Origin of the sequence: Enterobacter cloacae complex sp.6700776, from assembly GCF_048284255.1 — a bacterium.
In the GTDB taxonomy this organism is placed as follows: Bacteria; Pseudomonadota; Gammaproteobacteria; order Enterobacterales; family Enterobacteriaceae; genus Enterobacter; species Enterobacter intestinihominis.
This window is the reverse complement of record NZ_JBLVYK010000019.1, coordinates 1-57,671: the sequence shown is the minus strand read 5'-3', so window position 1 is coordinate 57,671 and position 57,671 is coordinate 1. Positions and strand designations below refer to the sequence as shown.

Sequence of the window (57,671 nt, the reverse complement as noted above, 5' to 3'; positions counted from 1 at the left end):
ATTCCCACCAGCGGCGCGGTGGTGCTGGCCAATTACACAACCCACATTGGTTATCGCGTTCTGTTTTCCCTGCGCTACCACGGCGAACCGTTGCCGTTTGGCGCGCAGGCTGAAGTGGTGGAGCAGAACCGCCATTCTGCAAACCGAAGCATGGTCGCTGACGGCGGTCAGGCCTACCTGAGCGGAGTACCCGAGCGCGGCACCCTGCGCGTCACCTGGTATGAAAACGGGGAGCAGCAGCAATGCCAGACACCTTTCAGACTGGGGAAAGCTCATATGGCCCCCGGCATCGCTACGCTGTCTCTTGAGTGCCACTAGAGGAATATCATGCGTCACTTTATTCACTGGTTTTTCTATCTGAGCCTTCTTTCGCTTTTTGGCATGCTGAGTTTTCATGCGCACGCTCAGGCCTCGCCCTGCCGCACCACGCGCGATCAGTGGGTTGTCCAGGTACCCTACGCCATTGGATATGCTCCCGGCACCGCGGATTGGACGCCGGTTTCCGCGCCGATACAGTCTACCGGGCAAGACTTCTACAACTGTGATGGCGGTAGTGACCCCTGGCGTAGTATCGGATTTGTCGAGCTGGATAACCCCGTCGGCACCGTGGTGGGGGAAGACGGTGCGTCGCGGCACGTCTACAAAACCCAGATTGACGGCATCGGCTACGCGCTCGGGTTCCGCGAGCAGCAGTACTGTGGTGCGGATGCCGTACAGTATATTGACGGCACCAGCCCGGTAGACGGCAACGAGTCCCGGCGTATCTGCGATGCCTCACAGAATCCTGCCTTTGCCAGCGCCCCAACGTATAAATTGCAGTTCTGGGTGGTGTTTTACAAAATCCCGACGACCAGCCCCATGCCTGACGATAACGCCAACTCCCAGGAGCAAAATGTCGGATCGCTGATATTGCAGGCGGGAGAAAATCAAGCCAGCGCCACCAACGTGGCGACACCAGTACAGATTCATCTCGCCAGCTTCACCGTCAGGCGTACCAGCTGCTCAGTGGGCTCTCGCAGCATTCTTGTTCCCATGGGGAGCGTGAGCCAGCGTGAATTTCACGGCATCGGCTCCCGTGCCGGAGGCGGACGCTTCAGCATTCCGGTGACCTGTGAAAATAACACGGCGGTTAAGATGGGTTTCTTTGGCGATACCACGCCGGGCAACGATCGGGCGCTGGCGTTGACGAAGCAGGAGGATAGCGCCAGCGGTGTCGGGATCGAACTGCTTTACGGTGACAATACCGGTTCGGTTCAGGGGCAGGTGGTATCGTGGAACACCCCGCAGGTGTCAGCGCTTGGCCAGGTAGGGGATAACCAGACGCAGACCTTCTGGTTTGATGCGCATTACATTCAGACGGAAGAGAACGTAACGGCGGGAAAAGCGGATGCGATGGCCACGTTTAACCTGATTTACAACTGAGTTTCCCCTGCCGCAGCGGCAGGGGAGGACGATCAGAACGCGGTCTTACAAAAACCCGTCATCTCTTTCAGGCCCATTTCGCGGCGATCGCCTAGTAATGGTGAGCCTCTAGGAAAGGGTTAAATACATAAGGATGAATTAAACAACATTTCTGATGCTATCAACGTGAGGGTCATCAATCAAAATAAGACCATCATGTTGCTTGAGGTACTTATCTTTAATTTGTTGCTCAATAGTATCGGAGATGACTCGCTTCAGAACACTGCTGGTTGATTTAAAACCAAGCATTCTCGACACAGCTGTAATGATTTCATCCTCTGTTGCGCCCAAGCTAGCCCTGACAATTTGCATTGCTCCAGAAGCGATTTCTTTAGGTGCAATCAATTCAGGTTTACGTAAACCAGTAGATATCACGTTCTGCCTGTTTCGAAGTAGAATCATTACTTCCTTATGATAGAAAAATCCATTTTCTTCGTAGATTTTACCTTTCATACAAGCAATTTGAGCGGCCTGGCTGACAACGCTTTCTATCCTTGCTCCTGCCCGTTGTAATCCCCATGCAGTACGAAGGCGGGTAATGACTTCGTTCATGTGAATAGGTGATTCTGTGAAGACAATTTTTTCAATCATGTCAGCGAGAATACCAGTTGGTGTTTCATGTAAAGCATACGAAAGTTGAGCATCAATCTTTGCCTCTTCGTAATTGACAGACTGATCGTTTGCGGAGCCGGCTCGATCTAAACCTACCTCAATAATATCTTCTCGTTCAACGGTAACGATATCTACAGGAACGGCTCGAGAACGACCTGCGTTATGTTCTGCTCTGCTATTCAGCTCTGATTTTGCATTCTCAATAGCATTAATAACTCTTTGCAGTTGCTCTTCAGGTCTTTGGAACCAGTCAGTACTCCAGATACGGTGTATGATCCAGCCATGATCTTCAAGAACTGCCTGGCGCAAACGATCGCGTTCTCGCGCAGAGCGAGAGGAATGATAAGCACTGCCATCGCATTCAATACCCAGCAGATATCGCCCGGGCAGTTCAGGATCGGCGATCGCCAGATCGATAAAGAAACCAGCGATTCCAACTTGTGGATGCACCTGATAGCCTCGGTTCTGAAGTGCTGAGGCGACTTGTTCTTCAAATACGCTATCCATAGGGCGCCCGGAAGATGTGGACATTGATAAACGTCCTGTGCGGGCATATTGCAGGAAGAGCTTGAACGCCAAGACACCAACACCTTTCGCGCGCTCAAGGTCAATATCTTCATCAGTGATTGATGCAAAAACTTCACATCGGCGTTTTGCTCGGCTAATCAGCACATTAAGCCGTCGCTCACCACCTTGCGAACCCAGAGGGCCGAATCGCATTGCCAGATAGCCTTGTTTATTACGCGCATATCCTACTGAGATCATGATGACATCACGTTCGTCACCTTGAATGTTTTCCAGGTTTTTAATGAAGAATGGCTCGCCAGGATGAGAATTAAAGAAATCTTCATATTGTGGATTTAAACGACGAAGAACCTCTAATTCATCCTGAATAGCCTTACGTTGTGAAACGGAAAATGTTGCGACTCCCAATGACAATTCAGGATTCTGCTGTACATGCTCAAGAATGGCGGTAGCAATCCTTTTCGCCTCAATAGGATTGGCATTACCTGCACCTGATTCGAAAACACCGTTTTCTACATAATGGAATCGCAAGCCCATACCAGCCTCTTCGGTATATGGGCTTGGGACGATAAACAGTTTATTTTCATAGAACTGACTATTAGAAACCGCAATAAGCGACTGATGTCGACTGCGGTAATGCCAGCGAAGCATTCTTTGTGGCAAGCCTCTGGCCACAAACAGTCCAAGTATGCTTTCGATATCTGCTACTTGCGTCGAATCTTCATCTCCATCATCGTTACTTGCTTCAGTCATGCGAGAGAAGAAACTGGTTGGCGGTAATTGTCTTTCGTCGCCAACAACAACAACTTGCTGACATCGAGCAATTGCACCTATGGCATCGACAGGCTGAATCTGGCTGGCTTCATCCATTACAAGCAAATCAAATTTTTGCTTACCAGGTATCAAGAATTGTGCGACAGAAAGCGGGCTCATCATCATGACCGGTTTGATTGCCTGAATTGCTGGGCCCGCTTTAAGCATCAATTGGCGAATAGGCATATGGCCTCTTTTCCTAGCCATTTCAGCGCGCAGGACTCCAACGGGACCGGCCGCTCCGATTTTTGAAGGAATACGGCGATGGTGTGCTCGGGCAACCTCAATACTTGAGCTTTTTATACGTCGTAAATCCATTTCGGCAAAGAACTGAACTTTTCGGTTATGAAGATCGCCATCGAAGCGGGAAAGGGAAGGTGACTCTTTAGCCATTAAACTGAACAGCGATTCATAATAAGAATATTCGACCGAGCTATAACAATTGGATAATGGTAAGCGCCCATCCTCAAGCCGTTCTACAACTTCTGACAGCCCCTGGTTATTCGCCTGGTTACGTCGGTGTTGCCAGGCAACCCATTTAGACAATTGTTCGGCATTTTCAGTCCAGGAGGTTAGTTTGCTCAGGACGCTATCGATAGGTAAAAGTTGATTATCTAAATGGAAGAGATCATCGGTAGACGATTCGAGTTCGTTGGCCAGGTTTTCAAGTTCGTCAATGATAGAGACACGTGTCGCTGAAAGTTGTTTAGCAGAATTCAGTAACTCATCGCGATTGTTTATGGTTGCGCAGATGAAGCGTAAATCACTGTGTTTTTCCATCCATGTATAATCTCTAAAGAGATTATGCCAGTTTGACTGTGTGTCCAGCCATGCACTACCGAATGCTGCACTTCCCAATTCGGATTGAGATTCAATGACCTTCTTTTGATATTGCAGTGCGATAATCTTCTTAACCAGCGTCAGGCGTTCTCCGGGGCGATCTGCCGGTTCTTTAAAGACCTGATGTGATGTTGAATCTATACGACAGAGTTTTTGCGCCAGAGCTTCAACATAGCTTAATGGAACACGCTTAACAGAATAATGATTATCAAACCAGGATTCTGCACCTGCGCCAAACGCTTTCCAAAGTTGCTTCAGTTCGATGCCGGTTTGATTAAGAAGCTGCTCCAGTTTCTGGCTAAGGTGCCTCAAAGTTTCACGATCAGACAGTTGGCTCGCAAGTATACGCGCTTCTGAACCAACATCTTTAAGCGTTGCCATCCATTCTACTAATGCTTTCAAAGCACTGCTGTCACTGTTTTCACCACGCCAGTGTGAGCCAAACGCACTATTACCAAACTCGCTAGCGTTGGCGATATTTTTTCTTAGCATTTGCGCCTGAATAACATTATCCAAAAGCTCAATTTGCTGCTGAATAGGTTGATTTGTATCTCGAATGAGAGAGCGGGCAAGTGCACGTGAACGGCGCCATTCGCTGTTCAAAATTTTGAATATCCCAGTATGTATCGCGAGGTTATGACGAAGTTGTGTAAGGTCGGTATCCCAAATGGTCTCTGATACAAGTGGATCAATTTTCTGACGTAAAGAATATAAATCAGCGATCGAATTGACCAACTCCCTTGCTTGTTCGACACCATGTTCCCACACAGAAGCAATAAAAGCTTGTGGGCTCGCATCGGGGGCATCCGCCACACGTATGCTGAGTTCTATCAGATTTTTAATTTCATGAGATGAACGATAAGGAGATTCAGTACCTAGCTCTTTCGTCAGATGGGCCACTGTTAACTGAATTTGGGGTAATAGCGGTAGCAATGCTTTTGCGGCTGAGAAGGCATCTGGCAAAAGATCCTCTGGGATTGTTTGTAACTCATCCCGAAATTCAAGGAGAGGGGTATCAAACTGACCGTCATGAAGCAGTTCTTTGATTTCCTGGAGATTATCCTGATACGTTTCACCTTGTTCAATTAGACTTTTTATTTCGTTTAGAGAGTTAGACCAGACAGGATTTACTAATGCTGCTTCCTCAAACTCAGGCGCCTGATTTATGAGGTTAGCAATCTGAACAATTTTGTCTGCCTCTTTGAAATGTACGGGTACAGGTGTTATCCCAACTCGGGCAGCCAGAGCCACTATACTATTTTGAAAGTCATGTGCTTCGTGCAACAACATAGTGATTTTTGGCATTAGGCGATCGAGTTCACCAGGCAAAATGGATTCTCGTTTTACGCCATTCCACGGGTGATTATGGGGTAGCCCAATATCTTCAATTCGCTCAGTAAGCTCTTTAACGAGATCCAGTCGTTTTATCAGATCGTTATTGCTCCATTCATCGAAGCCATAAAGAAAGAAGTCTGTAGGTGTTTGCCCATTTTGACGTAATCTTACCAATTGCCCAATGACCTGGTAGGGGGTCAAACCTGAAGGTGTGTAGACTTTATGGAGGCGCGCTGGGTGGGCATTGAGAGAATCCCGGGCTTCAGTTAAATTCTCAATCAATTCATCAGGAAATTCGCCGCGGGGTGAACCTAAATCCCATACTCGTTTCAACTCTTCGAGCAAAATTCGTTTATTGGCCTTATTGCTGTGCAGTTCTAAACAGGCATCACCCACTCCTGTTTGGTCGAGACGCCGCTTGACCACTTCAAGAGCTGCCATTTTTTCTGCAACGAAAAGCACCGTTTTTCCATCTGCGATGGCAGATGCAATGATATTGGCTATCGTTTGCGACTTACCCGTCCCCGGTGGCCCTTGTATAACAAGGTTTCTACCTCTTCTTACCTCATGAATTGCGAGCGTTTGAGAACTGTCGCTATCCATTATATGAAGCATATCTTTTGGCGTGATGATGGGGTCTATAGAGCTATCTTCTGAGAGAAGTCCATCACTTTCATCGAACCCTTCTTCCATCAGCGCACGAATAAGATATTTTGATGTAATAGCTTCTTCATTGGGCCAGTTTGCAGGATCGAGATCTCGATACATCAAAAATTTAGAAAATGAGAACAAACCAAGGATAATGTCGTTGGGTATAACTTCCCAATCTGATTTCAATGCTATTGCTTGCTGTACAGAGTCAAAGTAACCACTTATGTTAATTTCATCATCGTCAGATTGCATTACAGGTAATGTGATCTGGTGCACGCGTTCAAGGAAGGCTTCTAGAGAAAGGTTAGGGATTATGTCTTCTGAACGCGCTTTTAGTTTAAATCTTTCTCCAGCACTACCGCGTTCCAGACTGACTGGCACCAGTATCAAAGGGGCATAACGGATATTCTCTTTATTCGCGAGATCCACCCACTTCAACGTGCCCAATGCTAGGAAAAGAATGTTTGCTCCTTGCTCTTCTTCAAGCGTTTTGGCGTCGTGATACAAATCGAGTAATCGAGTCTGCAAACCTTTAGGTGTCAAACGAGTCTGTAGTTTAGTATCAAGATGCTGTGATTTTATTTCGGCGTCTGTCTCATCGAATTGATAAATAAAAGATTTTTCCTCTGAAAGACTATCTTCTCTCTCCAGGTCGTCTTCTTTTCCTGATTTACCATGTAAAAATGTGAACGTCTTTTTTTCATTAAACAGAAGTTTGTAAACCAGTTCGGAACGCTCATCAATCACTTCCAGGAAACGCGTATTCTTCGATCGTGGAATGTTGAGTAAGCGGTTCCTTGCCCCTAAGTCCAGAAGTTCAGCCCTGGCTTTTTCAAGTTTTTGTTCTAAAGAAAGGGCGCTGTTTTGAAAGGTTGAGCTCTCAGTAGAATTCATAAAATTTATAACCTAATGCAATGACATACCATCAAGCCAAAGAAAATATATTATATTTCAATGGCGTGCCGTGTGTATTAGTTAGATCGAAAGAAATGAATGTCCACTTTACTCTTAACAATGACAATTGTGAACCCGCAGAGTTTACTATTGCTTCTTTACATTTTCGGGCAGCAGTCCGGTACTTTTAGGTAATAAAAAACCCAATACATTCTTTTGGTGAATCTATTGGGCTGGTTTGTATTTAATTTAACTTAAATTAAGTATCAGAACGCGGTCTTACTAAAACCCGTCATCTCTTTCAGGCCCATTTCGCGGCCAAGCTCAGTCATCGGGTGCACCACCACCAGGCCACGGACGCTTTTCTTCAGCTTGCCCATGTCGGCCTGCTCTTTTTTGGTGATCGCGCGGCGATGCGGCATGTTCATCAGCTTCTGCGCCTCTTTACTCAGCTTCTGGCCTTTCACATCGCGCAGGCGCTCAATTTCCGCCTCCAGCTTCACGGACTCTTTTTCCAGCTCGGCATATTTCTCGGCGGAATCAACAAGGGAGAGGCCAGTCATCTGATGGCGGATCAGATCCAGACGGTCGCTCAGGCGTTTAATTTCGTTCTTTTCGACTTCTTTCATGACAAATAACTCTGAAAACGGGGAATTTACAAGGAAGGATACACCAATGTGTGCGGGCTTACTTCTGAAACGCTTTTTTTAAGCTGATTTTAGAAATCAGCTCAGTCAGGGAAAGCACCATGGTGGAGCGGACAACTTGTTGATAACGCAGCTTTTGCATCATGTACAGCTCAGGGTCGCTGTCATCAAACTGAGGTGCGGGAGGGAGCGCGGCTACGCAGTGCAGTTCGCCGAAGGGCCCCAGGATCTCATCATCGGTGAAGGTGTACTCATTGCCGTCATGATTGAGCTCTTCGCGCAGCGCCATTAACAGCTCGGCGTCTTCATACTCCTGACGGTTGAGCACGCCAAGACCGTAGATCAGCTTCAGCCGTACCGATAAATCGCCCAGCGGTCCGTCTCCGTCCAGTAACGGTTCTACAGCATACTTTACCGCGTAGTCGTCTTTGCGAAACACCTGAAGCACCAGAATGTTCACCGCCTCGGTTAACAGCTCGACGGCGGCGATCAGGAAACTTCGTACGGTTTTGCCAGCATTCAGACGCTCAAGCACACGATTTTCAAAGGCCTGGGTTTGTTCCATTATTGCCTGCATATCTGACAATCTGTTATTCGGGCGCAGGCTAACCTGCGCCGGACTCTGCATCATTTGGTTGCGTTGTATGCGCTGACCGCCTCCGCAACCACGTCACTGTTGGCATCCAGACCGGAAATCTGCGCCAGCGCAGCCTGTGCGCCTTTGTCATCAATCAGCTGAGCCAGCTCAATCGCCTGCGGGTCCTGCTCGCTGCGGTAGTGCATTGCGGCAGCGATTCCCTTCACCAGGTTAGCGTGCGGCAGACCGTATTCCAGCGTGCCCAGCAGCGGTTTAATCAGGCGGTCGCCCGCGCTTAGTTTACGCAGCGGTTGACGACCCACGCGCTCAACGTCATCTTTCAGATACGGGTTTTCAAAACGACCGAGGATTTTCTGGATGTATGCTGCGTGTTTATCAGCATCAAAACCGTAGCGTTTGATCAGCACCGCGCCGCTCTCTTCCATTGCCCCTTTGACCACCGCACGGATGTTCTCATCGAGGATCGCGTCACGAATCGTCTGATGACCGGCCAATTTCCCGAGGTACGCGGTTATAGCATGCCCGGTGTTCAGCGTGAAGAGTTTACGTTCGACAAATGCCATCAGATTATCGGTTAATTCCATTCCCGGAATGGACGGCAGCGCGCCTTTAAACTGAGTTTTATCAACGATCCACTCGCTGAAGGTTTCCACCGTCACTTCCAGCGGGTCGTTGGTGGCGGATTCTGATGGCGGAACGATGCGGTCAACGGCGGAATCCACAAAACCAACGTGCGCTTCAACCCAGGCTTTATCTTCCTCAGCCACAGCGGCCAGAACGTGGCCTTTCAGCTGCGTGGTGCCGCGCACCATGTTTTCACAGGCGATGATGTTCAGCGGCGTTTCAACGCCTTGTGCTTTACGCTTCGCCAGGCCTTTCGCGACCGCCGGGGCGATACGCTCAAGCACCACCGGACCCACGGCTGTGGTGACCAGATCAACGCTCGCGATGAGGTCAATCACGTCGTCGCCAATGCTGCTTACCGCGTTGACGCCAGAGACCGTTTCAACCTGTTCGTTTTCACCCACCACGTGAACCTGATAGCTATGACGGGCATTCAGGGCATCAAGAACCACCTGATTCACATCGGCGAATGTCAGGGTAATGCCCGCGTCTGCCAGCAGTTTACCGATAAAGCCACGACCGATATTACCTGCGCCAAAATGTAATGCTTTCATAGTGTTAACCTTCATCAATGTTTTTACCCGAGAGGGCTGGGGTGAGGAACGTTTTCCCCTCACCCTAGCCCTCTCCCCGGGGGGAGAGGGAAGAGGCGCTGTTACTTGTTAAGCAGAGCCAGAACTTCTTCAACGCTGGTGGTATTGGCCAGACGCTCAATAACCGTTTCGTCATCCAGCGCGTTGGTCAGGCTGGTAATCACCTGGATATGCTCGTTATTGCGAGCGGCGATACCAATCACCAGACGGGCGATGTCTTCCTCTTCTTCACCGAAGCGCACGCCGTCAGGATACTGACAGAACACCACGCCGGTTTTCAGCACGCGGTCTTTGGCTTCCACCGTACCGTGTGGAACCGCGATGGATTCACCCAGGTAGGTTGGGGTCAGCTTTTCACGCTCCAGCATCGCCTCAACGTATTCCGGCTGAACGTAGCCGCCTTTCACCAGCTGCTCACCGGCGAAGCGAATGGCCTCTTCTTTATTGGTCGCCGTGCGGCCAAGGAAGATATTTTCTGCGCCCAGTTTGAACAGATGCGCGTTGCTCTCGTCGAAGCTGTCTTGCAGGCTGGTGCGCACTTTCACTTCGTTATCTTCATGGCGCTGGGCCGCAACCAGACGTTCGGTCAGGCTGGTGTACAGGCCGCTGTCGAGGAAGTTGGTCAGGGAAATGTGCTGCGCCTGCGGCACCTGACGCATGGCGCGCTCGGTCAGATCGCGGTGCGTGATCACCAGGTCAACGTCCGGCGGCAGGTTGTTAATCGCGCTGTTGGTCACGGAGATGTTGGTCAGACCCACATCCTGCACTTTCTTACGCAGCACGCCCGCACCCATTGCGCTGGAACCCATACCGGCATCACAGGCCACGATAATTTTACGTACGTGGCTCAGGTCGTTAGAGACATCACCCGCCGCCAGCGGCGTTGCGCCTTTGGATTCGGCTTTCATGTCATGCATACGACGGGTTGCCGCTTCGATATCGTCGTCTTCTTTCACCTTGCTGGTTTTCAGCAGGATAGCGGAGACCACGAAGGAGACGGCCATGGCCGCACAGATCGCCGCGATGTTCGCGAAGTAGGCGCCTTTCGGGGTCATCGCCAGCACCGCCAGAATAGAGCCTGGAGAAGCAGGAGACACCAGACCACCGCCCAGTACGCTCAGGGTGAATACGCCGGTCATACCGCCAAGGATAACGGCCAGGATCAGACGTGGGTTCATCAGCACATACGGGAAGTAAATTTCGTGAATACCGCCCAGGAAGTGAATGATCGCCGCGCCGCCAGCAGACTGTTTCGCGCTGCCGCGACCAAAGAACATGTACGCCAGCAGAACGCCCATACCCGGACCCGGGTTCGCTTCAATCAGGAAGAAGATGGACTTGCCGAGATCGTGTGACTGCTGGATACCCAGCGGTGAGAAGATACCGTGGTTGATGGCGTTGTTCAGGAACAGGATTTTCGCCGGTTCAACGAAGATAGACGCTAGCGGCAGCATGTCGTGCGCCACCATGAAGTTAACGCCTGCCGCCAGCAGTTTGGAGAGCACTTCAACCGCAGGACCAATGCCGAGGAACGCCAGAATCGCGAGGATCATCCCGATGATGCCCGCGGAGAAGTTGTTCACCAGCATTTCGAAGCCGGATTTGATCTTGCCATCAACCCAGACGTCAAATTTCTTAATAGCCCAGCCGCCCAGAGGACCGGCAATCATCGCACCGAGGAACATCGGCATATCCGCACCGACAATTACCCCCATGGTTGTGATGGCACCCACGACACCACCACGGTCACCGCCCACCAGACGACCACCGGTATAACCGATGAGCAGCGGCAGCAGGTACGTAATCATTGGGCCAACAAGTTTCGCCAGCGTTTCGTTAGGCAACCACCCTGTCGGAATAAATAATGCGGTGATAATACCCCACGCGATAAACGCGCCGATATTTGGCATCACCATGTTGCTGAGGAAACGACCAAAGCTTTGCACTTTGATCTTGAAATCGGATGACATAAAACACCCCTTCTTATGTTTACGCTTAGGCTTGTGGCCCGAGGTTTATCGTTAATGTGCGGCGGCAGAGGTAGCCGGGCCCTGTTCTGATGCTGTGAAATCTGGCACTGAATCGTTCAACTGTCCAGATAGCGGAATTTTGTGTGATCTGAATCACATGAATGTAGGGGGTGAGGATATTAATGAAGTGATCGCGATCACATAATGGGTGTGTAAAAAAAATACATTGCTCAGAATTACGCCAAAATGAGGGCTATTTTGTGATTAATATCACAATGTTAAGTTGGCTGTTTGTTTCCAGATTGTGATTTGATTCACAAAATATTTTTATGCAGATTTCTCCCGTATCCCCTCACGGCAGGAATGCGATACGTACACCTGCCTTTTTTCACGGCTTGATCAATACTGACCTCTTTATGGGCATTAAGGATAAGCAATGAAACTCATCGGCAGTTATACCAGTCCTTTCGTGCGTAAGATTTCGATTCTCCTGCTGGAGAAAGGGATTGAATTTGAATTCGTAAATGAACAACCGTACCACGCAGAGAACGGCGTTGCGCAGTACAACCCGCTGGGGAAAGTCCCGGCGCTGGTAACGGACGAGGGCGACTACTGGTTTGATTCCCCGATCATTGCGGAGTACATCGAGCTGCTTGGCGTTGCGCCAGCCATGCTGCCGGCGGATCCAAAAGCAGCGCTGGCGATGAAGCAAATTGAAGCCCTGGCGGATGGCATTATGGATGCGGCATTAACGTCCGTACGCGAGCAGGCAAGGCCCGCCGCCCAGCAGTCAGAAAATGAGCTGCTACGCCAGCGCGAAAAAATCAGCCGCAGCCTGGATATGTGCGAACAGCTGATCCGCGAGGGGAAAATTCAGAGCGATAGCCTGAATCTGGCGACGATCGCCATCGCCTGCGCCATTGGCTACCTTAATTTCCGCCGCGTCTCGCCGGGCTGGTGCGTGGATCGTCCGCTGCTGGTCAAACTGGCGGAGACGCTCTTCCAGCGCGAAAGTTTCGCCCGGACTGAACCACCAAAGGCTTGATGCGGGTTATAACACTTCCTGGCGGGAGGCGGTACAATCCCCCCACATGTTAACTCCCTCTCCCGTCGGGAGGGGGGAAGATATTTACTCGCCAGGCGCATTCATGACTACTCATCATTCCCTCTACAGCCAGATCCCCGCTACCGATCGTCTGCTTCGTGATCCGCGCATCACTGCGGTGCTGGAGCAGTTTGGCCATACTGCAACGGTCGACATGCTACGCCAGCTTCAGGACGATGCGCGTCGCCATATTCAGGCTGAAAACGCGCTACCCGGCTGGTGCGAGGCATGGGCGCAGGAAGTTGAATGGAGGCTGAGCAAGCACGCGCAAAGCGCGTTGCGCCCGGTTATTAACCTGACGGGCACGGTTCTGCACACCAATCTGGGCCGGGCACAGCAGGCAGAAGAAGCGATAGAGGCCGTCACCCGGGCCATGCGCTCGCCGGTGACGCTGGAGTACGATCTGGACGGCGCCGGGCGCGGGCATCGCGATCGCGCACTGGCGGATCTTCTCTGCCAGATCACCGGCGCGGAAGATGCCTGCATTGTGAATAACAACGCGGCGGCGGTGCTGTTAATGCTGGCGGCCACCGCGAGCGGAAAAGAGGTTGTCGTCTCTCGCGGCGAGCTGGTGGAGATCGGCGGGGCGTTTCGTATTCCTGATGTCATGCGCCAGGCGGGCTGCACGCTGCATGAAGTGGGCACAACCAACCGTACCCATGCAAAAGATTATCGCGCGGCGGTGAATGAAAACACTGCCCTGCTGATGAAAGTGCATACCAGCAATTACCACATTGAGGGGTTCACCAAAACGGTGGAAGAGGCCGAACTGGCCGACATCGGGCGCGAGCTAAACGTGCCGGTGATTGCCGATCTCGGCAGCGGGTCGCTGGTGGATATGCGCCAGTACGGTCTGCCGAAAGAGCCAATGGTGCAGGAAATGGTTGCTGCGGGCGTAAGCCTGGTCAGTTTCTCCGGCGACAAACTGCTGGGCGGGCCGCAGGCGGGGATTATCGTCGGCAAGCGCGAACTGATTGCGCAGCTACAGCAGCACCCACTGAAGCGCGCCCTGCGTGCCGATAAAATGACGCTGGCCGCGCTGGAAGCCACGCTGCGGCTCTATCTCCACCCGGAGAAACTGGCTGACCGCCTGCCCACGTTGCGTTTGCTGAGCCGTGATGAAGCCTCTGTTCGCGCGCGGGCGGAAGCGCTACTGCCGCAGGTTGCTCCTCATTACCCTGAGTTTGAAGTTCGTATCGAGCCTTGCCTGTCGCAAATTGGCAGCGGCTCGCTGCCCGTGGACAGGTTACCGAGCGAAGCGCTGACGTTCACCCCGCGCGACGGACGCGGAAGCCAGCTTGAGGCGCTGTCGGCGCGCTGGCGTGCATTACCGACGCCAGTGATTGGCCGGATCGGTGATGGTCGTATGTGGCTGGATTTACGCTGCCTGGAAGATGAAGGGCGGTTTCTGGAGATGATGTTGAAATGATTATTGCCACCGCCGGTCACGTTGACCACGGCAAAACCACGTTATTGCAGGCCATTACGGGCGTGAATGCCGATCGCCTGCCGGAAGAGAAAAAGCGCGGCATGACCATTGACCTGGGTTACGCCTACTGGCCACAGCCCGACGGTCGCGTGCTGGGCTTTATCGACGTGCCCGGCCACGAGAAGTTTCTTTCCAATATGCTCGCGGGCGTGGGCGGGATCGATCATGCTCTGCTGGTTGTCGCGTGCGATGACGGGGTGATGGCGCAAACGCGCGAGCATCTGGCGATCCTGCAACTGACGGGAAACCCGCAGTTGACCGTCGCCCTTACCAAAGCGGACCGTGTGGATGAGGCGCGTATCAACGAGGTGCGTGAAGAGGTACTGGCGGCGCTGAGTGAATATGGTTTTAAGGATGCCGCTCTGTTTGTCACCGTGGCGACAGAAGGCCGCGGTATCGACGCTCTTCGCGACCATTTGCAGCAGATCCCGTCTCGTGAGCATGCCAGCCATCACCGCTTCCGTCTGGCGATCGACAGGGCGTTTACCGTGAAAGGGGCTGGGCTGGTGGTGACCGGTACCGCGCTGAGCGGCGAAGTTAACGTGGGCGATACCCTGTGGCTGACGGGCGTGAACAAACCCATGCGCGTGCGCGGGCTTCACGCGCAAAACCAGCCGGTGGAACAGGCCCATGCCGGGCAGCGTATCGCGCTGAATATTGCTGGTGATGCCGAAAAAGACCAGCTTAACCGCGGCGACTGGCTGCTGGCCGACGCGCCGCCGGAGCCTTCTGAACGGATTATCGTTTCTCTACAGACCCACACGCCGCTGACCCAGTGGCAGCCGCTGCATATCCATCACGCGGCCAGCCACATCACTGGACGCGTGTCGCTGCTGGAAAACGATCTCGCCGAACTGGTGTTCGACTCCCCGCTCTGGCTGGCGGATAACGACCGCCTGGTTCTGCGCGACATCTCCGCGCGCGAAACCCTGGCGGGCGCCCGCGTGGTGATGCTGAATCCGCCCCGTCGCGGCAAGCGTAAGCCCGAGTATTTAGCGTGGCTGGCCTCGCTGGCCCAGGCCCGTGACGACAAGTCTGCGTTAGATATCCACCTTGAGCGTGGTGCGGTGGATCTGGCTGCGTTCGCCTGGGCGCGCCAGCTCAGCGGTGAAGGATTGCGTCTTCTGACGCAGGAGCCGGGTTTTATTCAGGCTGGCAACAGCCTGCTGAACGCGCCGGTGGCGGCGCGCTGGCAGCGTAAAGTGTTGAGCACGCTGGCGACCTATCATGAACAGCATCAGGATGAGCCCGGTCCGGGCCGTGAACGTCTGCGGCGTATGGCGTTGCCCATGGAAGACGACGCGCTGGTGCTGTTGCTGATTGAAAACATGCGTGAAAGCGGCGTGATTGCAAGTCATCACGGCTGGCTACACCTGCCGGAACATAAGGCCGGTTTTACCGCTGAGCAGGACGCGGTCTGGCAAAAAGTGGCGGCGCTGTTTGGCGATGAACCCTGGTGGGTGCGCGATCTGGCGCGTGAAACCAATACCGATGAGCAGCTGATGCGTCAGGTACTGCGGCATGCGGCGCAGCAGGGCATGATTGTGGCGATCGTGAAAGATCGTTATTACCGCAACGATCGGATCGTTGCGTTTGCGAACCTGATCCGGGAGCTGGATCAGGCGCGCGGATCAACCTGCGCCGCAGACTTCCGCGATCGGCTGAACGTAGGACGCAAACTGGCGATTCAGATCCTGGAGTATTTCAACCGCATCGGGTTTACGCGTCGTCGTGGCAATGACCATGTGCTACGCGACGCGCAGTTATTTCCGTAAGCGTTAAGCGCTGCGCGCCTGCTTCTGCTTAGCCAGCCAGACCGCGCCCAGCCTTCCCGCCTGGTTACCCAGCTCGCAGGGAAGGATGGGCACCCGGAGCGCTTCCCACTCCTCGAATCGCTGTAAATATTTATCCAGCAGGAGATAGATTTTCTCCTGCTCACTAATGCCGCCGCCAATCAGCACCGCCTGCGGATCAAACATAGAGATCACGCTGTAAATACCGCGCGACAGACAATGCGCCCACGCTTCAATGGCTTCGCGCAGATGCACGTCGCTGTCCATGCGTTTAAACAGCTCCTCACCATCAGGCATCTCATCTTCCGACACGGCCAGCGCGCGGCGGCAGGCTTTCATCAGGCCACTGGCGGACGCCACTTCATGCATCGGCTCGCCCTCATTGCCTACGGGCAGCACGCCAAACTCACCCGCCCGGTAGTGCGACCCGCGGTAGAGATCGCCCTCCATGACGATACCGCCGCCGATGCCGGTGCCGATGGTGATGCAGACGAAATGCTCATAGTCCTTGCCCGCGCCCTGCCAGCGCTCGCCCAGCGCCGCGCAATTGGCATCGTTTTCGATTGTCACGGGGAGATCGGTCAGCTGTGCGAACAGTTCGCACAGGTTTTCGCCGTCAAGATAGTCCAGCGCCCCGGCTTTGGCCGCTTCGCCAGTATGGTGATTGATATGTCCTGGAAAACTCACGCCAATACTGGCGATCTCGTGCTCCTGGCAGTATTTATCCACTACCGCTTTCCACTTCTCTTTGAAGGTGCTTTCATCGTCCGGCGTATCATATTCATCGGATGTCAGTTCTTCGCCGTTTTCATTAATTACGCCGTGTTTGATGTGGGTTCCACCCACGTCAAAGCCGATAAATAGCTGCATTGCATCATTCCTCATGAGCCCTTGAGCTATTAAGTATGGCTGCGGCGACAGAAACGAAACGTAAAGTACGGTAATCCGTGATGCGGCTCGTAAACCCGCTACCCGCTGGCGAGAAAATCACCAGCCGGAACTACCCTTGTTGTACAACAACAGCAAGGAGACGGTCATGACAAACAATCCTCCCTCATCGCGTATCCAGCCTGGCGAGTATGGTTTTCCCCTTAGGCTGAAGCCCCGCTATGACAACTTTATCGGCGGCGACTGGGTGGCGCCCGTCGACGGTGAATACTATTCCAACCTGACGCCCGTTACCGGCCAGCCGCTGTGTGAAATTGCCAGTTCGGGCAAGCGGGATATCGATTTAGCGCTGGATGCGGCGCATAAGGCGAAAGATAAGTGGGGGCAAATGTCCGTTCAGGACAGAGCGGCCATGTTGTTCAAAATCGCCGATCGGATGGAGCAGAATCTGGAGCTGCTGGCGACCGCAGAAACGTGGGACAACGGCAAGCCGATCCGCGAAACCATGGCGGCGGACGTGCCGCTGGCGATCGACCATTTCCGCTATTTTGCGTCCTGCATCCGTGCCCAGGAGGGGGGAATAAGTGAAGTTGACAAAGATACCGTGGCGTATCACTTCCACGAGCCGCTCGGCGTGGTGGGGCAAATTATTCCGTGGAACTTCCCGCTGCTGATGGCGAGCTGGAAAATGGCGCCCGCGCTGGCGGCGGGTAACTGCGTTGTGCTGAAACCTGCACGCTTAACGCCGCTTTCGGTACTGCTGCTGATGGAGGTAATTGGCGACCTGTTGCCGCCGGGGGTCATTAACGTGGTCAACGGGGCCGGGGGAGAGATCGGCGAATATCTGGCTACTTCAAAGCGTATCGCCAAAGTGGCGTTTACCGGCTCAACGGAAGTGGGTCAGCAGATTATGCAGTACGCGACCCAGAACATCATTCCGGTCACCCTGGAGCTGGGCGGGAAATCGCCGAACATCTTCTTTGCCGACGTGATGGATGAAGAGGACGCCTTCTTCGACAAAGCGCTGGAAGGGTTTGCGCTGTTTGCGTTTAACCAGGGCGAAGTCTGCACCTGTCCGAGCCGCGCGCTGGTGCAGGAATCCATTTATGAGCGCTTTATGGAGCGGGCGATCCGGCGCGTGGAGTCGATTCGCAGCGGTAATCCGCTGGATAACGTTACCCAGATGGGGGCGCAGGTATCGCATGGCCAGCTGGAAACCATCCTCAACTATATTGATATCGGTAAAAAAGAGGGGGCCGATGTGTTGACCGGCGGTCGTCGTAAGGTGCTGGGCGGCGATTTGCAGGAGGGCTACTACCTTGAGCCGACTATCCTGTTCGGTAAGAACAACATGCGCGTTTTTCAGGAGGAAATTTTTGGACCGGTGCTGGCCGTCACCACGTTTAAAACCATGGACGAGGCGCTGGAGCTCGCTAACGACACGCAGTATGGCCTGGGGGCGGGCGTCTGGAGCCGTAACGGTAACCTTGCCTATAAAATGGGCCGCGGCATTCAGGCCGGACGCGTATGGACAAACTGCTATCACGCCTATCCGGCTCATGCGGCGTTTGGCGGCTACAAACAGTCGGGCATCGGGCGCGAAACCCATAAGATGATGCTGGAGCACTACCAGCAAACGAAATGTCTGTTAGTCAGCTACTCCGATAAACCGCTGGGGCTGTTTTAATCTCCCGGCTCAGGCCGTCCCGGGCGGCCTGAGCCGGGTTAAAGCCGGGTGGCGGCTTCGCCTTACCCGGCCTACTTTTTACTCCCTCTCCCGTGGGAGAGGGCTGGGGTGAGGGCAACAGGCCGCAGTTATTCAGCCTTCATCCACCCATATCCGCATTTCCCCTTCTCCCCGGTTTGCCCAGCTGAACCACGGAATAAAGGTCAGCGTCTGGGGCTGACGTTCTACCGGCGAGTGGTCGTACTGCCACAAGGCATCAGTGTCCTTCGCCTGACACCCGATCCCTTCCGCCTGTATCAGCATCTTGTGCGCGAAAATGCCTTTGCCTTCAAATACCCGAAACGCGCTGTCTTGCGGCAAATAAAGGTTATGCAGATTTGCGCCGTTATCGGCTTCTTCCAGGCAGTAAACCAGCGGCCCACGCTGCAATGCGACTTTCCCCGCCTGCTGGCGCACCTGCGGGTTGCCGTACACGCGGCGGACCGGCATCGGTAACGTCAGCGTCAGCGTGTCGCCTTCCTGCCAGCGGCGGTTTAGGTATAAGTATCCACGGGAGACCTCGCCTGTAATGGCTTGACCATTGAGCGAAACAGCCGGTTCCGCACACCAGTCCGGCAGCCTCAGGGCCAGCGTGTGAGTTACCGGAACTGGTGAGGTTATCTCGATTTTCACCTGCTCATGCCACGGATAGTTTCCGCTAATACGCAGCTGGAGGGTGTTTTCCCCCACCGGAATGGCGACATCGTTTCCCACGTACAGGTTGATCAACAGCGCGTCCGGGCGAACGGTATAAATATAGTGCCCCAGCGAGGTCAGCACGCGCGCAATATTCGGCGGGCAACAGGCGCAGCCGAACCAGCGCTGGCGCACCGGTTTCACGTGGTCATAGATATGGTTAAAGGCCAGTGTTTTCGGGTGCACTTCCAGCGGATTCACATAAAAGAAATGCTTACCGTCCAGCGCCATGCCACCCAGCACCGTGTTGTATAGTGCGCGCTCCATCACGTCGGCGTAGTGGCCGTCCGCCTCCATCTCCAGCATCCGGCGGGCAAACATCATCAGGCCGATGGAGGCGCAGCTTTCGGCATAGACCGTATCGTTGGGCAGATCGTAATCGCTGCTGAATGCCTCGCCGCTGCTTTGGGAGCCAATCCCGCCGGTGATGTACAGCTGGCGCTGTGCCATGTTGTTCCACAGCCGCAGGCAATCCTGACGTTTCCCTTCGTCGTTGCTCAGGCGCGCCAGATGCGCCATGCCCGCCATCAGGTAGACGAAACGCACGGCATGGCCGATGGCCGTTTGTTGTTCGGCAAGGGGCTGATGCGCCTGACTGTAGGCTTTGTCCTTGACCATCCACGCCGGGCCATAGGTGTTCCAGTATGACGTTCTGCCGCGCTTCTCATATTCGATATCGTAGAAGTGAGGCTGTGTGCCGCGTTCCTCAATAAAGTATTTCACCAGATTGAGATAGCGTGGCTCCTGCGTGACGTCGTACAGCCGCATCAGCGCCAGCTCGATTTCCGGGTGGCCCGGATAGCCGTGCAGCTGGTTTTCGCCCGGGCCAAACACGCTGTCGATATGATCCGCCAGCCTGCACACCACGTCCAGCAGGCGGCGCTTTCCGGTTCCCTGGAAATACGCCACACCCGCTTCAATCATATGCCCGGCGCAGTACAGTTCGTGGCACTCGGCCAGATTGGTCCAGCGCTCGGCCGGTGCTTTCACCGTGAAATAGGTATTGAGATAGCCATCTTCACACTGCGCCGCTGCGACCAGCTCGATCACCTCGTCGGCGGTTTTTTCCAGTTCGGCATCCGGCTTCTGGCACAGCGACCACGCCACGGCTTCGAGCCATTTCGCCACGTCGCTGTCCTGAAAGACCATCCCGTAAAACGCCCCCTGTTCCAGACCGGCCGCGATACGGAAGTTGGCGATGGCGTGGCTGGGTTCAGCCTCCGCCACGCGATCGTTAAGCGCATCCCACTGGTAGGGGATTACCACATCGCGGACCAGCCGTTGGTACTGACCAAGAAACGGGTCGTTGATTTTCAGCTGATGCAGGTCGGCTTCCATTATGGTCATATCGTTCTCCTCAGGACTGTACATGACGCTGGCGCAAATCGGTTGCAATGCGCGACATCACGGGATTGTTAAGCCTGCACCAGCGGATAGCGACCGCCAGCAGCAGGTGGAAAAGGGCAGGGAGCAGCGTCTCCATGGCGGTGATGCCCTGCAATGAGGCGGGTGTCTGGTTGCCCGCGCCTGGCTGATAGGCCACGGCAATAAACACCAGGCTGATGATCCCGGCGCTGGATGCCCACGCGAGCTTGATGAAAAATAGATTGAAGGCGAAATTCATCCCCGAGGAGCGCACGCCGGTTTTCCATTCGCCGTAGTCATCGGCAAAGGCCATTAGCGAGAAGTGAAGCGGCAGGGTGAAGCCCAGGATCACGCCGTTACTTAAAATCACGATAAGCCAGAGCGTCTGGTGCGCCGGGCCACCTGGCAGGAACCACATTCCCATAGCAAGCGCAGCGAGTACCAGGTTGGTGTAGTAGTAGAGTTTGACGGTATCAATCCGCCGCGACAGCGGGTTGACGATCACCGCGCCCAGAATGGCGGCAAAGGTCACCATGGTGAAAAACAGCGAGGTGTACGCCGTGCTGCCCTGAAGCACGTAGGTGATGAAGTACATGTACCCGCCGCCGCGAATGTTGAAGACGTTGATCAGCAGAAACGACATCACCAGCATCAGCAGCAGCTGATCGTTTTTACGCAGGCCCGCCAGGTGCTCGCGCAGGGTAAATTTCCCCATCAGCGCAAGCGGGACGCGCTCGCGCACCCAGAAGAAGCAGCACAAGAACATCACCACAGCGATGGCGCACAGTACGCCGACGCCCAGCTGATAACCCCGGGCGGTATTGCCCTGTCCCAGCTCTGACACCAGCCACGGCAGGCCAACGGAGACCAGAAAGCCCGCCACGCCGCACAGTACGAAGCGCCAGGACTGGCAGGATATTACCTCGTTGTGGCGGGTGGTCATGGTGTTGATCAGCGCGCAATACGGCACGTTGATGGCGGTATAGCCTACGGACAACAGCAAATAGGTGCCGAACGCCCAGGCGATTTTCACGCCCATGCTGGCGTCCGGGACGGTGAAGGTCAGCACGCCGACGATCCCGATAGGAAGCGCGACCCACAGCTGCCACGGACGAAAACGCCCCCAGCGGCTCTGCGTGCGGTCGGCAATCACGCCCATCACCGGATCGGAAATCGCGTCAAATACCCGAAGGGCAATAAACAGCGTGCCCACCAGCGCGGGCGTCAGGCCAAATACATCGGTATAAAAAAAGGTCAGGAAGTTCATGATCAGGCAGGTAATTACCGTGCCGCCCGCGTCGCCCAGGCCGTAGCCAATTTTCTCGCGGACTGACAGTCGGTCATCGGCTGCCTGTTTTGCAACTTCTGCGTCTGTAATCGGTGTGGAAGTCATGGGGTAACTCCTCGATAAACGATTTTTTATCGTATTTGTGCAAGGTACCCCATTTATTCTGCATTCAACGGGCAGACCAACAAGGGAAGGGAAAAGTATAAAAAGGTGACGATTCCGACCTGATGGTAAAACTGTGAGTTTGATCGAGCTGTTCTGCTGTTATTTATTAATAATCAAACAATAAACGCAATATTAGCCACCATAAAAGCGGGAAATTGAATATCCATGCTTGAATTATCCATAGCACTTCCGATTAAGGTTCAAAATGGCGGGTTATTTATCTCCCGGGGCGTGGGTCGTCATCCCGCACGAAAATTATCTTCGTGGGAGATAATCTTTGTCGAAAAAGGGACATTAACGATCCAGGAGGAAAATACGCTGTTTGAGGTAAACGCCGGCGAGAGTTTATTACTTTGGCCGAAGCGGCGGCATGTCGGCGTGGAAGATTTTCCGGGCGATCTCAAATTTTACTGGCTGCATTTTGAGGTGGATGAAGGCTTGCCTGCGTTGCCAGGTGCGACGCCACTGTCGATTGAGCAACACTGTAGCGTGCGGGATCCGCAATATGTTATTGCGTTATTCCGTCAGTTTTTAAGCGAGCAGGAAAAATTACAGCGTAGCCAGGCGCTGGAGATAATTTTGCTGTTAATTTTGCAGCAGATATCGCTCTCGCCGGGATATGAAGATAAAGCGGATGATGCGGGCGCAGCAATGGCGTGGAAGGCCAAACAACTTATCCGCACTCACTTTCATTTGCCCATATCCACTTCACAGCTGGCGAAAGAGCTGCACTGCAACGCAGATTACCTGGGGCGAGTATTTCGCCGGACGTTTCATTTAACCCTGACGGAGGCAATACACCGCCAGCGCGTCAGGGCCGCTGAAAAATTGTTGCTGAACGATGCGGCCTCATTAACTGAAGTGGCCACCCGGTGCGGTTTTAATGACGTGGGTTATTTCCGGCAGATATTCTCGAAACATACCGGGTTAACGCCCGCCGTCTGGAAACGGCGGTACTGTAAAGAGCATATTAATTCCGGATGATTACTGGCCGTAATAGGCATTTGCGCCATGCTTGCGCAGGTAATGCTTATCCAGCAATTCCTGCTGCATAACCGGAAGCTGTGGTGCAAGCTGGCGCGAGAAAAGCCCCATATAGGCGCACTCTTCCAGCACCACGGCATTGTGTACCGCATCGGCAGCGTCTTTGCCCCAGGCAAACGGGCCGTGAGAGTGTACCAGCACCGCCGGGACCTGCATCGGGCTTATGTCGCGCTCCTCGAAGGTTTTGATAATGACTTCCCCCGTCTGGTATTCATATTCACCCGCGATTTCAGCCGTGGTCATCAGCCGCGTGCAGGGGATCGCACCGTAGAAATAGTCCGCGTGCGTCGTGCCCCATGCGGGTAAATCCTGCCCCGCCTGCGACCAGATGGTGGCGTGGCGGGAATGGGTATGCACGATGCCACCAATTTCCGGGTAACGACGATACAGCGCGAGATGGGTCGGGGTGTCGGAGGAGGGTTTTTTACTCCCCTCGACCACTTTACCCGTGGCGATATTTACCACCACCATATCTTCTGCGGTCATCACGTCGTACTCCACGCCGGATGGTTTGATCACCATCATGCCGCTGTCACGGTCAACCGCGCTGACGTTGCCCCAGGTGAACGTCACCAGCTGGTGGGCGGGCAGGGCGAGATTTGCCGCCAGCACCTCGGCTTTGAGTTGTTCTAACATGTCATGCCTCCTTCCTGCATTCGGGCTTCAATCCAGCGGCGCGCCTGGATGATCTCCAGTACCGGCTCTTTGGCTTTCTCGGTCCACATTTCAATCAGAAATGCGCCGCGATAGTTAAGTTGATTCAGCGTGTTAAACACGCCAACGAAATCGACGCAGCCCTCGCCAAACGGCACATCGCGGAACTGGCCGGGGCTTTTTTCGGTTACGGGCCGGGTATCTTTCAGATGGATAGCGGCGATGCGGTCAATGCCCAACGTCAGCTCGGCGGTGACGTCGTTGCCCCACGCGCTCAGGTTGCCGACGTCCGGGTAAACGCTGAACCACGGCGAGGCGAGCATGTCGTCCCACTTTTTCCACTTGCTGATGGAGTTCATAAACGCGGTGTCCATGATCTCTACCGCCAGCATTACCTGCGCGGAAGCGGCCTGCTCTACGGCCCACGCCAGCCCTTCGGCAAAGCGCTGTTGCGTGCCCTCGTCATGCTCCTCGTAGTACACGTCATAACCCGCAAGCTGGATGGTGCGAATACCCAAATCACGGGCCAGCCGGATGGCTTTGGTCATGATCTCGCGGGCGCGTTCGCGCACGGTGTCATCGCGGCTGCCAAACGGGAAGCGACGATGGGCAGACAAGCACATCGACGGGATGGCCACGCCGGTCTCCAGCATCGCTTCCACCAGAGAGGCGCGCTGCGTGGTACTCCATTCAAGGCGCGATAAACGCTCGTCGGTCTCATCCACCGACATCTCCACAAAATCGAAGCCGCAGCTTTTTGCCAGAACCAGGCGCTCCGGCCAGGAGAGATCTTTTGGCAGCGCTTTTTCGTAAATGCCTAACGGATGCTGACGCATGGTTACTCTCCCCAGATGTCGCGAATTTGCGAATGGAATGCTTGTGCCACCTGCGGCGGATTGGCGGCGCCTGCCAGCGCGCGCCCGGCAATGAAGGCTTTGACGTTGATCTGCTTAAACAGCGGCAGGTCAGCGGGGGTGATACCGCCAGTGATGGAAAGCTGTAGCCCGATATCGGACAACGCCTTCATTTTGCTGAGATCCGCCTCGCCCCACTGCTGGCCGCTGGCCTGTGCGTCGCGCCCGCGGTGGTATATCGCCTGCTTCACCCCGATGCGGTGCCACGCGCGCGCGTCGTCCAGCGTCCAGTTGCCAAACAGCTCCATCTGGATCTCGCCGCCGCCGCGCAGTGCGACCTCGTGGCCACGTTCAACGGTGGCCAGCGGGGCGGCACAGATGATGGTCATCCAGTTTGCGCCTGCGCCAAACGCCTGCTCAGCCAGCGTTTCTCCGGCATCGGCGACTTTCCAGTCCGCCACGATAATTTTATCCGGACACTGAGCGCGCAGGGCGCGAACGGCGTTTAGCCCTTCGGTCAGGCACAGAATGGTGCCGGCTTCGACGATGTCGACGTGATCGGAAAGCGTCGCGACATCCCGCTGCGCGGCCTGAAGTGAGGTGTGGTCGAGCGCCAGCTGCAATAATGGTCGGCTCATAGGTCGTACTCCTTAACACGGGCGTGATAGCCCTGTAATGCTGAAATCAGTAGCTGGTAACGGTGATATTTGCGCTGGTAGGCGACATGGGCACGCATGTCAGGTTCAATCATCCGGATGTCATGCCTGAGGGCGCGCTGAGCGGCGTAAAAATCGGGATAGAGACCTGTACCGACGAGCGCGGCCAGCGCCGCACCGGAACAGCCGGTCTCTTCCACCTGCGGGAGTTCAATCGCCAGGCCGCTGACGTCCGCGAGCATCTGCATCCACACGTCCGAATGGGTGGGGCCGCCCGTCACGCGCAGGGTCTGCACGTGGGGAAAGCGTTCGAGCATACGGTTGAGGTGGGTCATGTGGCTGAATACCACCCCTTCATAAACCGCCTGGAGAAGGTGCGCGCGGGTATGCAGCGCCTGCAAACCATAGAAGCCGCTGGTCATCTCCAGTCCGGCGTTGCTGCCGTAGATGAAAGGCAGGAAGAACACATCGCTTTCAGCTTTTGGCAGGCTGGCCACGGCGTGGTTAATCTCATCGAATGACATTTCGCCCCATTGGGCCGTCAGCCATTCCAGGTTGCCGGACGAGGTGGGGCTGGCTTCGTGAACGATGAACTGCTGCGGATGGACATAGCGGCCATAGACGTAGGGGAACGGCTCGTTGTCGCGGATGCCGTGGGCAATCCCACTGGTCACGGCCCAGGTCCCCATTACGGCATTCAGCGTATTTTCGTCATGCAGCCCGGCGCAGATCGCGGTGGAAACCACATCAAACAGTCCACCAACGACGGGAGTACCCGCCGTGAGACCGGTCAGTGCGGCTGCCTGAGCGGTGATTTCCCCGCAAATTTCTGCTGAACCGATAATAGGCGGCAGGGCACCGTCAATGTCGCTGATGCCGAGCCAGCGCGTGAGCTGCGGATCGTACTGCCCGGTATTCATGTTGTAGAGATTGGATTCCGAGATGTTGCTCTCTTCGCAGCCTTTGACTCCGGTCAGACACCAGCGCAGGTAATCGTGCGCCATCATCACGCTGCCGATTTGCTGATACCGCTGCGGCTCGTTCTCTTTAACCCAGCGCAGGAGTGAGGCCGGATGCCCCGTCCACAGCGTCTGGCGAGTATGCGGATAGAGCTTTTCGGGTATACCGTCCTGCTGCCAGCGTTGCACGATCTCCAGCGCACGGCGATCGGAGGAGAGTATGGCGTTACCCAGGGGGCGATCCTGTTTATCGAGCAAAAACAGCCCCTTGCCCTGGGCTGAAATGCCAACGCCTTTAATCTGACCGCCGTCAGCGCCTGAATTTTTAAGCAGCAGGGCGACGGTTTTGTGGCAGTGCTGCCAGAGCTGGTGCATATCCCGCTCGGCGTAGCCAGCGCGTGGGCTGAGCGTGGCCACTGAGCGGCGTTCAATACAGACTTCTTTGCCCTGGCTGTTGTATAAACCGGCTTTCAGATAAGTACCGCCACAATCGATACCCAGCCAGAAGGGCTCTTTTTCACTCATCTTCTTCTCGCTTAATTGCCGGGTGGCGCTTCGCTTACCCGGCCTACGGTTTGGTTTAGTGAATCAGGTGAGGGCCTCAGGCCGCACGCTTATGCGAGTTCACCGTGGGGTTGGGCTCTGCTCCGGCATCGCATTTCCCCGGTAACAGCAGGGCCAGCAGCGATGCCAGCGCCAGCGAAACCGCCAGGCAGTAAACGCCTGCGTCTTTGCTGTACAGGGTGATCAGTACGCCTACCGCATAAGGACCGCAGAACCCGCCGAGGTTGCCCAGGGCATTAATCACGCCGCGAGCGCCACCCGCCATCTCAGCGCTGAACAGACGCGCCGGGATGGTCCAGAACACGCCCGCTGCGGATTGCAGGAAGAAGCCACAGCCCACCAGAGCGGCATAGGCCAGCCAGGTGTGCTCTTTCAGCGCCACGGAGAGGAACATGCAGAGCGCAAAGCCAATCAATGGCAGGGAAACAAACAGCTTGCGCTTGCCGGTGCGGTCAGAGAGCGTAGAGAACAGGAACATGCCGGCAATGGCGCCGATGTAAGGCAGAATGGCGAGCATTCCCACCTGGCCGATGCTGGTGTGCGTCAGTTCTTTCAGAATGGTGGGCAGCCAGAGGGTGTAACCGTAAATGCCGGTCTGGTAGAAGAAGTTGAGGGCGATCAGCTGCCACATGGTTTTGTCAGACAGCACTGCGCTGAGCGAGGCGTTTTTCACCTCTTTACCCGCAATGGCCTGCTGCTCTGCCGCCAGTGTTTGTACCAGGTAGTTTTTCTCGGCCTCAGAGATCCAGCGCGCTTCCTGCGGCCGGTCGTAGACGGTGAACGCCCACAGCACCAGCACAACAACGGACATCAGACCTTCAATAATGAACAGCCAGCGCCAGTCGAGAGCGGTGATAATCCAGCCCGACAGTGGGGCGGTGATGATCCCGGCGATGGGCACGAACATGATCACAATCGCGTTGGCGCGGCCGCGCTCGGCATCCGGGAACCAGTTACTGATCATCGTGAGCACAACGGGCAGCATCCCGCCTTCCGCCACGCCGAGTAAGAAGCGCAGCACCAGCAGCTGATACTGGTTGGTTACAAGCCCGGTCAGAACCGAGATCACCGCCCAGGCAACCAGCGACCAGCCGATAAACTTCTTACCGCTGCCGTGCACGGCAATTTTGCCGCCGGGAACTTGCAGGAACAAATAGCCAATAAAAAAGATCCCCCCCGCCAGGCCCGCCATCGTGGCGGAAATGCCCAGCTCTTCGTCCATACCGCCGGGCATCGCAAAAGCTATATTTACGCGGTCCATATAGGAAATAATGCAGGCGATAAGAATAGGGGGAATGATCCTTAGCCAGCGCTGGCGCGGAATGTCCGCGTGTAGAGCATTAGAAGAAATATTCATAGTTAATATCTCAGTGAAGGTAACCGGAAAATGTATTCTTTATTTTTATTGTGATGCTTTATTCATAGCGCTAATGCCGTCGCGCAAAATAGCGATGCGATGGCTGACGTCAGCATTAGCATTTATTTCCAGTAATTTAATACCGGAGAATTTCAATGTTGCGGCGCTCGCCGCAGTAAACAGCGTTTTTACATGTTCAGTGGACATGAGACTGTCGGCGCAGAACGAAGAAAACGGCGCGTGCAGATCCTGCCATTCTCCGTACTCACCGCGAGGGGTCGTGCCCGAAAACATCAGCGCCCCCAGTTTCCCGGCAGCGAGTGCCGCCTGAACATGTTCCAGCGGAAGGGCGGTGTTGCGACCTTCGATGGCCGAACGTGCCCAGTTGATACAGACGCTGATATCGGTCTCTCTCACTACCTCCAGCACCTGCTCTAAGGGCAAGAACCCTTTACGCGGCGCCGGGCTATTCATCGCATCACAGTGTTCCAGCACCAGATCGCAGCCCCAGTCCCAGCTCGCGATTTCCCTTACCGAGCGGGAGAATGCTTCTGTCGCTTGCTCGACAGAATCATTACCCGCCTGTGGTGCGGCCTGCATTTCCAGAGCGACCACTTTCCCGGGAAAGCGGGTGTTAACGGCATCAATCTTTTGATGCAGATGGCGGTAATATTCAATGCACGCTTTACGTTGTTCTTCGTCCGCGGACGCCAGGCCAAACGCGCCGTTGCTGCCGCGGCGGCGCATGGTTTCCATAACGGCTGTGACAACGATCTGCCAGTTGCCCGGCGTATGACGAAACAGCCATTCATCACCAAACGGATGGAGATTTTCAAGGCAAGGTTGTTCCAGCCCGCGAATATTTGGCGTGTCGGAAAGTTCCCGCCAGAAGGCGTGTTCTTCCTGCTCCCCTTTCTGGTGAAACGAGGGTGCGCAGGGGTACGCACCAATAATAAAACCGGTGTTGGTCATTTCGCATTCCTGTATTTATCAGAAAATTAATCTAATTCGCTGATGGCCACTTTCACCACAATTTTACGAATTGCGGATCCCTTGTTTTTAATACAGGCAGGACGGTGAACATCCTGCGGGAAAAATATGGCGTAACTGCCAGGGATCATTTCGATAAACGACTCGTGTTCGCTGTCGTGATAAAAAATAATATCCCGTTGCTCCAGCAATGATTCGCTGATTTTGTTATTCCCGGTATCAATAGCAATACCGATTTTTTCTTCGCCCCAGGCCAAAAACTGGATATCCAGATAGCGGCGATGGACTTCAGGGCGGTTCTCGTGCTGTTCCTTTGTGGTGAGGTCGAGAACCTGGGCAAAAATGTTGCGGCCTTCAATTTCGATCACGCCCGGCGCCAGGGTGGTGAAATCCGTGGTACGCAGAAAATTAAGCGCCTTTTCTATCGCCAGCGGCAGGCGACATGGATTTGGCTGTGCAATATGTCCGAATATCATGACCCACTCCTTACAGAGACTGGATTTTCGCCCACACGCTGTCGTCAACCGTGATGCCGTTGCGGCGATTCTCCTCCAGCAGGCGTGTGAACTCATGGCCTGGCAGACGGACGGCGACATTTTCATCAGCGCGTTCTGCGGTGGTGATGAAGTCCATGATGCGCTGTAGTTTGGCATCGCGGGTTGGACCGTCGATCAGGCGATCCACTTCGATGGCGATAAAGATCTGCGATACGCCGTATTCATCGCTGTTGTCCTGGGTCACTTCCGCGACGGACGCGCCGTCAGAGAGCAGGGTGGCGATCATGTCGAGCACAATCGACAAGCCGGAACCTTTCCAGTAGCCCATGGGCAGAATGCGACGGTTTTTCTCAATCACGCCCGGCTCTCTGGTCAGACTGCCTTCATCGTCAAAGCCGCCGTCGACCGGTAATTCGCGTCCGGCCAGGCGATTCACCTCCAGCATGCCGTAGGAGAACATCGACATCGACATATCGACCATGGTGATTGGATTCGACGGGATAGCGACGATCAGCGGGTTTGTGCCGATGCAACATTCTTTTGATCCCCACGCGGGCATCACGGCAATAGAGTTGGTCCAGCAGATGCCGATATAGCCTTTCTCCGCCGCCTGCCAGCCGTAGCTGCCGCCGCGCATCCAGTGGTTAGCGTTACGCAGCGCCACCAGGCCGATCCCGTGATCGGACGCCAGCTCGGTAGCACGGTCCATCATCTTCTTCGCCGTCAGGTTGCCGATGGAACGCTGGGCATCCCACTGTTCGATGGCGCCTAATGTCGTTACGCGTTTCGGCTGGGCGTCAGGGATGATGTCGCCTGCGTCAAGCTGCTGAATAAATCGCGGGAAGCGGTTGACGCCGTGTGAATAAACGCCGGACTCCGTGGTGCGGGCGAACATCTCGGCGCAGGCGTCTGCGGTATCCGCTTTTACACCGCGATCGAGCAGAACCCGATTGAACGCCGCTTTCAACTCTTCGAAGGTCACTTTCATCCCTGTTCTCCTGTTTTTTTAGGGGCAAGTGCGAGTGCTTTTTTATCGCTAAATTTCACTATACGAAATCTGATTTCAAATATAACGATCAAATTTTGTCAGATCAACGACATTCACGTTTTTCAAAATCGATTAAAATCAAATGGTTGTGTTTTTTCTGTTGAGATCGTGAACTAAACCACACTTTGCGCTACCATCAGGGCGCGATAAACAGGAGCCATTTGATGAGCATAAAAGAGAGCGAAATGACGCAAGAAAAAGAGAGGCCAGCAGGTAGCCAGAGCTTGTTTCGCGGCCTGATGCTGATTGAAATCCTCAGTAACTATCCGAACGGGTGTCCGCTTGCGCATTTATCAGAACTGGCGGGGCTGAATAAAAGCACCGTGCACCGGTTATTGCAGGGGTTGCAGTCGTGCGGGTACGTGACGCCGGCACCGGCGGCAGGGAGCTATCGTCTGACCACCAAATTTATCGCCGTCGGGCAAAAGGCGCTTTCATCGCTCAATATTATTCACGTGGCGGCGCCGCACCTCGAGGCGCTGAACATTGCCACCGGCGAAACGGTCAACTTCTCCAGCCGTGAAGATGATCACGCGATCCTGATTTATAAGCTTGAGCCAACAACCGGTATGCTGCGCACGCGCGCATATATCGGCCAGCACATGCCGCTCTATTGTTCTGCGATGGGCAAAATCTATATGGCGTTTGGTCATCAGGATTACGTGGCGAGCTACTGGGAAAGCCACCAGGAACAGATCCAACCTTTGACCCGCAACACCATCACCGAACTGAGCGCGATGTATGATGAGCTGGCGGAAATTCGCGATCACAGTATGGCGATGGATAAAGAAGAGAACGAGCTGGGTGTGTCATGTATCGCCGTGCCGGTCTTTGATATTCACGGGCGCGTGCCCTATGCCATCTCCATTTCGCTGTCGACGTCGCGCATGAAGCAGGTGGGCGAGAAAAACTTGTTAAAACCGCTGCGTGACACGGCGGAAGCTATCTCGAAAGAACTGGGGTTTAACGTGCGCGAGGCGTAACTGATGAACCGATTTATTCTGACGGATCCTGAAAAATGTATCGGGTGCCGCACCTGTGAGGTGGCGTGCATGATGTCGCATCAAAGCAGCGCCACGCCAGAAGCGTTTACGTCACGTATCCGCGTGGTTAAGGGGGGAACCCTCACCACGGCCGTGGGCTGCCACCAGTGTGAAGATGCGCCCTGCGCGAATGTCTGCCCGACGGGGGCCATTCACCGTGCTGCGGGAGCCTGGCTCGTTGAGCAGGCTCGCTGTATCGGCTGCAAAAGCTGTATGGTGGCGTGCCCGTTCGGGGCAATGCAGGTTCGGGTTGTGGGAGATCGCGTTCAGGCGCTGAAATGTGATTTGTGCATGCATCGCGAGGGCGGTCCCGCCTGCGTCGAAGCCTGTCCCACCCACGCGCTGCGCTGCATAGAACCCGCCAGACTACGCGCGGAACGGCTGCGTAATCTGGCCTGAGGTTTTATTAACCGGCCTCGCGCCAGGCGTTCTCAATCTCTTCGGCGAGAATTTTCACACCCGCTTCGATTTTTTCCGGGTCCGGGACGTAGTTCATGCGCATGCACTGGTGCGTATGCGGCCACGGCTTATCCAGACCCGGGAAGAAGTAATCCCCCGGGACCATCAGCACGCCACGCTTTTTCAGACGCTGATAAAGCAGCTCTGTCGTAATGGGCAGATCCTTAAACCACAGCCACAGGAAAATTGCCCCTTCAGGTTTATGGATCAGGCAGCGTTCCTCCGGTAAGTAGCGGCGAAGGATGGCGATAGTTTCCTGAACGCGCTGAGAGTAAAACGGCTTGATCACCTCATTTGACAGGCGCAGCAGGTCGTTACGCCTGATCATCTCGCACATCATCGCCGGGCCGATGCCGCCAGGGGAAAGGCTGATAATGCCGTTCATGTTGGTAATGGCGGTGATGATTTTCTCGTTAGCAATGATAATGCCGCAGCGGCTGCCCGGCAGGCCCAGCTTGGAGAGGCTCATGCAGAGGATGATGTTCGGGTTCCACAGCGGACGCGCTTCGCTGAAGATGATCCCCGGGAACGGTACGCCATAGGCGTTATCGATCACCAGCGGGATGCCGTGCTGATTCGCCAGCGCATCCAGCTTCATCAGCTCGTCGTCGGTGATCACGTTCCCCGTCGGGTTGGTGGGACGAGATACGCAGATCATGCCCGTCTCTTCACCGATATGCAGATGTTCAAAATCGACGTGATATTTGAACTGGCCCTCTGGCAACAACTCGATATTCGGACGTGCGGAAACAAACAGGTCTTCTTCGAGGCCGGCATCGGCATAGCCGATATACTCCGGTGCCAGCGGGAACAGCACTTTTTTCGTGGTGCCGTCGGCGCGGCGTCCGGCGAACAGATTGAATAAGTAGAAAAACGCGCTCTGACTGCCGTTTGTCAGTGCAATGTTCTGTGGTTCGATATCCCAACCCAGCGCTTCCCGTAGCATTGTCGCCAGAAGCGTCAGTAGTTCTGTTTTACCCTGAGGGCCGTCGTAATTACATAGCGCATCGGTTGCTTTACCGTTTTCCAGCATGTCTGCCAGCAGCGTCTGGAAGTAGGTGTTCATCTCCGGAATTTGAGCCGGGTTTCCACCGCCAAGCATGATAGCGCCTGGGGTGCGCAGCCCGTCGTTGAGGTCCTCCATCAGGCGGGTAATGCCTGAATGGCGGGTAAATTTGTCGCCGAATTGTGAAAACGTCATAGCAGGTGATCTGTCGGGCTTAATATGAAAGGCAGTAACCATAACGCCAGCACCGTGTTGGTGCAAATCGGCGGATGTGGTCGGATTTGTTGTTTTGTATGGTGGAGAGGGATTATTGCAGTGAATCGTTCTGATGAATGTCTCCTCACCCCGACCCTCTCCCCAAAGGGGCGAGGGTGAAAGACCGCACCGTGCAATCCCCTAGCCCCTTAGGGGAGAGGGTTAGGGTGAGGGGGCTGTTCTACTGATTACCCGCCCACACCACCATCACCTTATCGCCCTTGTGCTCGCGCACAAAGCCGTAGCCTTCTTTCATTGACAGCGTTGTTTGCTTGCCTTCACCCACAGCCGGATGACGGGCGCGGAACTGCCCCAGAAGCTGCCAGTGGGCGACAGTTAACGCCTGTTTACCCGTGACGTCCTGCCAGTTCATATCCGAACGGGTTCCCTGTAGCGGATCGGAGCCTGTCGGGCCAAATGGACGCTCTGATTCATCGCCGTAATAGATCTGCACGCTTCCCGGCGCCAGCAGCAGTAACTCAGCGGCGCGCTGACCCCCTTCACGGAACAGACGCGTATCGTGGGAGGAGAGATAGCTCAGCACATTAAAACTTTGCAGCTTTTCTGCCATTTGCTGCCAGGTCAAATCCATATCTGCCAGACAGTCCACTGCTTTCGCCGCCTGCTCCTGATAGTCAAAGTTGATCATCGCATCGAAGCCGTGGCGGTAATAATCGCTGTGCATCACGCCGTGGCCCCAGGATTCACCGGTCATCCAGAACGGCGCATCGTCGAGTTTTTTGTCCGGGTTGGCTGCCTTCCACGCGGCCAGCGCCTGGCTGGCCTGGTCTTTCAGTTGCTGCCAGGCTTCATGCTCAACGTGTTTGGCGGTATCGACCCGGAAACCGTCGATGCCGTAGTCACGTACCCACTGGCTAAGCCAGTGGGTCAGGTAATCTCGCGGCGTGAAATTCGTCATCACTTTCGCGTTGGTGTCGGGCTTGTGTTGATAAAAGTTCGGCAAACCTGACGGGGTTTTTGATTCCGTTTTCAGATCCGGCAGGAAGGCCAGGGACATGGTCAAGTCGTCAAAGCCCGGGTTGTCGTAATCACCGATATCGGTACGGATCCATTTTTTACCCCACCATTTTTCCCATGCGGCTTTGTCACTGAAGTTGATGTAATCGTTGAAGCTGTGCCAGCTTTGACCCGCGCCTGGTTTCCAGTCAGTCCAGCGTTCGCCGAGCGTTTTTTTCAGCTCATCTCCCTGTAAATAGAGTGCGCCAAATTGATATTCCTGCATATCTGCAAGCGTCGCATAGCCCGCGTGGTTCATGACAACGTCAAACAGGACGCGGATACCGCGCCTGTGTGCGTCGTCGACAAGCTGGCGTAAATCATCTTCGTTGCCCATGTTGGCGTCGAGTTTCGTCCAGTCCTGGGTGTAATAACCGTGATACGCGTAGTGGGGGAAATCCCCTTTGGTGCCGCCGCCAACCCAGCCGTGGATCTGCTCCAGCGGGGAGCTTATCCAGAGCGCATTCACGCCCAGTTGCTGAAGGTAATCCAGTTTGCTGGTAAGCCCTTTCAGATCGCCGCCGTGGAAAGTACCTATCTCCTGCATACCATCTTTATGGCGGCCATAGCTGTTGTCGTTGGTGGGGTCGCCATTCACGAAGCGATCGGTCAGCACGAAATAGACGGTGGCGTTTTGCCAGCTGAACGGCGCGGGTTTGTCCGTTTCGGCGCGCTCAAGCAGCAGCAGGCCATTGCTGTTGGCGGCTGGCTGAAGAGTCACTTTGCCATTTTGAACGGTCGCGGTCTGTTTGCTGTAAAAATCACGCACCACCGTGCCTTCCGGGAACGTGTTAACGACGTCGATCGTGAGCGGTTTGCCGTCCCACTTCGGGCACTGGCGGGTAACGTTTGCGACAGGCTGTGGCGCCGCACTTTGTACCGTCAGCATCAGCGTCGGCGTTCCAGAGCGCGTATCAATGCGCATCTGATAAACGCCGTCACGGAATAATCGCCACTGCGGTGGCGTGCCTTCGCACGGTTTGAGCGACAGCATCTCGTTGAGCTTAATGGCCTTTGTCGGCTGCCAGCACGCGTTGTCAAGACTCAACGTCAGTGGACGGGTACCCTTCGCAAGCGTTGCCTGGCTGGTAAAGACGCCGGTACCTTCAGCGTTGAATGCGTCAAATCCCGGCGATGACCAGTCGGCATGCGCGAATGCGGGTAACATCAGAACAGCTAATGCAGTGCGTTTCATTCCATTTTCCTGTCGCGGCATTTTTGACCAGTGTGCCATTCGGCTCAGGGGAAAAACTCCTCCTCTGAGGCTTTCTGCCAGGAGGACGCATAGGGATGAGTGATCCCGCGCAAAATTAGGCAGTTATCTGCGATATCGCGCACATTTTTCCAGTGTTGGTGCTTTAATGAGCATGTTCCGGATGACATAGTTTCGGAATTGGACTATTTATAGACGTGCTCTTGAAGACTATTTTTGGTACGATTTGAGATTCCGCTCTCAAATTTTGAAGAAAATAAGGTGTTGGAATGCTTATATCCGACCAGGAGACCTAATGATATCGACTCCCATTCGACGATATGGGGCCGCGATACTCATGTTACTCACCATGGCATTTTCAGGTGAGGTGCTTGCAAAGACGCACACGGATACAACGAGTAAGAAAGCCCACGTAATAAAGACGACAAGCAGTAAGGTTAGCAGTAAACAAGAGTATTCTCGCAATAGTGCAAAGAGTAGTTCACTTCCTGATTTGCGAAAATACCCTTCCGGGACACCAAGGAAAAAAGCGTTTCTCCGGACGGTAATGCCTTACATTAAAAGTCAAAATGCCGCGATTACTGCGGATCGTAACTGGCTGATCGCCAAACAGTACGATAGCCGCTGGTCGCCGTCTGAGCGCACTCGCCTGAAAGACATCGCCAAACGCTATAAAGTGAAGTGGAGCGGGAACACGCGTCGTGTGCCGTGGAACACTCTGTTAGAGCGTGTGGACATTATTCCAGGCAGTATGGTCGCGACAATGGCCGCCGCCGAAAGCGGTTGGGGCACCTCGAAGCTGGCGCGCAACAACAACAATCTGTTTGGCATGAAATGCGCAAAAGGTCGTTGTACTAATGCACCCGGCAAGGTGAAGGGCTATTCACAGTTTGAATCGGTGAAAGATTCCGTGAATGCCTATGTGGTGAATCTGAACACCCACCCGGCCTACTCTTCGTTCCGTAAGTCACGCGCGCAGCTGCGTAAGGCGGATCAGGAAGTGACGGCCACGGCGATGATCCACAAGCTGAAAGGTTATTCCACCCAGGGACAGCGCTACAACAACTACCTGTTCTCAATGTACCAGGATAACCAGCGTCTGATTGCCGCACATATGTAATGAAAAACGCCTTCCACTGGAAGGCGTTCTTTTTTCTAGAGCAGGACTTCACTGTACCGTTCCCGGTACTCCTTCGGCGTGGTGTCATACTCTTTCCTGAACACCGAATAGAAATACTGAAGCGACGGGTAGCCGCACATCTGTGAAATCTCGTTGATCGACAGCGAGGTGGAGATCAGCAGACTTCGCGCTTTCTCCAGCTTTTCCGCATGGATCACGGCGTGGATCGTCTCACCGACTTCCTCTTTAAACCGCTTCTCCAGATTCGAACGTGAAATGCCGACCGAATCCAGCACCTGATCGACCTTAATCCCTTTGCAGGCATGATTGCGAATGTAGTGCATCGCCTGAATCACGGCCGGATCGTTTAAGGAACGGTAGTCAGTTGAGCGACGCTCGACCACGCGAACGGGCGGAACCAGCAGACGCTGGAGCGGCAGGGATTCGTTGTCTAACAGTCGGTGCAGCAGCTTCGCGGCCTGATAGCCCATCTGACGGGTACCCTGCGCCACGGATGAGAGCGCCACGCGCGACAGATAGCGCGTAAGCTCTTCGTTATCAATACCAATCACGCACAGCTTTTCAGGCACAGGAATATGCAAATGTTCGCACACCTGTAATACGTGGCGGGCGCGGGCGTCCGTCACGGCGATAATCCCTGTCTGGGGCGGCAGCGTTTGCAGCCAGTCAGCCAGGCGATTCTGTGCGTGCTGCCAGTTTTCTGGCGCGGTTTCCAGCCCCTGATAAACGACGCCGCGATACTTCTCCTGGGCAACCAGCTGGCAGAAGGCATACTCACGCTCCATCGCCCAGCGCTTTCCGCTGGTGGCGGGCAATCCGTAAAACGCAAAACGATGGACGCCTTTCTCCTTTAAATGGAGGAAGGCGGTCTCAACCAGGGCATGGTTATCCGTGGCGATGTAGTGAACGGGGGGGTAATGTTCCGCTGAATGGTAAGAGCCGCCAACGCCCACGATAGGTACGTCGACACCACTCAGCAACTGTTCAATCACGGGGTCGTCAAAGTCAGCGATAACCCCGTCTCCCAGCCAGTCTTTGATGTTCTCCAGACGGGTACGGAAATCTTCTTCGATGAAAATATCCCATTCGGATTGCGACGCCTGCAAATATTCACCAACCCCCTCAACCACCTGACGGTCATAGGCTTTGTTGGCATTGAATAACAACGTAATGCGGTGACGCTTTTCAAACATGGCTCACTTTCCCAAATTAGTCACGATACGGTTCTCAGGCGCGCCGCTTGGTGGCAGAGTCCATCCAGACTGCCAGCAAAAGAATGGCCCCTTTGACGATATACTGCCAAAACGTCGGCACGTCCATCATACTCATCCCGTTATCCAGCGAAGCCATAATAAATGCGCCCATCACCGCCCCCGCCACGCTGCCAATGCCTCCGGCGAGGCTGGTCCCGCCAATCACGCAGGCGGCGATGGCGTCCAGCTCGGCAATATTACCGGCAGACGGGGAACCCGCACCCAGACGTGAGCTGAGGATCAGCCCCGCGATGGCTACCATCAGGCCGTTGATGGCAAAGACGGCGAGTTTGGTGCGCTCGACGTTGATACCAGATAAACGCGCGGCTTCAAGATTGCCGCCGATAGCATAAATACGGCGACCGAATGCGGTACGTGTGGCCATAAACATCCCACCTAACAGCAACAGCGCCAGCAGCAGAACGGGCGTTGGGACACCGCGATAATCGTTTAGCAGCCAGATGGCCCCCAGCACAATCACCGCTGTAAGCGCCTGACGGCCGACAACCGAGGTTGAGGCAGGCGAGGCCAGCCCCAGCGCCTGGCGACGCATGCGTCCTCGCCATTGCCACGCGACAAACGCCATCAGCCCAACCACACCGATCGTAAAACCGACGCCATCAGAGAGGTAGCTTTGGCCAATCTGGGACATCGAGGCGCTGGTCGGGGAGACGGTAGTGCCGTTGGTGATCCCAATCAGAATACCGCGGAAGGCCAGCATCCCTGCTAAGGTGACAATAAACGACGGGACTTTACGGTAGGCCACCCACCAGCCGTTCCACGCACCCAGCAGCAGACCCAGTACCAGCGTGACCACAATCGTCAGCGGCAACGGCCAGCCGAGCCAGACGTCAAAAATTGCCGCCACGCCGCCGAGCAGACCCATCATCGACCCTACCGACAGGTCAATTTCCGCTGAGATAATCACAAAGACCATCCCCACCGCCAGGATCCCGGTGATGGCGGTCTGACGCAGCAGGTTAGAGACGTTACGTGCGCTCAAATAGGAGCCATCGGTCATCCAGGTAAAGAACAACATGATGACGATAATGGCGGCAATCATTACAAAAACTTGCAGATTCAGCGATTTAAGTCCTGCGAACGCACCGGGCGTCGGAACAGCGACTTTGATATCAGACGGGTTGCTTTTCGACATGGCGTTCGCTCCTTAAGGCAGCTTCCATCACCTGCTCTTGCGTCAGGTTCTGGTTGTTCAGGTTGGCTTTGAGTTTCCCTTCATGCATGACCAGCACGCGGTCGCTCAGCCCCAGCACTTCAGGCAATTCGGACGAGATAACAATGACGGCAATCCCTTGCTGCACAAGCTGGTTGATCAGCTTGTAGATTTCATACTTCGCGCCGATATCGATCCCGCGCGTGGGTTCGTCCAGAATTAAAATGCGCGGATTAAGCAACAGGCAGCGCGCCAGAATCGCTTTCTGCTGGTTGCCGCCGCTCAGGCGACCTATCGCCAGTTCCGGCGAGGAGGTTTTCACCTTGAGCCTGGCAAGTGACTGAAGAATACACTGCTGTTCTGCGGCATCATCCAGGCTGCTCAGCGCGCCGGAAAACTGGCTGAGCGCCGCCAGCGTGATATTTTTTCCCACCGCCATGACCGGCACGATGCCGTCTTTTTTGCGGTCTTCGGGCACCATGGCAATGCCTTTGGCAATGGCCTGCTGGCAGTTGTCGATTTTTACCGGCTGACCGTCGATATAAATTTTGCCTTCCCAGCGCCCCGGCCAGACGCCAAACAGACACTGCACGGCCTCGGTTCTTCCGGCACCCACTAAACCCGCAATACCGAGAATTTCGCCGCGGTGCAGCGAGAAGGAGAGGTTATCCACGCGCTTGATGTGGCGGTTAACGGGATGCCACGCCGTCAGGTTTTCCACGCGCAGGAGTTCTTCGCCTATGGTGTGTGGTTCGTTGGGATACAGTGCGGTGAGTTCGCGACCCACCATCATGGTGATGATGTCATCTTCGCTCATGCCTTCTGCTTCACGCGTGCCAATGTGCTGCCCGTCGCGGATGACGCAGATGGTGTCGGAAATAGCTTTCACCTCATTGAGCTTGTGCGAAATATAGATGCAGGCGATACCGTGGTTTTGCAGGTCGCGGATGATATGGAGCAGAACGGCGGTTTCCTGTTCGGTGAGCGAGGCGGTTGGCTCGTCGAGGATCAGCAGGCGTACCTGTTTATTTAGCGCCTTGGCGATCTCCACCAGCTGCTGCTGGCCCAAACCTAAGTCGCCCACGCGCGTATCCGGTGAGATAGCGAGACTCACCTGGGCCAGCAGTTTTTCGCAGCGCAGCGTCATGGTGTCGTAATCCAGTACGCCGTGGCGCGAGAGTTCGACCCCAAGAAAGATATTTTCCAGCACGGTAAGGTGCTTCACCAGCGCCAGCTCCTGGTGAATGATAGCGATGCCTTTGCGTTCGGTATCACGAATGTGCGTGGCCTGAAGCACCTCACCGGCAAAGACGATTTCGCCCTCGTAGCTGCCGTGCGGATAGATCCCGCACAGCACCTTCATCAGCGTGGATTTCCCCGAGCCGTTTTCGCCGCACAGCGACATCACTTCGCCGGGGTTCAGCCGCAGGCTTACGTTGTCGACCGCTTTCACCGCCCCGAAGGCTTTGGTGATGCTTTTCATTTCAAGTAAATAAGACATAACTGCTCCGCATAGCCCGACAGATGAACAGGGCAGGTCGATGCGCCCCCGCCGGGCAGGGGCTGCGCTGGATTACAGTTCACTCTTCTTATGGAAACCGTCTTTCACCACCGTGGCGTCAATATTCTCTTTGTTGACTTCGATAGGGGTAAGCAGGCGAGCTGGCACGTCTTTCAGGCCGTTATTTAACGTCGCGTCTGCTTTAGGTTGCTGGCCATTTCCCAGCTCAACGGCAATTTCGGCGGCCGTATTGGCAAGCTCGGTAATGGGCTTATAGACCGTCATAGTCTGGGTACCCGCGATAATGCGTTTTACACCCGCAAGGTCGGCGTCCTGTCCGGAAATAGCGACTTTCCCGGCCAGACCCTGCGCGCTCAGCGCCTGAATGGCGCCCCCCGCAGTGGCGTCGTTAGAGGCCACCACTGCATCGATTTTGTTGTTATTTGCGGTCAACGCGTTTTCCATAATTTTCAGCGCGTTTTCCGGTAACCAGCCGTCAGCCCACTGATCGCCGACGACTTTAATTTTGCCCTCGTCGATATACGGCTTCAGCACTTTCATTTGTCCCTGACGGAACAGTTTGGCGTTGTTATCCACAGGCGAGCCGCCCATCAGGAAATAATTCCCTTGAGGCACTTTTGCGATCAAGCTTTTAGCCTGTAATTCACCCACCTTTTCATTGTCGAACGAAATATAATAATCAATATCCGCATTATTAATCATGCGGTCATAAGCCAGGACTTTTATGCCTTCCTGTTTTGCTTCTTTCACCACGTTGCTTAATACCTGGCCGTTATACGGGATAATGACCAGCACATCGACGCCACGGTTGATCATATTCTCAATTTGCGACATTTGCGTCTCTTCGTTGCCGTTAGCGGACTGAACGAACACCTCCGCACCGAGAGATTCCGCTTTTTTAACAAAGATATCGCGATCTTTTTGCCAGCGCTCCAGGCGTAAGTCATCAATCGCCATGCCGATTTTGACCTCTTTGGCGTGGCCGGCAAAGCTTGCAAGCAGGAGAGTAGTGCAGAGCGTTAGGGTCAGGTTCTTTATCTTCATAATTATTAGGCCTTTTTGTAGGGGTATGTGTAGCTGAGATAAAAGAAACATTCACTGCTGAGACGCAGCAAATTTTTAACGTGGAAAGGCCTGCTGGCAATTACAGATTTTTATCTTCTCATTACGATATTTGGTTTATTTCTGAATTTATGACCGCGATCGGATTTTAAAAAGCGTAACCTATTAATTACATTTGATTCTGGAATGCGCGCCGAAAAATAGTTTGTCTGCACATTATTTTGCGAGCCAGCGCACAATTGCGCATTCTCTCAATAGCAGTGTGAAATAACGTAATTGAGCAACCTCCAATGTCTATTCACTATTACTCCAGAAGCAAGACCACGCCGCATACCCTGATTATGGAGCTCAATATGCAAGCTTATTTCGACCAACTCGATCGCGTTCGTTTCGAAGGCACGAAAACGACCAATCCTTTAGCATTTCGTCACTACAACCCGGATGAGCTGGTGCTGGGTAAGCGCATGGAAGATCACTTGCGCTTTGCCGCCTGCTACTGGCACACCTTCTGCTGGAACGGTGCCGATATGTTCGGCGTGGGCTCTTTTGACCGTCCATGGCAACAGCCGGGCGAGGCCATTGAGCTGGCGAAGCGTAAAGCCGACGTCGCGTTCGAGTTCTTCCATAAGCTGAACGTGCCGTACTACTGTTTCCACGATGTGGACGTGTCGCCGGAAGGGGCGTCGCTGAAAGAGTATCTGAACAATTTTGCGCAGATGGTCGACGTGCTGGCTGAAAAACAGCAGCAAAGCGGCGTGAAGCTGCTCTGGGGTACGGCTAACTGCTTTACCAACCCTCGCTATGGCGCGGGCGCGGCAACCAACCCGGACCCGGAAGTCTTCAGCTGGGCGGCAACCCAGGTCGTGACTGCGATGAACGCCACGCATCAGCTGGGCGGTGAGAACTACGTTCTCTGGGGCGGTCGTGAAGGCTATGAAACGCTGCTGAATACTGACCTGCGCCAGGAGCGCGAGCAGGTTGGCCGCTTTATGCAGATGGTGGTGGACCACAAGCACAAAATCGGCTTCCGCGGTACGCTGCTGATTGAGCCAAAACCACAGGAGCCAACCAAGCATCAGTACGACTACGATGTCGCCACCGTGTATGGCTTCCTGAAGCAGTTTGGTCTGGAAAAAGAGATCAAAGTGAACATTGAGGCTAACCACGCCACGCTGGCGGGCCACTCGTTCCATCACGAAATCGCCTCTGCGATTGCGCTGGGCATCTTCGGATCGGTGGATGCGAACCGCGGCGATCCGCAACTGGGCTGGGATACCGACCAGTTCCCGAACAGCGTCGAAGAGAATGCGCTGGTGATGTACGAAATCATCAAAGCGGGCGGTTTCACCACCGGCGGCCTGAACTTCGACGCCAAAGTGCGTCGCCAGAGCACCGACAAATACGATCTGTTCTACGGGCATATTGGCGCGATGGACACTATGGCGCTGGCGCTGAAGGTGGCGGCCCGTATGATTGAAGACGGTGAGCTGGATAAGCGCGTGGCGAAGCGCTACAGCGGCTGGAACAGTGAGCTGGGCCAGCAAATTTTGAAAGGTCAGTTATCGCTTGCGGAGATCGCGAAGTACGCTGAACAGCATCAGTTGGCACCGCAGCATCAGAGCGGCCATCAGGAACTGCTGGAAAACCTGGTCAATCACTACCTGTTCGATAAATAACAGCATTCATGCCCGGTAAGCGCAGCGCCGCCGGGCATTTCTGTCAAAGGAGTCACCACATGTATATCGGGATCGATCTTGGCACGTCGGGGGTGAAAGCCATCCTGTTAAGCGAGCAGGGCGATGTGTTAGCCACGCAGACTGAAAAGTTGCAGGTTTCACGCCCGCAGCCACTTTGGTCGGAACAAGATCCGGAGCAGTGGTGGCAGGCGACGGACCGCGCGATGAAAGCCTTAGGTGAGCAGCACAGCCTGCGCGACGTGAAAGCGCTGGGCATTGCCGGGCAAATGCATGGCGCCACGCTGCTGGATAGCCAGCATCGCGTACTGCGCCCGGCTATTCTCTGGAACGATGGCCGCTGTGCGGAAGAGTGCGCGATCCTTGAGGAGCGTGTGCCTGCGTCCCGCGAGATTACGGGCAATCTGATGATGCCCGGTTTTACCGCGCCAAAACTCCTGTGGGTGCAGCGCCATGAGCCTGAGATTTTTCGTCAGGTGGCGAAGGTTCTGTTGCCGAAAGACTACCTGCGTTTTCGCATGACGGGGGATTTCGCCAGCGACATGTCTGACGCCGCGGGCACGATGTGGCTCGACGTGGCGAAACGGGACTGGAGCGAAGCGATGCTGGATGCCTGCCAGCTGACGCGCGATCATATGCCTGCGCTGTTTGAAGGCAGTGATATCACGGGCGCTTTGCAGCCTTCTGTTGCTGAACGCTGGAATATGCCAGCCGTACCTGTCGTTGCCGGCGGTGGCGATAATGCGGCGGGTGCGGTCGGCGTGGGGATGGTGGAGACAGGACAGGCCATGCTCTCGCTCGGCACTTCCGGCGTCTATTTTGCCGTCAGTGACGGCTATCGTAGTAACCCTGAAAGCGCCGTACACAGCTTCTGCCACGCGTTGCCGGGTAAATGGCATTTGATGTCGGTGATGCTGAGCGCGGCATCCTGCCTCGACTGGGCGGCAAAGCTGACCGGAATGGCGGACGTCCCGGCGCTTATCACAGCGGCACAGCAGGCGGATGATACTGCCGGTGCGGTCTGGTTTTTACCGTACCTTTCCGGCGAGCGGACGCCGCATAACAACCCGGAAGCGAAAGGGGTCTTCTTCGGCCTTACCCATCAGCACGGCCCGGCAGAGCTGGCGCGCGCGGTGCTTGAAGGGGTCGGTTATGCGCTGGCGGACGGCATGGATGTCGTGCATGACTGTGGCCTGACGCCATCCAGCATTACGTTAATTGGCGGCGGGGCACGAAGCAGCTACTGGCGGCAAATGCTTTCCGATATCAGCGGGTTGCAGCTGGACTATCGTACTGGGGGAGATGTTGGTCCGGCGCTCGGTGCGGCACGGCTGGCGCAAATTGCGCTGAACCGGGATAAACCACTGCCCCAGCTTTTGCCCCAGCTGCCGCTTGAACAGCAGCATCGTCCTGATGCGAAAAATCATGCTCGCTACGCTGAAAGACGAGACGTTTTCCGCAAAATCTATCAGCAGCTTTTACCGCTAATGTCATAAACAGGAGCCGGGTGGCGCTAACGCTTACCCGGCCTGCCAGCCTTCAACCGGGTTAGCTCACAAACCTGCGTGTATCGATGCGTTGCAGCAGCATTGAGAGCAGCAGGCTGACAACCAGCGTAACGGTAAATATCCAGACAATATCCAGCACCGGCCAGCTTTTAAGCTCAACGCCTCGGGTGCGCAGGGCGTGGATCACCAGCGCGTGAAAACCGTAAATGCCCAGCGAGTGGCGAGAGATAAACCCCAGCACCGGAAGCGGGCGGGCATTCAGGGTGTTTTTAACCAGAGTCAGCAGCGAAACCGCGCAGATAAAGACCATCGGCCCGCAGTAGAGATACCAGGTATCGGCAAAGTTTCCGCGCCATTGCAGCTCGTGCAGCGTCCCTCGAGAGATAATAAACACACCGGCGATAAATGCTGCCGCGCAAAGCCAGTTTATTCCTCTCTTCTGCGTCTCCATCATGCCGATGGCGCGCCCCAGCATGCCGTACAGCACGTAATAAAACGTATCGCCGTTGATATAGAGGTTAACGGGCAGCCATTCAAAGCCATCAATTTTCTGTGAGACGGTATTCGGGTTTGCCACGATCCCGATTATTACCATCAAGGCCAGCAGCATTTTACCGCTAACGTTTTTTACCTGAATTAACGGCGAAACCAGATAGATAACCATTATCGCGAAGAAAAACCACAGATGATAGAACACCGGTTTTTGCAACAAATTGAGCAGGGAACGTTCAGCGTTAATTGAAGTGAACAGGATGATATAGAGCAGTGAAATGGCGCTGTAAAACAGCAAACAGGAGACAATACGGATGAAATGTCTCGGCTGCGCGCTACGCTCGCCAAAAAAGAGAAAACCGGAAATCATAAAGAACAGCGGGACGCTCACGCGTGAGGCTGAGTTCAGAATATTGGCGACATCCCAGTTAACAGGGCTGATACTGTGCGCGTTCGTGACATACCAGGTCGTAGTGTGGATCATCACCACCATCAGACAGGCTATTCCCCGCAGGTTATCAATCCAGTTAATTTTTGACTGCATCAGTTCCTCTGTATTCCTGATAAAGAAAGTGTGACTGCGATTGCGTAAAACTTTTCACTTGGAAAATTCTGAGTTTAACCAGGCTGTCTTGTCGGGAGCTGGCGAGATTCGCAGAATGTTGAACATTAATCTATAAACGTGTTGCTACTAAAAATAACAGCCACTGACCAGGGCGGTAATAAAAATGATGATGAAGCGTGGGGCGTCACTCTTTCTGCTGCTTTTATTAGCAGGGTGCAGTGCTTCTCAGGAGGCTCCAGTCCAAAAAGCGCAGCAGGGGAAAATGAGCCCGGAGCGTTCCCTGAATATGGAACAGCTGTGCAGGGATCAGGCGGCTCACCGCTATAATTCCGAAGCACAGAAAATTCATATTAACGGCTTCGAGCGCTTTCAGGGCAGCTATGAACTGAAAGGCTATACGGCGCGTAAAGAGGGCTTTGTCTGCTCTTTTGATGCAGACGGCCAGTTTTTACATCTCTCAATGCGCTAAATTGCTCGTATAAGCAGCAACCAGAGCCTTCGCAGGTTCTGGCTGTAGGGCTTATTCCCCAATTTTCCCTAAACAACCCCGTTTCGTACTGTATATCTTGCAGCCAGCGGGTATACTGATCCCTTCCATTTAAAACCACACGTATCCAGCACGAAATACTATGCAAAAGTTTGATACCAAGACCTTCCAGGGCCTGATCCTGACCTTACAGGATTACTGGGCTCGTCAGGGCTGCACCATTGTTCAACCTTTGGACATGGAAGTTGGCGCAGGCACCTCACACCCGATGACCAGTCTGCGCGCGTTAGGGCCAGAGCCGATGGCGACCGCCTATGTTCAGCCATCCCGTCGTCCGACCGATGGCCGTTACGGCGAAAACCCGAACCGTTTGCAGCACTACTATCAGTTCCAGGTGGTGATTAAGCCATCACCTGACAATATTCAGGAACTGTACCTCGGGTCACTGAAAGAGCTGGGTATGGATCCGACCATTCACGACATTCGTTTCGTGGAAGATAACTGGGAAAACCCAACGCTGGGTGCCTGGGGTCTGGGTTGGGAAGTGTGGCTGAACGGCATGGAAGTGACCCAGTTCACCTACTTCCAGCAGGTTGGCGGTCTGGAATGTAAACCGATCACCGGCGAAATCACCTATGGTCTGGAACGTCTGGCCATGTACATTCAGGGCGTAGACAGCGTTTACGACCTGGTCTGGAGCGACGGCCCGCTGGGTAAAACCACCTACGGCGACGTGTTCCATCAGAACGAAGTGGAGCAATCCACCTATAACTTCGAATACGCGGACGTGGACTTCCTGTTCACCTGCTTCGAGCAGTACGAGAAAGAAGCCCAGCAGCTGCTGGCGCTGGAGACTCCGCTGCCTCTGCCTGCCTACGAGCGTATTCTGAAGGCTGCCCACAGCTTCAACCTGCTGGATGCCCGCAAAGCGATCTCCGTGACTGAACGTCAGCGCTACATTCTGCGTATTCGTACCCTGACCAAAGCCGTTGCTGAAGCTTACTACGCGTCCCGTGAAGCCCTTGGCTTCCCGATGTGCAACCGAAACAAATAAGAGGCGGCCATGTCTGAGAAAACTTTCCTGGTGGAAATCGGCACTGAAGAGCTGCCACCAAAAGCCCTGCGCAGCCTGGCTGAATCTTTCGCTGCGAACGTCACTGCTGAGCTGGATAACGCTGGCCTGGCGCACGGTAAAATTGAGTGGTTTGCTGCGCCGCGTCGTCTGGCGCTGAAAGTGGCAAACCTGGCGGCGTCCCAGCCGGATCGCGAAGTTGAAAAACGTGGCCCGGCCATTGCCCAGGCGTTCGACGCGGAAGGCAAGCCGAGCAAAGCGGCTGAAGGCTGGGCGCGCGGCTGCGGTATCACCGTCGATCAGGCCGAACGTCTGACCACCGACAAAGGTGAATGGCTGCTGTATCGTGCCCATGTGAAAGGCGAAAGCGCGGAAGCGCTGCTGCCAGATATGATTGCGACCTCGCTGGCTAAGCTGCCGATTCCTAAGCTGATGCGCTGGGGCGCGTCTGACGTTCACTTTGTGCGTCCGGTTCACACCGTGACCCTGCTGCTGGGCGATACCGTTATTCCGGCGACCATTCTGGGCGTGGCGTCCGATCGCGTGATCCGCGGCCATCGCTTTATGGGCGAGCCGGAGTTCACCATCGACAATGCTGATCAGTACCCGCAGATCCTGCTGGAGCGCGGTAAGGTCATTGCTGACTACGAACAGCGTAAAGCCAAAATCAAAGCTGACGCCGAAGAAGCGGCGCGCAAAATTGGCGGTAATGCCGATCTGAGCGATAGCCTGCTGGAAGAAGTGACCTCTCTGGTCGAATGGCCGGTTGTGCTGACCGCGAAATTCGAAGAGAAATTCCTGGCCGTTCCGGCTGAAGCGCTGGTGTACACCATGAAGGGTGACCAAAAGTACTTCCCGGTTTACGCCAACGACGGCCAGCTGCTGCCAAACTTCATCTTCGTCGCGAACATCGAATCGAAAGATCCGAGCCAGATTATCTCCGGTAACGAGAAAGTGGTGCGTCCACGTCTGGCGGACGCCGAGTTCTTCTTCAACACCGACCGTAAAAAACGTCTGGAAGATAACCTGCCGCGTCTGCAAACCGTACTCTTCCAGCAGCAGCTGGGTACGCTGCGCGACAAGACTGACCGTATCGCGGAGCTGTCCGGCTGGATTGCCCGTGAAATTGGCGCCGACGTTAACCACGCTACCCGCGCGGGCCTGCTCTCCAAGTGCGACCTGATGACCAATATGGTGTTCGAATTTACCGACACCCAGGGCGTGATGGGCATGCACTACGCGCGTCATGACGGCGAAGCGGAAGACGTGGCTGTGGCCCTGAACGAGCAGTATCAGCCGCGCTTTGCCGGTGACGATCTGCCGTCTAACCCGGTTGCCTGCGCCGTGGCGATTGCCGATAAGATGGACACCCTGGCGGGCATCTTCGGTATCGGTCAGCATCCGAAAGGCGACAAAGACCCGTTTGCGCTGCGTCGTGCTGCGCTGGGCGTGCTGCGCATCATCGTAGAGAAGAACCTCAATCTCGATCTGCAAACGCTGACCGAAGAAGCGGTCCGTCTGTACGGCGATAAGCTGACCAACGCGAAGGTTGTGGATGATGTTATCGACTTTATGCTCGGTCGTTTCCGCGCGTGGTATCAGGACGAAGGTTACTCCGTTGATACCATTCAGGCGGTGCTGGCGCGTCGTCCGACCCGTCCGGCAGATTTCGATGCGCGTATGAAGGCGGTATCCCACTTCCGTACGCTGGAAGCGGCGTCTGCGCTGGCCGCGGCCAACAAGCGTGTATCCAACATCCTCGCGAAATCCGACGAGACGCTGAACGAACGCGTAAACGCTGCAACCCTGAAAGAGCCGGAAGAGATTTCTCTGGCGATGCAGGTTGTGGTGCTGCGCGACAAGCTGGAGCCGTATTTCGCGGAAGGTCGCTACCAGGAAGCGCTGGTGGAGCTGGCGGAGCTACGTGACGTCATTGATGCCTTCTTCGAGAAGGTGATGGTGAACGTGGAAGATAAAGAGCTGCGTATTAACCGTCTCTCGATGCTTGAGAAACTGCGTGAGCTGTTCCTGCGCGTGGCGGATATTTCACTGCTGCAATAATGTAAAAAACCCGCCCCTGACAGGCGGGAAGAACGGCAACTAAACTGTCTCTCTTCGCCAATGGCGCCATAACTGCGTTGGCTGCGCTCGTTCACCCGAATCACTTACTAATGTAAGCTCATCGGGATTCGCTCGCTTGCCGCCTTGTTCTGACGTCATTGGCTTTAAGATACTTTTCCTTATTTACATTTACACTCTCTCAAACACCGTCGCGATCCCCTGACCCAACCCGATACACATCGTCGCCAGTCCGAACTGGGCATCTTTGCGTTCCATCAGGTTGATCAGCGTGGTGCTGATACGCGCCCCGGAGCAGCCCAGCGGGTGACCGAGGGCTATCGCGCCGCCATTGAGGTTAATCTTCTCGTCGATCTGATCCATCAGCCCCAGATCTTTAATGCACGGCAGGATCTGCGCGGCGAACGCTTCGTTCATCTCAAAGAGGTCGATATCACTTGCGCTCAGCCCCGCTTTTTTCAGCGCCAGTTTTGACGCCGGGACCGGACCGTAACCCATGATGGAAGGATCGCAGCCCACGACTGCCATCGAACGCACGCGGGCGCGTGGCGTCAGGCCTAATTCGCGGGCGCGGCTTTCGCTCATCACTAACATGGCGGCGGCACCGTCGGACAGGGCAGACGAGGTGCCCGCCGTTACCGTGCCGGTGACCGGATCAAACGCCGGACGCAGGGTAGAAAGCGCTTCAACAGTGGTTTCAGGACGGATAACTTCGTCGTAGCTGAACTGCTTCAGTACGCCGTCTGCGTCGTGACCGCCGGTTGGGATGATCTCATTCTTAAAGGCACCAGACTGCGTGGCGGCCCAGGCGCGGGCATGTGAGCGCGCGGCAAAGGCATCCTGCATTTCACGGCTGATGCCGTGCAGACGGGAGAGCATCTCGGCGGTCAGGCCCATCATACCGGCGGCTTTCGCCACGTTGCGGCTCATGCCCGGATGGAAATCGACCCCGTGGCTCATCGGCACGTGGCCCATGTGCTCCACGCCGCCCACCAGACAGGCCTGCGCATCGCCGGTCATGATCATCCGTGCCGCGTCGTGCAGCGCCTGCATCGACGAACCGCAAAGACGGTTGACGGTGACCGCCGGAACCGAATGCGGGATCTCCGCCAGCAGAGACGCGTTACGGGCGATGTTGAAACCCTGCTCCAGCGTCTGCTGGACGCAGCCCCAGTAAATATCGTCCAGCGCAGCAGGGTCCAGCGCCGGGTTACGCGCCAGCAGGCTACGCATCAGGTGCGCCGAGAGATCTTCCGCACGCACGTTACGGAATGCACCGCCTTTTGAACGGCCCATCGGGGTACGAATTGCATCAACAATGACAACCTTTTCCATTGTGACTCCTTAAGCCGTTTTCAGCGTGCCAACCGGACGGGCTGGCTCAACTGCTGGGTAGTAGGGTTCGTTATGGCGCGCTTTGTTACGCAGACCTTCCGGCACCTCATAAAGCGGACCGAGGTGCTGATATTGCTGAGCCATATCGAGATAGCGAGCGCTGCCGAGCGTATCCAGCCAACGGAACGCGCCGCCGTGGAACGGAGGGAAGCCGAGGCCGTACACCAGCGCCATATCCGCTTCTGCCGGGCTGGCGATAATGCCTTCTTCTAGGCAACGCACTACTTCGTTGATCATCGGGATCATCATCCGGGCGATGATCTCATCGTCAGTGAAGTCGCGTTTTGGCTGACTGACGTCGGCCAGCAGGCCATCCACCGCCGGATCTTCTTCTTTCTTCGGTTTGCCTTTGCTGTCTTCTTTATAGCGCCAGAAGCCCAGACCGTTTTTCTGCCCAAAGCGGTTGGCGTCGAACAGGGCGTCAATGGCGTCGCGATAATCTTTCTGCATGCGCTGCGGGAAGCCCGCCGCCATCACCGCCTGCGCGTGATGGGCAGTGTCGATGCCGACAACGTCCAGCAGGTACGCCGGGCCCATCGGCCAGCCGAACTGTTTTTCCATCACTTTGTCGATTTTGCGGAAGTCTGCGCCGTCGCGCAGCAGCTGGCTGAAACCGGCGAAGTACGGGAACAGCACGCGGTTAACGAAGAAGCCCGGGCAGTCGTTAACGACGATTGGCGTTTTGCCCATCTTGCTCGCCCACGCCACCACTTTGGCGATGGTTTCGTCGGAGGTTTTTTCCCCGCGGATCACTTCGACCAGCGGCATGCGATGCACCGGGTTAAAGAAGTGCATTCCGCAGAAGTTTTCCGGACGCTTCAGCACGCTTGCCAGCTCGCTGATAGGAATAGTGGAGGTGTTGGAGGCCAGTACGGTCTCAGGACGCACCTTCTCTTCCGTCTCGGCCAGCACTGCTTTTTTGACTTTCGGATTCTCAACGACCGCTTCAACCACCATGTCCACGCGCTCAAAGCTGCTGTATTCCAGCGTTGGCTGGATGGTGGAGATCACGCCTGCAAGCTTCAGACCGTCAATTTTGCCGCGCTCAAGCTGTTTATTCAGCAGCTTGGCCGCTTCGGTCATGCCCAGCGTCAGGGATTTCTCGTTGATGTCTTTCATCACTACCGGCACGCCTTTCCATGCAGACTGGTAGGCGATGCCGCCACCCATAATGCCCGCGCCGAGTACCGCCGCGTGTTTTGGCGTTTCAACGTTTTTGGTGAGTTGTTTGGCTTTGCCCTTCACGAACTGATCGTTAAGGAAGATACCAACCAGCGCGCGGGCTTCGTTGGTGTGCGCCAGCGGGACAAAGCTCTGGTTTTCCAGCTTCAGGGCTTCATCACGGCCCAGACGGGCTGCCGCTTCAATGGTTTTCACCGCCGTGATCGGCGCCGGGTAGTGTTTACCCGCCGTCTGCATCACCATGCCCTTGGCGATGGTGAAGCTCATGGTGGCTTCAATTTTGCTGAGCTTCAACGGCTCCAGCTTTGGCTGACGTTTGGCTTTCCAGTCGAGATCGCCGTTAATCGCCTGACGCAGTATGGCGACAGCGCCTTCAATCAGTTTTTCAGGCTTAACCACGCCGTCCACCAGACCGATTTTCTGCGCCTGTTCCGCGCCGACATCTTTACCTGCGGCAATGATTTCCAGCGCGCTGTCGGCACCCAACATGCGCGGCATACGCACCGAGCCACCAAAGCCCGGCATAATGCCCAGTTTGGTTTCCGGCAGGCCGATGCGCAGGTCTGGGGTCGCCAGACGGTAATCAGTGGCTAACACGCATTCGCAGCCGCCGCCCAGCGCGTAACCGTTAACGGCAGAAAGGGTCGGGACAGGCAGATCTTCCAGACGATTAAAGACGCTGTTCGCAAAGTGCAGCCACTGGCTCAGCTGTTCTTCGGGCACCAGGAACAGCGACAGGAATTCGGTGATATCCGCGCCAACGATAAAGGCCGCTTTGTTGGAGCGCAGCAGCAGCCCTTTCAAATCTGATTGCTTTTCAAGTACATCCAGCGCCTGGCCAAGACTGGCCACCGTCGCGGTATCAAGCTTGTTCACTGAGCCGGGGGCATCGAACACCAGTTCGGCAATGCCATCTTCCAGCCAGTCTACGTACAGGGTGTCACCTTTGTAGAGCATGTCGGTCTCCTGAATCCAGCAATTGGATCTGGTCATACCAGATGAAACGGAGTGTGGAATTTATGTTAATAAAATGCAAATTAGTCATTAAGAAATTGCTGCGCTGATCACGGTCGGTGGAAATCACGCAGCCGGAGTGAGGTGTGCTAAGATGCGATGACTTGAGGTCAAAAAAACGAAAGGAAGAATGATGGACTCACTGGCTTCGCTTTATAAAAATCATATCGTTACCCTACAGGAACGTACCCGCGATGTACTGGCCCGCTTCAAGCTGGATGCCCTGCTGATCCACTCCGGCGAGCTGATGAATACTTTTCTTGATGACCACGCTTATCCCTTCAAGGTTAACCCGCAGTTTAAAGCCTGGGTGCCTGTCACGCAGGTTCCAAATTGCTGGCTGCTGGTGGATGGCGTGAACAAGCCGAAACTGTGGTTCTACCTGCCGGTCGATTACTGGCACAACGTGGAGCCGCTGCCGACCTCATTCTGGACCGAAGAAATTGACGTGATTGCGCTGCCAAAAGCAGACGGCATTGGCAGCCAGTTGCCAGCGGCGCGTGGGAACATCGGCTACATTGGTCCGGTTCCTGAGCGTGCGCTGGGTCTGGATATTCCGGCAGATAAACTCAACCCGAAAGGCGTGCTGGATTATCTGCACTACTATCGCGCCTACAAGACCGACTACGAACTTTACTGCATGCGTGAAGCGCAAAAAACGGCGGTGAATGGCCACCGTGCGGCGCACGAAGCGTTCCAGTCCGGTATGAGCGAGTTCGATATCAATCAGGCCTACCTGACGGCGACCGGCCACCGCGATACCGACGTGCCGTACAGCAACATCGTGGCGCTGAATGAACATGCCTCGGTTCTGCACTACACCAAACTGGATCATCAGGTTCCGGCTGAGATGCGCAGCTTCCTGTTGGACGCGGGGGCTGAGTACAATGGCTATGCGGCAGACCTGACCCGTACCTGGGCGGCGAATGCGGATACTGATTTTGCGCAATTGATCAAAGACGTGAACGACGAACAGCTGGCGCTGATTGGCACCATGAAGGCCGGAACCAGCTATGTGGATTATCACATCCAGTTCCATCAGCGCATCGCTAAACTGCTGCGTAAGCATCAGATTGTCAAAGACATGAGCGAAGAGGCGATGGTTGAGAACGATCTGACCGGGCCATTTATGCCGCACGGTATCGGCCACCCGCTGGGTTTACAGGTTCATGACGTCGCGGGCTTTATGCAGGATGATACCGGTACGCACCTGGCGGCACCGTCTAAATATCCTTATCTGCGCTGCACCCGCGTTCTGGCGCCGCGTATGGTATTGACCATTGAGCCGGGCATCTACTTTATTGAATCCCTGCTGGCGCCGTGGCGGGAAGGGCAGTTCAGCAAGCACTTCAACTGGGAGAAAATTGAAGCGCTGAAGCCGTTTGGCGGCATTCGTATCGAGGATAACGTGGTTATTCACGAGAACAGCATCGAGAACATGACGCGAGATCTGAAGCTGGCCTGATGGAAAGCTGGCTGATACCGGCCGAGCCGGTCACCTTTGTTGAGGAAATCAAGAAAAGCCGCTTTATCACGCTGTTGGCGCATACTGACGGCGTGGAGGCGGCGAAGGCGTTCGTCGAGTCCGTCCGCGCGCAGCACCCCGATGCCCGCCATCACTGTGTGGCGTGGGTCGCAGGGCCGCCAGACGACTCACAGCAGCTCGGGTTTTCTGACGACGGTGAACCGGCGGGTACGGCCGGAAAACCGATGCTATCCCAGTTGATGGGCAGCGGCGTGGGTGAAATCACCGCCGTCGTGGTCCGCTACTACGGGGGCATTTTGTTAGGCACCGGAGGGCTGGTTAAAGCCTACGGAGGGGGTGTCCAGCAGGCGCTTAATCTGCTGATAACAACCCGCAAAACGCCACTTACGGAATATACTTTGTTATGCGATTACGCCCAGCTATCGGGTATCGAAGCACTGCTTAAACAGTTTAACGGCGTCATCGCACACAGTGATTATCAGGCAATGGTGCAATTACGCGTGGCGCTTCCTCAGGCGGAACTGGCTGCTTTTTCAGCAAAACTCGCTGATTTTAGTCGCGGTTCATTGCAATTACTGCCGATTGAAGAATAATCCCCACCTCACAATTTTGAATACCTAAGGAAGCGGCAGAGATGCATTTTCGTGCCATTACCCGAATCGTTGGATTGCTGGTCATACTTTTCTCCGGGACAATGATCATTCCCGGACTGGTGGCGCTCATCTACCGGGACGGCGCGGGGCGTGCATTTACGCAAACCTTTTTTGTCGCGCTGACGATTGGCTCCCTGCTGTGGTGGCCAAACCGCCGTGAGAAAGGTGAACTGAAATCCCGGGAGGGTTTTCTGATCGTGGTCCTGTTCTGGACGGTACTGGGAAGCGTGGGTGCGCTGCCGTTTATCTTCTCTGAACAACCGAATCTCACCGTCACGGATGCGTTTTTTGAATCGTTCTCCGGATTAACGACCACCGGGGCCACCACGCTTGTGGGGCTGGATTCACTCCCGCATGCAATTCTCTTTTACCGGCAGATGCTCCAGTGGTTCGGCGGTATGGGGATCATCGTGCTGGCGGTGGCTATCCTGCCGATTCTGGGCGTCGGGGGGATGCAGCTTTACCGGGCTGAAATGCCTGGCCCGTTGAAAGATAACAAGATGCGCCCGCGTATTGCGGAGACGGCGAAAACCCTTTGGCTTATTTATGTCCTGCTGACGGTGGCCTGCGCGCTGGCGCTGTGGTTTGCGGGGATGCCTGCGTTTGATGCCATCGGGCACAGCTTTGCCACTATCGCTATCGGCGGGTTCTCCACCCACGATGCCAGCGTTGGGTACTTCGACAGCCCGACGATCAATACCATCATTGCCATCTTTTTGCTGATCTCAGGCTGTAACTACGGTCTACACTTCTCGTTGCTTAGCGGACGGAGCCTGAAGGTGTACTGGCGCGACCCGGAATTCCGGATGTTTATTGGCGTCCAGTTGACCCTGGTGATCATCTGTACCCTGGTACTGTGGTTCCACGATGTCTATAACTCGGCGGTCACGACCCTGAACCAGGCCTTCTTCCAGGTGGTATCGATGGCGACAACCGCCGGTTTCACCACGGACAGTATTGCGCGTTGGCCGCTGTTCCTGCCGGTGCTGCTGTTGTGCTCTGCGTTTATCGGCGGCTGTGCCGGGTCGACGGGCGGCGGCCTGAAGGTGATCCGTATTCTGCTGCTGTTCAAGCAGGGGAACCGTGAACTTAAACGTCTCGTCCACCCGAATGCGGTTTACAGCATCAAGCTGGGCAATCGTGCACTGCCGGAGCGTATCCTCGAAGCGGTGTGGGGATTCTTCTCCGCTTATGCGCTGGTTTTTATTGTCAGTATGCTGGCGATTATCGCCACGGGCGTGGATGATTTCTCTGCCTTCGCCTCTGTGGTGGCAACGTTAAACAACCTGGGGCCGGGGCTGGGTGTCGTGGCGGATAATTTCGCCAGTATGAACCCGGTGGCAAAGTGGATCTTAATCGCCAATATGCTGTTTGGTCGTCTTGAGGTCTTTACGCTGCTGGTGCTGTTTACCCCAACATTCTGGCGTGAGTAAGGAGACATTGGTGAAAACGTTAATTCTTTTCTCAACGCGTGATGGGCAAACGCGTGAGATTGCTTCATATCTGGCTTCTGAACTCAAAGAGCTGGGCATTTATTCTGATGTGGTGAACCTGAATCGCACTGAACAGATTGCCTGGCAGGATTACGACCGTGTGGTCATTGGCGCTTCAATTCGTTACGGTCATTTCCATCCGGCGCTGGATCGCTTTGTGAAAAAGCATACGGCGGAGCTCGCTAAGCTTCCCGGCGCGTTTTACTCGGTCAACCTGGTTGCCCGTAAAGCAGAGAAGCGTACACCGCAGACTAACAGCTATACGCGCAAGTTTTTGCTGAGCTCGCCATGGCAGCCCGATATCTGTTCTGTCTTTGCGGGCGCGCTGCGTTACCCGCGTTACCGCTGGTATGACCGCTTTATGATCCGCCTGATCATGAAGATGACGGGCGGGGAAACGGATACGCGTAAAGAAGTGGTTTATACCGACTGGAATCAAGTGGCCAGTTTTGCCCGTGAAATTGCACGTTTAACGGACGATTCGCGGGTTAAATAAGCGTTGAGTTTGAAAAGTGAGCGAACGAAAAGTTTTTTGTATTTAGTGCTTGTCACTTCAGAAGAACTCCCTATAATGCGCCTCCACTGACACGGAACAACGGCATACACGCCGCCGGGTCAGCAGAGAAAAGCAAAATAAACGCTTGACTCTGAAGCGGGAAAGCGTAATATGCACACCCCGCGCCGCAGCGAAAACGTAGCGGCACT

At 54.9% G+C, this 57,671-nt stretch carries 44 protein-coding genes (1 of these 44 running past the window's edge); 19 read left to right on the top strand and 25 right to left on the bottom strand.

Going from position 1 to position 57,671, the window contains the following annotated elements; all coding sequences use genetic code 11:
* Positions 1-318 carry the 3' portion of a fimbria/pilus outer membrane usher protein gene (locus ACNQ0T_RS19880; protein ID WP_053087815.1) on the top strand. It extends 2,163 nt beyond the left edge of the window, so 318 of the gene's 2,481 nt are visible here — the last part of the coding sequence; its start codon lies beyond the left edge, outside the window; its stop codon occupies positions 316-318.
* Positions 319-327: 9 nt separating this feature from the next.
* The gene (locus tag ACNQ0T_RS19875; protein WP_022649765.1) at positions 328-1,422 is read left to right on the top strand and encodes a fimbrial protein; all 1,095 of its coding nucleotides are present in this window, start codon (positions 328-330) and stop codon (positions 1,420-1,422) included.
* Positions 1,423-1,560: 138 nt separating this feature from the next.
* On the opposite strand, the gene ACNQ0T_RS19870 is transcribed toward ACNQ0T_RS19875, so the two are convergent.
* The 5 genes from ACNQ0T_RS19870 to ACNQ0T_RS19850 form a co-directional block, all read right to left on the bottom strand.
* Positions 1,561-7,131, bottom strand: coding sequence for a DUF3320 domain-containing protein (locus ACNQ0T_RS19870; RefSeq protein ID WP_161177823.1), 5,571 nt, complete (start codon positions 7,129-7,131; stop codon positions 1,561-1,563).
* Between the two features lie 266 nt (positions 7,132-7,397).
* Entirely contained in the window at positions 7,398-7,760 is a 363-nt protein-coding gene (locus ACNQ0T_RS19865) for a YibL family ribosome-associated protein (protein WP_417930344.1), read from the bottom strand.
* A 58-nt stretch (positions 7,761-7,818) separates the two neighbouring features.
* Positions 7,819-8,409: a mannitol operon repressor MtlR gene (mtlR, locus tag ACNQ0T_RS19860; RefSeq protein WP_023298873.1), complete on the bottom strand. Its 591-nt coding sequence runs from the start codon at positions 8,407-8,409 to the stop codon at positions 7,819-7,821.
* Positions 8,406-9,569 (bottom strand): mannitol-1-phosphate 5-dehydrogenase, encoded by a 1,164-nt coding sequence (mtlD, locus tag ACNQ0T_RS19855; RefSeq protein WP_417930343.1) that lies wholly within the window; start codon positions 9,567-9,569, stop codon positions 8,406-8,408. Before mtlD ends, mtlR begins: the two co-directional genes overlap by 4 nt.
* Positions 9,570-9,655: 86 nt before the next feature.
* On the bottom strand, positions 9,656-11,563 hold the full coding sequence (locus tag ACNQ0T_RS19850; protein WP_417930342.1) for a PTS mannitol transporter subunit IICBA: 1,908 nt from the start codon (positions 11,561-11,563) through the stop codon (positions 9,656-9,658).
* 436 nt (positions 11,564-11,999) lie between these two features.
* Here ACNQ0T_RS19850 and ACNQ0T_RS19845 point away from each other — a divergent pair, with 436 nt between their 5' ends.
* The 3 genes from ACNQ0T_RS19845 (at position 12,000) to selB (ending at position 15,932) form a co-directional block, all read left to right on the top strand.
* A complete protein-coding gene (locus ACNQ0T_RS19845; protein WP_048966144.1) occupies positions 12,000-12,608 on the top strand; it encodes a glutathione S-transferase in 609 nt (202 codons plus the stop codon).
* Between the two features lie 103 nt (positions 12,609-12,711).
* Complete coding sequence (selA, locus tag ACNQ0T_RS19840; protein ID WP_417648164.1) at positions 12,712-14,097, top strand: L-seryl-tRNA(Sec) selenium transferase; 1,386 nt, start codon at positions 12,712-12,714, stop codon at positions 14,095-14,097.
* On the top strand, positions 14,094-15,932 hold the full coding sequence (gene selB / locus ACNQ0T_RS19835; RefSeq protein ID WP_023298869.1) for a selenocysteine-specific translation elongation factor: 1,839 nt from the start codon (positions 14,094-14,096) through the stop codon (positions 15,930-15,932). Before selA ends, selB begins: the two co-directional genes overlap by 4 nt.
* A gap of 3 nt (positions 15,933-15,935) precedes the next feature.
* Here the strand turns inward: selB and ACNQ0T_RS19830 are convergent, their stop codons facing one another.
* Entirely contained in the window at positions 15,936-16,820 is an 885-nt protein-coding gene (locus ACNQ0T_RS19830; protein ID WP_023298868.1) for an ROK family protein, read from the bottom strand.
* A gap of 166 nt (positions 16,821-16,986) precedes the next feature.
* Between ACNQ0T_RS19830 and aldB the strand changes: the two genes are divergently transcribed.
* A complete protein-coding gene (aldB, locus tag ACNQ0T_RS19825; RefSeq protein ID WP_063148430.1) occupies positions 16,987-18,525 on the top strand; it encodes an aldehyde dehydrogenase AldB in 1,539 nt (512 codons plus the stop codon).
* A gap of 132 nt (positions 18,526-18,657) precedes the next feature.
* Here the strand turns inward: aldB and ACNQ0T_RS19820 are convergent, their stop codons facing one another.
* Positions 18,658-20,607, bottom strand: a complete 1,950-nt coding sequence (locus tag ACNQ0T_RS19820) for a glycoside hydrolase family 127 protein (RefSeq protein WP_063148431.1) — start codon at positions 20,605-20,607, stop codon at positions 18,658-18,660.
* A gap of 10 nt (positions 20,608-20,617) precedes the next feature.
* Complete coding sequence (locus tag ACNQ0T_RS19815; RefSeq protein WP_022649754.1) at positions 20,618-22,018, bottom strand: MFS transporter; 1,401 nt, start codon at positions 22,016-22,018, stop codon at positions 20,618-20,620.
* Between the two features lie 225 nt (positions 22,019-22,243).
* Here ACNQ0T_RS19815 and ACNQ0T_RS19810 point away from each other — a divergent pair, with 225 nt between their 5' ends.
* Positions 22,244-23,062: an AraC family transcriptional regulator gene (locus ACNQ0T_RS19810; protein WP_022649753.1), complete on the top strand. Its 819-nt coding sequence runs from the start codon at positions 22,244-22,246 to the stop codon at positions 23,060-23,062.
* Here the strand turns inward: ACNQ0T_RS19810 and araD are convergent, their stop codons facing one another.
* The 8 genes from araD to yiaK all read right to left on the bottom strand — a co-directional run bounded on the left by araD (position 23,063) and on the right by yiaK (position 30,641).
* Positions 23,063-23,758: an L-ribulose-5-phosphate 4-epimerase gene (araD, locus tag ACNQ0T_RS19805; RefSeq protein ID WP_038416909.1), complete on the bottom strand. Its 696-nt coding sequence runs from the start codon at positions 23,756-23,758 to the stop codon at positions 23,063-23,065.
* The gene (locus ACNQ0T_RS19800) at positions 23,752-24,612 is read right to left on the bottom strand and encodes an L-ribulose-5-phosphate 3-epimerase (RefSeq protein WP_038416908.1); all 861 of its coding nucleotides are present in this window, start codon (positions 24,610-24,612) and stop codon (positions 23,752-23,754) included. Before ACNQ0T_RS19800 ends, araD begins: the two co-directional genes overlap by 7 nt.
* A gap of 2 nt (positions 24,613-24,614) precedes the next feature.
* Positions 24,615-25,268: a 3-keto-L-gulonate-6-phosphate decarboxylase UlaD gene (ulaD, locus tag ACNQ0T_RS19795; RefSeq protein ID WP_023298862.1), complete on the bottom strand. Its 654-nt coding sequence runs from the start codon at positions 25,266-25,268 to the stop codon at positions 24,615-24,617.
* Positions 25,265-26,770 carry an FGGY-family carbohydrate kinase gene (locus tag ACNQ0T_RS19790; RefSeq protein ID WP_417930341.1) on the bottom strand — a complete coding sequence of 502 codons (1,506 nt, stop codon included), beginning with the start codon at positions 26,768-26,770 and terminating at the stop codon, positions 25,265-25,267. The genes ulaD and ACNQ0T_RS19790 overlap by 4 nt, the downstream gene beginning before the upstream one ends.
* A gap of 76 nt (positions 26,771-26,846) precedes the next feature.
* On the bottom strand, positions 26,847-28,166 hold the full coding sequence (locus ACNQ0T_RS19785) for an MFS transporter (RefSeq protein WP_063201713.1): 1,320 nt from the start codon (positions 28,164-28,166) through the stop codon (positions 26,847-26,849).
* A gap of 45 nt (positions 28,167-28,211) precedes the next feature.
* On the bottom strand, positions 28,212-29,138 hold the full coding sequence (locus tag ACNQ0T_RS19780) for a DUF4862 family protein (protein ID WP_023298859.1): 927 nt from the start codon (positions 29,136-29,138) through the stop codon (positions 28,212-28,214).
* Positions 29,139-29,164: 26 nt separating this feature from the next.
* On the bottom strand, positions 29,165-29,632 hold the full coding sequence (locus ACNQ0T_RS19775) for a YhcH/YjgK/YiaL family protein (RefSeq protein ID WP_015572753.1): 468 nt from the start codon (positions 29,630-29,632) through the stop codon (positions 29,165-29,167).
* A 10-nt stretch (positions 29,633-29,642) separates the two neighbouring features.
* Positions 29,643-30,641 (bottom strand): 3-dehydro-L-gulonate 2-dehydrogenase, encoded by a 999-nt coding sequence (yiaK, locus tag ACNQ0T_RS19770; protein WP_275061946.1) that lies wholly within the window; start codon positions 30,639-30,641, stop codon positions 29,643-29,645.
* Positions 30,642-30,865: 224 nt separating this feature from the next.
* On the opposite strand from yiaK, the gene yiaJ reads away from it, so the two are divergent.
* Together yiaJ and ACNQ0T_RS19760 are read left to right on the top strand one after the other, a co-directional pair.
* On the top strand, positions 30,866-31,684 hold the full coding sequence (gene yiaJ / locus ACNQ0T_RS19765; protein WP_015572751.1) for an IclR family transcriptional regulator YiaJ: 819 nt from the start codon (positions 30,866-30,868) through the stop codon (positions 31,682-31,684).
* A 3-nt stretch (positions 31,685-31,687) separates the two neighbouring features.
* Positions 31,688-32,143: a 4Fe-4S dicluster domain-containing protein gene (locus ACNQ0T_RS19760; RefSeq protein ID WP_275061947.1), complete on the top strand. Its 456-nt coding sequence runs from the start codon at positions 31,688-31,690 to the stop codon at positions 32,141-32,143.
* A 7-nt stretch (positions 32,144-32,150) separates the two neighbouring features.
* On the opposite strand, the gene avtA is transcribed toward ACNQ0T_RS19760, so the two are convergent.
* Positions 32,151-33,404 (bottom strand): valine--pyruvate transaminase, encoded by a 1,254-nt coding sequence (avtA, locus tag ACNQ0T_RS19755; protein WP_022649751.1) that lies wholly within the window; start codon positions 33,402-33,404, stop codon positions 32,151-32,153.
* Between the two features lie 241 nt (positions 33,405-33,645).
* Positions 33,646-35,676: an alpha-amylase gene (locus ACNQ0T_RS19750; RefSeq protein WP_193543125.1), complete on the bottom strand. Its 2,031-nt coding sequence runs from the start codon at positions 35,674-35,676 to the stop codon at positions 33,646-33,648.
* Positions 35,677-35,989: 313 nt separating this feature from the next.
* On the opposite strand from ACNQ0T_RS19750, the gene ACNQ0T_RS19745 reads away from it, so the two are divergent.
* Positions 35,990-36,814: a protein bax gene (locus ACNQ0T_RS19745; protein ID WP_022649749.1), complete on the top strand. Its 825-nt coding sequence runs from the start codon at positions 35,990-35,992 to the stop codon at positions 36,812-36,814.
* Positions 36,815-36,849: 35 nt separating this feature from the next.
* Here the strand turns inward: ACNQ0T_RS19745 and xylR are convergent, their stop codons facing one another.
* From xylR to xylF, 4 genes are all read right to left on the bottom strand, one after another.
* Complete coding sequence (xylR, locus tag ACNQ0T_RS19740) at positions 36,850-38,028, bottom strand: D-xylose utilization transcriptional activator XylR (protein ID WP_038416899.1); 1,179 nt, start codon at positions 38,026-38,028, stop codon at positions 36,850-36,852.
* Between the two features lie 34 nt (positions 38,029-38,062).
* On the bottom strand, positions 38,063-39,244 hold the full coding sequence (gene xylH, locus ACNQ0T_RS19735) for a xylose ABC transporter permease XylH (protein ID WP_023307163.1): 1,182 nt from the start codon (positions 39,242-39,244) through the stop codon (positions 38,063-38,065).
* Positions 39,222-40,763: a xylose ABC transporter ATP-binding protein gene (locus ACNQ0T_RS19730; protein ID WP_199126511.1), complete on the bottom strand. Its 1,542-nt coding sequence runs from the start codon at positions 40,761-40,763 to the stop codon at positions 39,222-39,224. Before ACNQ0T_RS19730 ends, xylH begins: the two co-directional genes overlap by 23 nt.
* Before the next feature lie 72 nt (positions 40,764-40,835).
* Positions 40,836-41,828: a D-xylose ABC transporter substrate-binding protein gene (gene xylF, locus ACNQ0T_RS19725; protein WP_022649746.1), complete on the bottom strand. Its 993-nt coding sequence runs from the start codon at positions 41,826-41,828 to the stop codon at positions 40,836-40,838.
* A 371-nt stretch (positions 41,829-42,199) separates the two neighbouring features.
* On the opposite strand from xylF, the gene xylA reads away from it, so the two are divergent.
* On the top strand, positions 42,200-43,522 hold the full coding sequence (xylA, locus tag ACNQ0T_RS19720; RefSeq protein WP_417930347.1) for a xylose isomerase: 1,323 nt from the start codon (positions 42,200-42,202) through the stop codon (positions 43,520-43,522).
* Between the two features lie 59 nt (positions 43,523-43,581).
* On the top strand, positions 43,582-45,036 hold the full coding sequence (xylB, locus tag ACNQ0T_RS19715; protein ID WP_063163876.1) for a xylulokinase: 1,455 nt from the start codon (positions 43,582-43,584) through the stop codon (positions 45,034-45,036).
* Positions 45,037-45,088: 52 nt separating this feature from the next.
* Here xylB and ACNQ0T_RS19710 read toward each other — a convergent pair whose 3' ends face one another.
* On the bottom strand, positions 45,089-46,084 hold the full coding sequence (locus ACNQ0T_RS19710) for an acyltransferase (protein ID WP_023298849.1): 996 nt from the start codon (positions 46,082-46,084) through the stop codon (positions 45,089-45,091).
* Between the two features lie 184 nt (positions 46,085-46,268).
* Between ACNQ0T_RS19710 and ACNQ0T_RS19705 the strand changes: the two genes are divergently transcribed.
* From ACNQ0T_RS19705 to glyS, 3 genes are all read left to right on the top strand, one after another.
* The gene (locus ACNQ0T_RS19705; RefSeq protein ID WP_022649742.1) at positions 46,269-46,574 is read left to right on the top strand and encodes a YsaB family lipoprotein; all 306 of its coding nucleotides are present in this window, start codon (positions 46,269-46,271) and stop codon (positions 46,572-46,574) included.
* Positions 46,575-46,734: 160 nt separating this feature from the next.
* Complete coding sequence (gene glyQ / locus ACNQ0T_RS19700; protein ID WP_003860141.1) at positions 46,735-47,646, top strand: glycine--tRNA ligase subunit alpha; 912 nt, start codon at positions 46,735-46,737, stop codon at positions 47,644-47,646.
* A gap of 9 nt (positions 47,647-47,655) precedes the next feature.
* On the top strand, positions 47,656-49,725 hold the full coding sequence (gene glyS / locus ACNQ0T_RS19695; protein ID WP_022649741.1) for a glycine--tRNA ligase subunit beta: 2,070 nt from the start codon (positions 47,656-47,658) through the stop codon (positions 49,723-49,725).
* Positions 49,726-49,914: 189 nt separating this feature from the next.
* Here the strand turns inward: glyS and fadA are convergent, their stop codons facing one another.
* The gene (gene fadA, locus ACNQ0T_RS19690) at positions 49,915-51,078 is read right to left on the bottom strand and encodes an acetyl-CoA C-acyltransferase FadA (RefSeq protein ID WP_000416981.1); all 1,164 of its coding nucleotides are present in this window, start codon (positions 51,076-51,078) and stop codon (positions 49,915-49,917) included.
* A gap of 9 nt (positions 51,079-51,087) precedes the next feature.
* A complete protein-coding gene (fadB, locus tag ACNQ0T_RS19685; protein WP_317579370.1) occupies positions 51,088-53,277 on the bottom strand; it encodes a fatty acid oxidation complex subunit alpha FadB in 2,190 nt (729 codons plus the stop codon).
* Between the two features lie 190 nt (positions 53,278-53,467).
* Between fadB and pepQ the strand changes: the two genes are divergently transcribed.
* Genes pepQ through hemG form a run of 4 tightly spaced genes read left to right on the top strand, consistent with a single transcriptional unit; the run spans position 53,468 to position 57,462 of the window.
* On the top strand, positions 53,468-54,799 hold the full coding sequence (gene pepQ / locus ACNQ0T_RS19680; protein ID WP_022649738.1) for a Xaa-Pro dipeptidase: 1,332 nt from the start codon (positions 53,468-53,470) through the stop codon (positions 54,797-54,799).
* Positions 54,799-55,413 (top strand): IMPACT family protein, encoded by a 615-nt coding sequence (locus tag ACNQ0T_RS19675; protein ID WP_015572737.1) that lies wholly within the window; start codon positions 54,799-54,801, stop codon positions 55,411-55,413. The genes pepQ and ACNQ0T_RS19675 overlap by 1 nt, the downstream gene beginning before the upstream one ends.
* Positions 55,414-55,454: 41 nt before the next feature.
* On the top strand, positions 55,455-56,906 hold the full coding sequence (trkH, locus tag ACNQ0T_RS19670; protein ID WP_022649737.1) for a Trk system potassium transporter TrkH: 1,452 nt from the start codon (positions 55,455-55,457) through the stop codon (positions 56,904-56,906).
* Between the two features lie 10 nt (positions 56,907-56,916).
* The gene (gene hemG, locus ACNQ0T_RS19665; protein ID WP_317579369.1) at positions 56,917-57,462 is read left to right on the top strand and encodes a menaquinone-dependent protoporphyrinogen IX dehydrogenase; all 546 of its coding nucleotides are present in this window, start codon (positions 56,917-56,919) and stop codon (positions 57,460-57,462) included.
* Positions 57,463-57,671 lie beyond the last annotated feature (209 nt).

Excerpts from the sequence above, each read along its gene's own strand:
- avtA (WP_022649751.1), bottom strand. The coding sequence starts at position 33,404 with ATGACGTTTTCACAATTCGGCGACAAATTTACCCGCCATTCAGGCATT.
- ACNQ0T_RS19810 (WP_022649753.1), top strand. The coding sequence starts at position 22,244 with ATGCTTGAATTATCCATAGCACTTCCGATTAAGGTTCAAAATGGCGGG.
- ACNQ0T_RS19750 (WP_193543125.1), bottom strand. The coding sequence starts at position 35,676 with ATGAAACGCACTGCATTAGCTGTTCTGATGTTACCCGCATTCGCGCAT.
- yiaK (WP_275061946.1), bottom strand. The coding sequence starts at position 30,641 with ATGAAAGTGACCTTCGAAGAGTTGAAAGCGGCGTTCAATCGGGTTCTG.
- ACNQ0T_RS19815 (WP_022649754.1), bottom strand. The coding sequence starts at position 22,018 with ATGACTTCCACACCGATTACAGACGCAGAAGTTGCAAAACAGGCAGCC.
- selA (WP_417648164.1), top strand. The coding sequence starts at position 12,712 with ATGACTACTCATCATTCCCTCTACAGCCAGATCCCCGCTACCGATCGT.
- pepQ (WP_022649738.1), top strand. The coding sequence starts at position 53,468 with ATGGACTCACTGGCTTCGCTTTATAAAAATCATATCGTTACCCTACAG.
- xylB (WP_063163876.1), top strand. The coding sequence starts at position 43,582 with ATGTATATCGGGATCGATCTTGGCACGTCGGGGGTGAAAGCCATCCTG.
- trkH (WP_022649737.1), top strand. The coding sequence starts at position 55,455 with ATGCATTTTCGTGCCATTACCCGAATCGTTGGATTGCTGGTCATACTT.
- mtlD (WP_417930343.1), bottom strand. The coding sequence starts at position 9,569 with ATGAAGGTTAACACTATGAAAGCATTACATTTTGGCGCAGGTAATATC.
- ACNQ0T_RS19675 (WP_015572737.1), top strand. The coding sequence starts at position 54,799 with ATGGAAAGCTGGCTGATACCGGCCGAGCCGGTCACCTTTGTTGAGGAA.
- fadB (WP_317579370.1), bottom strand. The coding sequence starts at position 53,277 with ATGCTCTACAAAGGTGACACCCTGTACGTAGACTGGCTGGAAGATGGC.
- ACNQ0T_RS19780 (WP_023298859.1), bottom strand. The coding sequence starts at position 29,138 with ATGACCAACACCGGTTTTATTATTGGTGCGTACCCCTGCGCACCCTCG.
- ACNQ0T_RS19870 (WP_161177823.1), bottom strand. The coding sequence starts at position 7,131 with ATGAATTCTACTGAGAGCTCAACCTTTCAAAACAGCGCCCTTTCTTTA.
- xylH (WP_023307163.1), bottom strand. The coding sequence starts at position 39,244 with ATGTCGAAAAGCAACCCGTCTGATATCAAAGTCGCTGTTCCGACGCCC.
- xylR (WP_038416899.1), bottom strand. The coding sequence starts at position 38,028 with ATGTTTGAAAAGCGTCACCGCATTACGTTGTTATTCAATGCCAACAAA.
- selB (WP_023298869.1), top strand. The coding sequence starts at position 14,094 with ATGATTATTGCCACCGCCGGTCACGTTGACCACGGCAAAACCACGTTA.
- ACNQ0T_RS19790 (WP_417930341.1), bottom strand. The coding sequence starts at position 26,770 with ATGAGTGAAAAAGAGCCCTTCTGGCTGGGTATCGATTGTGGCGGTACT.
- ACNQ0T_RS19730 (WP_199126511.1), bottom strand. The coding sequence starts at position 40,763 with ATGTCTTATTTACTTGAAATGAAAAGCATCACCAAAGCCTTCGGGGCG.
- fadA (WP_000416981.1), bottom strand. The coding sequence starts at position 51,078 with ATGGAAAAGGTTGTCATTGTTGATGCAATTCGTACCCCGATGGGCCGT.
- ulaD (WP_023298862.1), bottom strand. The coding sequence starts at position 25,268 with ATGAGCCGACCATTATTGCAGCTGGCGCTCGACCACACCTCACTTCAG.
- ACNQ0T_RS19760 (WP_275061947.1), top strand. The coding sequence starts at position 31,688 with ATGAACCGATTTATTCTGACGGATCCTGAAAAATGTATCGGGTGCCGC.
- yiaJ (WP_015572751.1), top strand. The coding sequence starts at position 30,866 with ATGAGCATAAAAGAGAGCGAAATGACGCAAGAAAAAGAGAGGCCAGCA.
- ACNQ0T_RS19865 (WP_417930344.1), bottom strand. The coding sequence starts at position 7,760 with ATGAAAGAAGTCGAAAAGAACGAAATTAAACGCCTGAGCGACCGTCTG.
- ACNQ0T_RS19745 (WP_022649749.1), top strand. The coding sequence starts at position 35,990 with ATGATATCGACTCCCATTCGACGATATGGGGCCGCGATACTCATGTTA.
- xylF (WP_022649746.1), bottom strand. The coding sequence starts at position 41,828 with ATGAAGATAAAGAACCTGACCCTAACGCTCTGCACTACTCTCCTGCTT.
- ACNQ0T_RS19845 (WP_048966144.1), top strand. The coding sequence starts at position 12,000 with ATGAAACTCATCGGCAGTTATACCAGTCCTTTCGTGCGTAAGATTTCG.
- ACNQ0T_RS19820 (WP_063148431.1), bottom strand. The coding sequence starts at position 20,607 with ATGACCATAATGGAAGCCGACCTGCATCAGCTGAAAATCAACGACCCG.
- glyQ (WP_003860141.1), top strand. The coding sequence starts at position 46,735 with ATGCAAAAGTTTGATACCAAGACCTTCCAGGGCCTGATCCTGACCTTA.
- ACNQ0T_RS19775 (WP_015572753.1), bottom strand. The coding sequence starts at position 29,632 with ATGATATTCGGACATATTGCACAGCCAAATCCATGTCGCCTGCCGCTG.
- ACNQ0T_RS19800 (WP_038416908.1), bottom strand. The coding sequence starts at position 24,612 with ATGCGTCAGCATCCGTTAGGCATTTACGAAAAAGCGCTGCCAAAAGAT.
- xylA (WP_417930347.1), top strand. The coding sequence starts at position 42,200 with ATGCAAGCTTATTTCGACCAACTCGATCGCGTTCGTTTCGAAGGCACG.
- araD (WP_038416909.1), bottom strand. The coding sequence starts at position 23,758 with ATGTTAGAACAACTCAAAGCCGAGGTGCTGGCGGCAAATCTCGCCCTG.
- ACNQ0T_RS19850 (WP_417930342.1), bottom strand. The coding sequence starts at position 11,563 with ATGTCATCCGATTTCAAGATCAAAGTGCAAAGCTTTGGTCGTTTCCTC.
- ACNQ0T_RS19705 (WP_022649742.1), top strand. The coding sequence starts at position 46,269 with ATGATGATGAAGCGTGGGGCGTCACTCTTTCTGCTGCTTTTATTAGCA.
- ACNQ0T_RS19875 (WP_022649765.1), top strand. The coding sequence starts at position 328 with ATGCGTCACTTTATTCACTGGTTTTTCTATCTGAGCCTTCTTTCGCTT.
- glyS (WP_022649741.1), top strand. The coding sequence starts at position 47,656 with ATGTCTGAGAAAACTTTCCTGGTGGAAATCGGCACTGAAGAGCTGCCA.
- ACNQ0T_RS19830 (WP_023298868.1), bottom strand. The coding sequence starts at position 16,820 with ATGCAGCTATTTATCGGCTTTGACGTGGGTGGAACCCACATCAAACAC.
- aldB (WP_063148430.1), top strand. The coding sequence starts at position 16,987 with ATGACAAACAATCCTCCCTCATCGCGTATCCAGCCTGGCGAGTATGGT.
- ACNQ0T_RS19710 (WP_023298849.1), bottom strand. The coding sequence starts at position 46,084 with ATGCAGTCAAAAATTAACTGGATTGATAACCTGCGGGGAATAGCCTGT.
- mtlR (WP_023298873.1), bottom strand. The coding sequence starts at position 8,409 with ATGATGCAGAGTCCGGCGCAGGTTAGCCTGCGCCCGAATAACAGATTG.
- ACNQ0T_RS19785 (WP_063201713.1), bottom strand. The coding sequence starts at position 28,166 with ATGAATATTTCTTCTAATGCTCTACACGCGGACATTCCGCGCCAGCGC.